This is a genomic window from Oceanococcus sp. HetDA_MAG_MS8 (assembly GCA_019192445.1).
GTDB lineage: Bacteria > Pseudomonadota > Gammaproteobacteria > Nevskiales > Oceanococcaceae > MS8.
On sequence record JAHCMK010000001.1, the window covers coordinates 1 to 57,671 of the forward strand.

Genomic DNA, 57,671 nt, shown 5'->3' on the forward strand with positions numbered 1-57,671 from the left:
GAACGATTTGAGGGGCTCTGATATGCAACGAACTTCGGAGACAGGACACTAGGGCGAGCTCAATCATTACTCGCAGTGTGGTCCGGTTTGCATCCTTGCCCCATGTTTTGAGGGATAGGTCTGCACCAAAAAAAACGGCGGCCCTGGGGCCGCCGTACTTAAAGAGCAGGTGCGGTCTTAGCCCTGGCTGCCGCCGAGCAGGCTAGCCAATACATCGAGCAAAGAGCCAACGATTCCTCCCACGATGGGAATGCCTGAGGTGGCATCGGCTAATTGCGTCAAGAGGCTATCCAAAGCACCCAGGAGCGGCAGCTCGCTCACCTGGGCAAGAGGGCTTGCATTACTGCGGCCACCAGCGGCTTCACTGAGTTCACCCAGGGTGGCTCCTTCGCTACCGAAGGTCAAAAGGGCGGTGAGAGCATCCAGGTTCGTGTTCTGACCATCACCAATCACCGGCGAGAGCAAGCCGAGTAGTGGGTTACCGCTTGCGACCCCGGTCGGAACAGTGACGATCCCCAGGAGTTGATCCAGTAAAGATTCGACCGGATCCAACAGGGGGGAGGCCACGCCATTAAGCACCTCATTGAAGAGGGGCGTAATGATGGGGCCGGTGACGTTGCCTAAGGTATCGGTGAGTGTGGTGATGCCCTGTTCGATTCGGGGAGCGAAGTTCTGACCGGTGCGTTCGTCAATGGCCCTCACGGGGATCACTTCCAGCAGAACATTACTCAGCAGATTGTTCAGCAGCGCCTCGACGCCAATGTTGGTTTGAATCGGGTCATACTCGCCTACGGCGGGTAATGTCGTGGCCAGGTCGGCAGTGGCAGTCTCCAAGGTCAAGAACAAACCACCAAGGATAGGTGCCTCTTCAACCTGCTCTGGAAGATTGCCGAGTACTACAGAGAGCTCGCTGAGTACCGGCGCGACAAGATTGGTCAGACTGGTGAGGTTCGGGTCGCCGTTTGGCCCTTGTGCTGCCCCAAGGGCGGCAACGAGCTGCTCGATGAGCACTCCCGCAGGTGCGAGGGGGGTGTCCGCTAGCGGGTTGCCTGGCAGAACTTCACCATCTCCATCGCCGCCTGCAACCGTGCTGCATGAAGCCCCGCCTGTCAGAGCCAGCAAAGTGCTTTGCAGCTCCGCTGCAAAACGCTCCAGGGAACCCGCAACCTGCGCGGATGCGCTTTGGAATGCGACGGCCGGATCGGCGCCAGTTGGTAGCGAGGCTAGAGCGGCGAGCAGCGCGTCCGGTGCATCTACCAGTGAGTTCACTGCATCTGCTGCGCATTGCACTGTGGGCCCTAGAGGCTGGGGAAGGGTGCCGCCGATTTGATCACCGAGAACGCTCGTGACCACTTGGTCTTGCAGCGTGTCGAGTGGCCCTTCGACTTCATTAGCTTTGCCAGGGAGTTCAATCTGGTCGCCGACATTAGACGTCGATGCGTCGCTGGCATTGGCTGAGGCATCTGAGCCTGAACCGCCGCCACAAGCGCTAAGTAGGCTCACGCTGGTGAGCAACCCAAGCGCAGCGAATGAATGAATCCAAGGGTGTGTCGTTGTCATTGTGTCTGCCTCCAGAGCATCGAATATCGCGAAGTTGCGACGTGATGACAGTCTCCGCTGGTGGCCGCTTGGTATCTGTACCGCAGGGCTGCGTCATATCGTGCGGAGGCCGACACATTGCATGTGGGCTTAGGCTGACAGCTGTCGGCGCCGGTTCGCAGACGTGTCAGCCTGTGGCCGTCGACCTTCTCCGAGGGTGATTCGGCGACCAGACCTGGCACCTACGGGTTGGGGGCTAGCATGAATTCTTGGCAGAGTTTTGCCCATTCACATAGTCTTGCGGTTTGGGGGAAGACTATCCCTAGACCGTCAGACGGAGAACGAGAGTCAATGCCGATGATTAAGGGAGTGTGCATACAGTTTGGCTTGGTTGTGCTGAGCCTATTACTGAGTGCCTGTGGAAGTGGGGACAACAATCTTTTTGCTGGTAACAGTGGAGATTTCTCTATAGGTATCACGGTGGATGCCACGAGTTTCGTCATCGTCAATGGAGGAGCGGCACCGATAACCGTTGAGGTCTTCGTGCGCAACTCTGACGGTAGCCCAGTTCAGGAACAACCCGTTGAGCTTTCGGTTGATGGGCCTGGTGTTTTGGATTTTCCTGAGAACGGCACTAACGTGACAGATGAAAGCGGGAAGATTGAGCTCCGTGTACTAACTCAGCCTTCAGCGGCAATCGGCGACGAAATCATCTTTACGGCGAGCTTTGGTGATGCGGAAGTATCGAACACTTTTCTTGTAGTCGATGGAGATGTGACCACTGACGGAGAGGTTCCTGACGGTGTTGTTCCAAACGTCGATATAGTGCCTGGCGCGCTGAACTTTAATTTGCTGTCGGGGATCACCCTAATACAGGTACAGGTTATCGTCACGGACCAAAATGGGTCTCCTCTAGATGACGTCGCTGTCGCTCTATCTATTGCTTCTGGACCGGGGCTCATCATCCCGCAAAGCGCAGGAAATAGAACGGACGAACTTGGTCGATTTTCTACCTTGATTCAGCTGGACCCGGAAGCTGCCGCCGGAGACGTGGTCAACCTCACTGCGCGAGTGGGGGATGTGTCCCAGATGCAAAGTTTCACCGTCCTAGGCGGGCGCCAAGGTGGCACGCTCCCGAATGGAGTAGAGGCGCAACTGAGTGTCCTCTTGCCACAGTCAACTTTGGGAATATCAGATATTGGAAACGGAGTCCCGTACTCGGTTTTGTTAACCGATACCGACGGTTTCCCACTTGAGGGCGTAGACATTTCCGTGCTGGCGACGGGGCCGGCCACGGCATTGCCCGGAGATGCTGGTAATCGAACTCAGGCATCGGGTGTAATTTCTGGATTGCTCTCTATAAGCCCAGAAGCTGCGGTTGGCGATGTTGTTGGAGTCTCTGCCCAGGTTGGCACCTTGAATCTGAGCTCGACACTCAGAATTGTGAGCGATGTTGCTTTGCTAGAGCCCTTCAACTTGGCACTGGCCCGGAGTAACAGTACGCTTGCGGAAAACTCCGACGGGGTGGTTTTGGTCGAAGGCGATCTCGTCGACGGGCGTGGACGAGGAGCTCCAGATCAGGATTATGTGATCTCCATCGAGGGCCCAGGTGCGGTAACGGCTTTTGATCTCGATGGCCAAACAGGGGCCTTTGGCGACTTTAGTTTCGGAGTTAGGTTGCTACCGGATGCGGTTGCCGGTGATGTCATTCGGGTATCTGTGACAGCGAATGGGGCAACAGCAGATACCTCCATTACCGTCGTAGAGGATCAGAGCAATACCTTCTCGGACCTGCCCGACGGCGTCACCCCCCAAGTTGCTTTAGTCGACCTTTCTCAAGATTTACAAATCGGCACAGTCGAACTTGGACTTGGCACTGTGGAGGTTACCGACCAAGCCGGTAGGCCTATCGAAGACGCCCCGGTAGCGCTCCGAGTGACTGGGCCTGCCGCTCTTGCACAAATTTCTCTTAGCGGCACAACAGACGCATTTGGCGAATTGGGTTTTGCTTATCGCTTACTGCCTGAGGCTGCGGCTGGAGATGACCTCACTATCATTGCGGAGGTTGCCGAGGTCACAACTCAGGCGTCCGTGCGTGTTTTACCTACGGGTGATGAGCGTTCGGCAGCACGAATTCAAACAGAACAATCCTCACTCGTTGTGAATGAGGGTAGTTTCGGTGGTGGGGCGCTTATCACCCTTTTCGCCTTAGATGCTACGGGCGCTCCAATTGCCGACTTTCCAGTGACTCTGGACGTGGTCGGGCCTGGTGTGATCGATGTTCTTTCCGCTGACTTGCGTACAGACCTACTAGGACAGCTGCTCGTTCGAATATCACCTTCGGCTGAGGCTCAACGCGGTGATGTGATTCAGCTCACAGCAACGGGCATGGGCGCCAGCTCTCTGATCACCATCGATGTGGTAGAGCCCAACCAAACGTCAACGGGCAATCCGCCAGCGGGGGTGACTCCACGCATTGCGTATCAAACAGACACACAGCAATATCGCGCCGGAAGTGATAACCGGATATTTGACGTTAGTGCGATCGTCACCGATAGCAGTTCCGGCCAGGCGCTGAATGATGTTCGCGTGGAGACAAGTATTTCGGGGCCTGCGATTCTGGTGCCGGTCCGTCCCAGCAACCGCACGAATAACCTGGGGGAACTGGGTATTCAAGTGGTCTTTCGCGATACAGCCGAGGCCGGAGACGAAGTCATCCTGTCTGCGTCGGTTGGCGCTGTCACGCAAATACTCCGATTCAGTGTGATCGGTCCGCAGTCTGCTCTGGAGCCGGGGGCCTCGCTAGTCGTGAGCGCGAGTCGGAATACTTTCGCCCTTGACGAGCTAAACCCGATTACTTATTCCGTTGTCCTTACGGATCAAACAGGTGCGCCTGTAGCAGACCAGCCCGTGGGAGTCACAGTGACCTCTCCAGGCTTTCTACGTCCCACTCAAGCTTTGAACGATACGGATGAGCTGGGGCGTTTCTCCTTTGAGGTGGGTTTATCAGACTCCGCCATTGTCGGAGAAGACATATCAGTTGTCGTCGAAGCGGCAGGTGAAAGGGCTGAATCGGTGGTCACCGTGGTGTCTGCGGTTGCGGGTGGCCAGCCGGTGCCCGAAAAAATTTCCTTAATTGCAGATGCGACAGAGCTTTTGTCAGGCTCAGTTTTGACAACTGAAGGAGTCACGATCACAGCCTTGGTCACGGATGCGAATAACCGATTATTGGAGAATCAAACCGTCAACTTCAGCTCCCGGCTAATCGACGGAGAAGTCACCAACGTGAGTGATGCTGGAACGTTGAACGTGACCAGGCCCACCACGAACGCGACAGGTACCGCTGAAGCCGTACTGAGCACCGGCGGTAATCCAAGGGCGAGAGTGATTGAGGTCAGTGCTACTGTAGACGGCTTTGAAGAAGCCAGCAGTGTGAATAATTTGCTGATCAATGTCGTCGGCACCACGCTGGAGTTAAACGGCCCAACTACCTTAGGAGCCAATCAAGCTAATGTTGAGTATGTTGCAAGCTTGACCGACTCCTTAGGGCGTGGAATCAGGGGCGAGGCGATAGAGCTGCAGGTTGCTGAGGCTGGTGCGGAGCCCGTGCCCTTTGACACGCCCCGCACATCTGAAACTGATGCGTCTGGGGTAGCACGGTTCTTGATCTCCGCCTCGGAACTACCCAATCTCAATTCAGTGCTCGTGGCAAGTGTTTTCGCCGACTCCTCGGCGCTAGAGAGCCGGCAGCTGATCCAGGTAACGCCTGTTCAGATTGGGTTTGTCGTCGCGGGTGGAGGCTTCGAGATCGACCCCGCAGCACCGCCACTTCCTGCGACTTTGACAGACCCTGATGAGTACGACCAAGACTCCGACGTGCAAGTCCCGCTCGAAGTGTGTTTGAAAGCTACTGTTGAACTGGCCTTATCGGAAGTGGCGGGCGGCGATAGCACCAATCTAGAGGTTGGCGATTCGGTGCAGTTCGCAACCACTCGTGGTGCACTCTACGAGTCGCTGGCGGACTGTCGCCAACAGCAACAGCCCAACCCAGATTTCAGTCTTCAGAATCCACGTGACGGCACCCCTGGAAATGAGTGTGCTCTCGGGGTTACGCCTTGCTTCCAGGTGGAGTTTTTCATTCGTTCTGAGGGGATTGGTGGCGCCGGCCCTACCTTGGTGTCGGCTGTTCATGCTCCCACCGGCGCTACGGTGGCATCGCGAGACCCTGGTATTGATACGGAAGGCCCCAGCATAGAGTTCGTGTCTATCACTCCAGAGAGGGTTGTGGTCCAAGCGCGACCGGCGTCCATACCAGTGTCTGGTCAGTCTGAAATCCGCGCGACGGTGCGTGATGCATCGAACAACATCGTCAAAGGACAGTTCGTTGACTTTTCATTGAATGACCCCTCTGGTGGGCGACTTTCCGCCACATCCGCGATCACCGGTAATAGTGGCTCGGCGTCGGTGACTTACTTCGCCAATACAGAAGCAAGCGCACTCAATGGGGTTAGCGTCACAGCTCGCGTTCGCGGTTCTGACGTGGAGAACACGACCTCGCTCACTGTGGGTAGTGCGGCCTTACGCATTACGCTCGGAACAGGGAATGAGCTGAGTGAGGAAAGCGCTCTTGATGATGACGGCAATCCCACGGGCAACCCGACGATCTTTGCGAAGTCATACTCCGTGATTGTTACGGATGCCGCTGGTAATCCTGCACCTAGCGATACCGAGTTCCGAATTCGTGCCGATATTACGGAGTACCAAAAGGGCTGCTACGAACTTATTAATGATGAGTTTTGGGTGCCTCGATATCGTGTTCCTGGTGAAGCGCTGCGGGCGATTGAAGTGGGAGATCCACCGCAAGTCGAGGTTGCACCCTTTGCCTGCGAAGATTCTCCAAAGCCTGTATTCACACAGTTCGGCACCTTGGAGGGCGAGCGCGGCTGCATCAACGAGGATCGCGATCTCGACGGCATTCTTGACCAGTCCAATGACCTCAATGGGAATGGTGTGATTGATCCCGGCGAGGACTTAGATAACGACGGCAATTTAGATCCCGGTGAGGATCGCAACGGCAATGGGATTCTAGATGTCGCAGAAGCCGATGTTCCGGCGAGTGGCGAGGATATTGATGGTGACGGCCGACTAGATCCCGGCAATGTGGTCGTAGTGCCGTCAACAACCTCACTGAATGAAAATGGGGTTGGGTTCTTCCAACTTCGTTACCCTCAAGACGTTGCAAACTGGGCCAGAGTACGTCTGGTTGTGACGGCGGCAGTGCAGGGGACAGAGGCCAGGGAGCAGAGGGTCTTCGTGCTTCCGGCTAGTGCTGACGACATCAATGAACCGGATGCCGCTCCGCCGGGTGTCATAAGTCCCTTTGGTGTGGCAACAAGCTGCGACGTCGATGGGTAGCCTGATCGGCAGGAAGGTCATGAAGCTGCACTAATCGGGTTCGGTAAGAACCTTTAGACGATCGGCAAGACAAAACGGCCGAGGCAGTGATGCCGGGGCCGTTGTTTTTTGTGGATAAGCGCAGTACGCGGGGCTTGCTCCTGCTATCAACTTTGAATGACGAAGTCCTCGCCACTGAGGTCGACGCGAATCGTCGAACTTGCAAGTTCGCCGCCAAGTAGCTTTTGCGCCAGGGGGTTCTCTAGGCGCGACTGCAAAGCACGCTTGAGCGGGCGGGCGCCATAGACGGGGTCGAAGCCCGCTTGGGCCAGCCTGTCGAGTGCGGCATCGCTAATTTCTAGCGCAAAGCCCTGCTGTTCCAAGCGTGTGCGTAAGGACTGCAGTTGAATCTTCGCAATGGCTCGGATTTGTTCCTGATCCAGGCCATGGAAAACCACGGCGTCATCGATGCGGTTCACGAATTCAGGCCGGAAGTGCTGAGCAACCACGCCCATGACGGCTTCTTTCATCTCCGGGTAGTTCGCGTCGCCACTCATGTCCTGAATGATCTGAGAGCCTAGGTTCGAGGTCATGATGATGACTGTATTGCGGAAATCAACGGTCCGGCCTTGACCGTCCGTCAGGCGGCCATCATCCAGAACCTGTAGCAGAATATTGAACACATCGCTATGCGCCTTCTCCACTTCGTCTAACAACAAAACAGAGTAGGGACGTCGGCGAACGGCCTCGGTGAGATAACCGCCTTGCTCGTAGCCTACATAGCCCGGTGGTGCACCGATGAGACGGGCAACGGAATGTTTCTCCATGAACTCGCTCATGTCGATACGCACCATGGCGTCCTCGGTATCGAAGAGGAACTGGGCTAGGGCTTTGCTCAGTTCTGTCTTGCCTACGCCTGTGGGGCCCAGGAACAAGAAGCTGCCGATGGGGCGAGCCGGGTCGGCAAGGCCGGCCCTAGAGCGCCGTATCGCATTGGCCACGCTACTCACGGCCTCGTCCTGGCCGATTACGCGGTGGTGTAGGGCATCTTCCATTCTTAAGAGCTTGTCGCGTTCAGTTTCCATGAGTTTGGAGACTGGGATGCCCGTCCACTTACTCACCACTTCTGAGATTTCTTCGTCGGTTACGCGAGAGCGCAGCAGCTGGTTATCCGCAGGTTGTTGGTTTTGCGCTTCACTCAGACGCTTCTCCAAGGCCGGGATGGTGCCGTACTGCAGCTCGCTCATACGATTGAGGTCACCCGCACGCTGGGCTTTTTCCAGGTCTAACTTGGCAGACTCCAGCTCTTCCTTCACGCTCTGCGCGCCTTGCACGCCTGCCTTCTCGCTATTCCACACTTCTTCTAGGTCCGCAGCTTCCCGGCTCAGGGCGTCGATGTCTTCGTCCAGCTGTTGCAGGCGCGCTTTGGCTGTTGCGTCCGTTTCCTTCTTCAGCGCTTCCTTCTCGATCTTTAATTGGATCAAGCGGCGGTCCAACCGGTCTAAAGCTTCCGGTTTGGAGTCCATTTCAATGCGAATGCGTGATGCCGCCTCGTCGACCAGATCAATGGCTTTATCCGGAAGTTGACGATCTGTAATGTACCGATGCGAAAGTCTCGCAGCAGCAATGATGGCGTCGTCACTGATATCTACGCCGTGGTGTAACTCATAGCGCTCTTTTAAGCCCCGAAGAATGGCAACGGTATCTTCCACACTGGGCTCGTCCACCAACACCTTCTGGAAACGGCGCTCTAGAGCTGCGTCTTTTTCGATGTACTGGCGATACTCATCGAGAGTCGTGGCGCCCACGCAGTGCAGCTCTCCTCGGGCCAGAGCAGGCTTCAGCATGTTGCCGGCATCCATGGCACCTTCGGCTTTGCCAGCACCGACCATGGTATGGATTTCATCGATAAACAAGATGATTCGGCCTTCCTGCTTGGCCAGCTCCTGGAGGACGGCTTTGAGTCTTTCCTCAAACTCGCCCCGGTACTTCGCACCGGCAATCAGGGCGCCGAGATCTAAAGACAGCAGACGTTTATCGCGCAGCCCTTCGGGTACTTCGCCATTGACGATTCTTTGTGCTAAGCCTTCGGCAATGGCCGTTTTACCCACGCCAGGTTCGCCGATGAGCGCCGGGTTGTTCTTGGTGCGCCGGGACAGTACTTGTATCACCCGGCGAATTTCCTCATCGCGTCCGATGACCGGGTCGAGTTTGCCGGACTCGGCACGCGCAGTCAGGTCGATGGTGTATTTCTGGAGGGCCTGCTGCTGATCCTCAGCATTGGGGTCGTTGACACTGTCACCACCGCGAATCTGCTCAATGGCGGTACCAATGGCCTCTGGCGTTGCGCCATGCTTACGGAGTAACTCGCCGGACTGGGTTTGGCTTTGGCTGGCGGCAAGAATGACGAGCTCACTGGCGATGAACTGGTCTTGTCGCTGCTGAGCCAATTTGTCGGAAATATTCAGTACTTTGCTCAGCTCCTGTCCCACCGAGATTTCGCCGGTCGTTTGGGCGAGTTTGGGAAGGCGAGCGAGGGCTTGGTCTACATCTTTGCTCAGAGCGCCGGCAGAGCTGCCAACCTTGGCTAGCAGCGGCTTTGCGCCCCCGCCATCTTGCTGTAGCAGGGCCTTGAGCAAATGTAGATCTTCAATAGCTGGATGGTCCGCACCTAGGGCTAAACTCTGGGCCTCGGCTAGCGCCATCTGTAGCTTGGCAGTCAATTTGTCCATACGCATGGCATTTCTCCTTTCGCGGCTAAGAGCAAGAAGATGCTCAGCCAATCACTATCTGCACATCTCAATGTGGGCGTATTGACATGAGTCAAGCTGGGGCTGCGGGAGGGGTAGGGGCAAGTGTAGGAAGTTACCCACAAGGGCTGTGGATAAGTCTGTGAATCGGGTTGGAATATCCGCTGCCAAGCGTTGATTTACCTAGCTTTGCTAGATGCTGGCTAATTTGTGACCACTTTGTTACCAGCTTTATAAAACAAGGACTTACAAAACATGTGACAAAACTTTGACGGCTTGACAGCAATGCCGCCTGCTGTTCTCAGGGCTCTGGGCCATGTGTGAATAAATGCCAAACCGAACTTCAACAAAGAAGGTCTTTGTCAAGCCCTGGCGCGCTGCAATGAATTGCGCAGAATCTACCCAACGCCTCAGATTTTCAGGGCCGGCTATAAGTGTTCGGAAGTCCTTTTAGGGCTGGTTTCCGAGTTGCTCACAGAGCTTGTGGATAAGTCTGTGAAAGTGCTTCGGGTAGTAGCTCTAAGTCGTTGCTGGAAAACGAGTCCCGCCGAGCCGGTTAATAATTAGCCAAGCTCGAAATAAAACGAAAAAACAAAGGCTTAGTAAGGCGCTTGGGCGGGATTCTCAGCGCTAACACGCGTACGATACAGCGCAGAACAGGGGAGGTGTCTTGTGCATAGCCTGGCGAAAGATGCTAGCGCCGGCCCAGTGACTGTCGGCCGCGAGCCTGGTTTGGAATTCGGCGGGCCAGGCCGGCTGCCAGCAGAGCGAGGACCAAAAAACCTGCGCTACCCGCGGAGGATCCACGCTCAGTGGGTGATTGCATGCGCGAGCTTGGTGGTGGGTTGTTCGCCCAGAAGGTTTCTGTGTCGACGCCTTCAGCGCTGGGCCCCAAATCAAGCACGACCTCTCCCGAGTAACTCGCAGCTACGCTGAGGAAATAATAGATTTCGAGCACAAGCGTATTGGGAATTTGACTCAGCGCAAATACGAGCTCTTCGCCAATGCCGTCAGTCAATGTGGTGCGATCGGCACGGCCGAGCAAGTTGCCGTCCTCGTCGTAGAGGTACATATCGAAATCATCGATTGGCAGCGCCGTTGCCGAGCTCCAAGTCAAACTCAGCCTGAGCTGAGCAAGAGGAAAGAACTGGGAAGTCTCTGCTGGCAACTCCAAATGAATAGCCAAGCGATCACAGTCGATTCCTGGGTTGCACAGGATTAGCCCTGTTTCGTCGGACTCCAAAGGACTGGGGTTAAGGCCGATAACGGGGCCCGAGCTTCGGAATTCCTGTTCTTGGGCATACAGGCTGACTTCGACCGTTGAGGGTTCAATAGCTTGTGTGAGCTGGCTGCTGAAGAGCAAGAAGCTGGCAACGGCTATCTTCAGGGCTGACATGGTTTTGGTCTCCTCCCAGGGCCAAAGGGGTTGTGGCCTTCATCTCTTAACGACTCAAGCTTAGAAACTCGTTGGCTGAGTGTGCACGTCGAACAACCGAAGAGAATATTCGGCCTGAGCTTCACTCAGCACAGTGAGGCGGCTCTTGAAAAATGTTTGCGCAGCCGCTACGAATAAGGGTTGGCCTAGGCCTGTAAAGTTCAATAAAAACAAGGGGTTGAAAAATACCAAATCGACGGCACCTTGGAGTGAAGAAGTCACCATGCTTCGCTTTTTACACATCTCAAGGAGGTGCCTCATGGCCTTAGTTCATCAACGCCCATGGTCCTTGCTGCAAAGCTTAACTGATGAGTGGGATCAGGTCTTCCCTCAGGCTGCAGCTGCGCCATCGGCTCAGAGTTGGCTACCGCAAGCCGATGTGAGTCAGTTCAGGGATCGGTTTGAGTTCACTTTAGATCTTCCTGGTGTACCCGCTGATCAGGTCGATATCAGCCTGGATGGCCAGATGCTGACCATTCGCGGTGAGCGTCACGTCGCCGAAGAGCGTGTCAACGAAGACGCGGCTCCGGTCGCGCAGCGCAGAGAACGTCGCAGCGGCGTTTTTGAACGCCGTTTTCGGCTGCCGCAGGGCATTGACTCCAGCGCCATATCTGCTCAGTCCAGGCATGGCGTGCTGCATATCGTGGTACCCAAGCTGCCCAAGGAACAGCCCTTAAAAATCCCAGTGGCAGCCTAATGATTCACCGTTTCGGCTGACGGAAGGGCCCTGGCGCTCGGCTATGCATTGCGCTGCCGCAGCGCCACGGGCACACTGCCGCACCATGAAACGAATTTGGTTGTTAATGCTGGCGTTGGCATCTGCCGCTCCGGCCTGGGGTGCGGGCTGCACGCGTGCGGATGTTGATCACTTCTTGAGTCGTGGCTTTAGTACGGACCAAGTGGTGTTGCTCTGTGGCGGAGACATAGACGTTGCACAGTCTCCCCAGCCGGACGCCAGTATGGAAGCCGAGCAGGCTCTGCGCGAACTTCTGCTGCGCAGCGTTGATGCAAATAATCTCGAAGTTAATGCCGAGCTATTGCGCTGGGAGCAAAAGGTGTGCGTGGAGTACGCGCCCGCCAATCTCGCCGGACGACCTCGCGAGATTTGCGGCCCTGTGACCCGAGAACTGCGGCGCGGGGAGTTCGTGACCGGTGAACAACACCGCCAAGTGCTCATCTTTGGTGACCATGGCGTAGAGCTTGTGGGCCCCATTCGGCAGCATTGGGGGATTGACGGATCCGATCTCATCCCGGCCGATCAGAAGCGCCTGCAACAACGCATGCAGGTGGAGGCCCGCTCCGTGATTTTGCCGTTGTACCCGCGGGCGGATCCGGCGGAAGTCGCCGCCGCACTGGATCGGTGGAATACCGAACTACCGTAAATTCTGATCTTGCATCACTTACTGCCCACCGTACGCTGCATGCGTTTATAGCGACTTGAGTTCAACAATCGATTTTTCTAAGCGCGCACTCGATACTGGGTGGGGGACGCCCAGCTCCTGAGCAAACAAGGCGACTCTATAGTCCTGCAGACTCCAGTACACACTGCGTACTTGCGCGCGAGCCTGGGGTGTTTGTGGCAGATGCGCCAAGCAGTTCAAGAAGCGCGACTCTAAGCCGGTGAGTTGTTGCTCTCGGTCATGATCTAACCCAGGTTTGAGGCTGCGCTTATCGCAGCGTAGACGCAGGGCTTGAACATACTTACCCCAAGCTCTCCAGTCGTCCACAACGTAGGCGAAGCCAGGAGCGAGTAGCAGGCTAGCGCCGCGGAGCAGCGGCGAGTTGGCTTCATGGGTTGCCAGTTGTAAACGCAGCTCTCCCCAGAGCGAATCAACGGCTTGCAGGTGATGAACGGCAAGCTGCAATTGCTGGTCCAGGCGTTTCCAGCCATCGCTGAGGTGACTTTCAAAGCGGGCGCGATCCGTCGCCATCGTCTCCAAGTCATAGTGATCCTCGATCAGGCGCAGGCAGATGTTTTGTTGTAATTGGTCTGGGTGGCTGGCATCGCAGCACAGCCAATTCCACATGTCCCGCCAGGGCGACTCGGGCTGCTGTGCCGGGCGCTTCAAATGCTGCAGCTGTTTCAAAGGCTTGAGCCGCAGCTGCAGCCGGGACTTGAGGTATAGATAGGCCAGCTGCCGTAAAGCCAGCCCGTGCTCCTTGGCCGTTTGCCTGGGATCGGTACCCACCACCACGTCTACACCATGCTCGCGTCTGTGCAGCCCCAGGTGCAGTCGCGTGCCACGCGCCGTGCGCGGCTGCCAGTCTGGCGTAGGTTCGGGAAAGTGGGTCAGCCCTTTGGGTAGCTCGGGCATCGGCAGCGCTTGTTCTACAGCCTCTTTGGCCTCTAGGCGCAATTGCTCACGGAGGCGCTCAAACTGTCGTCCTGCGGCCAGTTCTTGTCCTTGTTCATCTCGGACGCAGAAGCGCAGACGTAGACGATCTGGCAGTGCCGCGAGATCCAACTCACGATAGTGCACCTCGCGCCGGAGTATGCTGCTGAGCCTGGCTTGCAAGGCGCGCAAGAAGTCCGCCCCACTTTCCAGCTCGTTCTGCAGTTCGCGCACCGTTGTGTTGATGGGGATGAGCCGCTTGCGATCTGGCTTGGGCAGTGCGCGCAATAAGGCATCTAGCTGCTGCTCGGCCAAGCCCGGAACAACGCCCACAAAATCATCTTCGCTGAGCGGAGTGAGTGCGTCTAAGGGCAGTAGCACTGTAATCCCGTCGGCTTTGTCTCCTGGCGCGAAGCGATAGCGTAATGAGAACTCCTGGCCGGCGACTGTAATCCGTGTTGGCCATGCGGCATCCACACCCAGCTCTTGGCTTTGCAGTTGTTCTCTGGTCCAGCGCAGGCTTGCATCATCGTTCTTCTTCAGCCAACTGAGTAGCCGGTCACGGTTGTTCAGCTCTGCGGGCAGGGCTTGGTCGTAAAGCGCACACTGTGATTCAACGTCAATGAGCAGATCCCGGCGACGCAGGCGGTCTTCATCGGCCCGAATGGCAGCGACTAAGCCGCGATTGGCTGCTAGAAAAGCGGGTGCTTGCTGTCGTCCCCAGCGTCCTTCAACCAAGGCCTCGCGAATGAATATTTCGCGGGTGAGCCCTGCATCATGGCGTTCCAGGGAAGCATTCTTTTTGAGGCTGAGGGCGAGGCCGAAGAGGCGAATATCCTCATCACAAACCACTTGGCCACGCCCGGGGTTCCAGCGAGGGTTTAAGGGGCTGCGCCGCAATAGTGGGCCAGCGGCACGAATGATCGCCGCGGCATCGGTGGTGGCAACTTGGCGGGCATAGGTGCGTGAGGTGGTCACCAAACTCGCGGCGAAGACCCAGGTGGATTGGCTGCGGCGCAGGGCCGACTCTGGATGAATTCTCCAGCGAGCCCCGCGTGGGCCTAAGTACTCGCCTTTGTCTTGATGCTGGCCCAGATGATCCAGCAGGCCTACCAGTAGCGCTGCATGCAGGTTGCCAGCTTGCTGAGTGCGGCGCTCGAAACCAGCGGCGCGCAGCTCACGCTGGAGCTGATGGATTAAGTCCTCCCATTCACGCACACGACGTACATGCAGATAATGCTCACGGCACCACCGTTCAAACTCACTGCGGGAGGACTGGCTACGCGCTTCACGAATGGCTCGGTGTAGCAGGATGAGGCTAGCAAAATCGCTGCTTTTATCGGTCCACACAGCCTGAGCTTCGCGCGCAGCGGCACGGTTATCGGCATGGATGTCGCGTACATCCGGCATAGACAGAGCCGCGACCACAATGACGGTGTCGTCCAGACAACCCAATCTGGAGGCTTCGACCAACATGCGGGAGTAGCGTGGCTCTACCGGCAGGCGTGCCATTTGCCGACCTGTAGGCGTCGTGCGCCCATCGTCGCGCAAGGCCTGAAGCTGTAGTAGTAATCGGCGGGCATCTTTCAGTAGCCGACGCTCAGGTGGGTCTACAAAGGGAAATTTCTCGGCGGCGCCTAAGCGTCGGTCCGCCATCTGCAATACGACATCCGCCAAGTTGCTGCGCAGGATTTCCGGGGCCGTCTCCGCAGGGCGATTCAAAAAATCGGTTTCGCTATAGAGACGAATACAAATGCCTGGGGCGGTACGACCACAGCGCCCGCTGCGCTGATTGCAGGCATCCTGCGCAATAGGCTCGATGGCCAGGCTTTGGAGTTGATTGCGGGGTGAAAAACGGGAAATTCGGGCGAGACCCGAGTCGATAACGTAGCGGATGCCGGGAACGGTGAGAGATGTTTCGGCGATATTCGTCGCCAGGATAATTCGCCGCCCCGTTCGCGCCGGGTTGAAGATGCGTTGTTGCTGAGCGCTAGGTAGCCGTGCATAAAGAGGCAGGATTTCTAGCTCCGGCCAGCTTTGCTTCAATGGCCCGCGGCTGAGGGTGTCTCGGAGTTCACGAATCTCGCGTTCTCCAGGAAGGAACACCAAAATATCGCCTGGGCCCTCTTTCCAGAGGCTGCGTGTAGCCAGGATCACCTCTTCATCTAACCCAGTATCCGTGGATTCCTGGTAGCGGATTTCTACCGGATAGCTGCGACCCTCGACCTGAAAAACCGGGGCCTTCCCAAAGTGTTTAGAGAACTTTTCTGTGTCCAGCGTGGCCGAGGTAATCACTAAGCGCAGATCAGGACGACTCCGCTGCAGGCGATGAAGGCAGCCCAGCAAAAAGTCGATGTTGAGGCTGCGCTCATGAGCTTCGTCGATGATGATGGTGTCGTATTTCTTCAGCGAACGATCATGGCGCAACTCGCTGAGCAAGATGCCATCCGTCATCAGTTTGATGCAGGTATCTGCAGAAAGCGCCTGCGCGAAGCGCACCTGCCAGCCCACGGCGCCGCCAAGTTCGCACTGCATTTCGCTGGCCAAGCGTTGGGCTAATGTACGCGCCGCTAAGCGTCGTGGCTGGGTGTGGGCAATACTGCGGCGGCCGGCCCGCAGTGCCAATTTTGGTAACTGCGTGGATTTTCCGGAGCCTGTTGCGCCGCACACGATAGTGACCGGATTCTCCCTTACACTGCGTATTAACTCGTCTGCGTGTTGAGCAACCGGCAACTCATCAGGCAGGGCCAGTTGTTGTTCTTGCAGCTTTGCCGGGTATTCAGGAGGGGCGTTTGTTGCCAAGTCCAGTCCTCATAAGAACGGTGCAGGTCAGATTGTGGTCAGATATTGCACTTGCTGCGTCGACCCCTAGGCAGCAACAGTCTGGGGACGCGATGGGGGCTCTTTGGTGAAGGCTCCTCAGTGGCAAGCCTGGGGTCACACCGAGTGCGGCCCGGTGCGCAAGCATAACGAGGATGCCCTCGCGGTGCTGGGCCCGCAGGGCCCCTGGGTGGTGGCTGATGGTATGGGTGGGCATGCCCATGGTGAGGTGGCCAGTCAGGCCGTCGTTGACGCCCTCAAGGCCCCTGCGCAGGGCGACGATACTCATCCCGTCGATCAACTGCGCGCAAAGCTCCAGGGGGTCAATGCGCAACTTTTCGCGCTGACGCAGGAACAAGGCCTTAAGCGCATGGGAACTACAGTGGTTGCGGCTGTTGCCCACGGCTGGACGCTGAGTGTGCTTTGGGCGGGCGACTCGCGGCTATATCGCCTGCGCCAGGATCAGCTGCAGTTAGTCACCCACGATCACAGTATGGTGGCTGAGCTGCTGCGACGCGGGCAGATCACAGCGGAGCAAGCCCAGGCACATCCCTACGGGCACGTGATCACCCGCGCTGTTGGCAGTGAGCCCCAGGTGCAACTGGATGAGCTAGAACTGGAGGTCCAGCCTGGAGATCGTTACTTGTTGTGCTCAGATGGCCTGAGCAACGCCCTCACGGCGCAGGAGCTGGGCCGGTTATGGCAGCCCGCCGACGATGCCCAGAGCGCGGTCACGGCCTTGATGCAGGCCGCCCTGCCAGTCGCCAAAGACAACCTGAGTGCCTTGGTAATGCAGCCTATTGCGGCCTCAGGCTGAGATCGCCCACGGCAAACAGGGTTTCCTGCCCACTGGCATTGGCCAACCGCAGGGCGCCCTGCGCGCTGATGCCGCGATTCTGACCGCTATAAACCTTTTCGCCATCTCTTAATTGCACCTGCTGACCGCGCAGGGCATCCCATTCATCGTAGTCCTGCAGCAGCCTGGACAATGGGGTGTGTTCAAAGCTGAGCAGAGCATGTTTGAGGCAAGCCAAAGCATCACGCAGTAGTTCGGCTCGTTTGACTGAGAATCCGGCCTGATCCAGGCTGGTCCAGGGCTGGTCTACTTGAGCCAGAGCCTGCGTATGGACGTTCAGTCCTAGTCCCACGATGATTTCACACCCGCTGAGAGCCTCACCGCGGCTTTCAATCAACATGCCTGCGAGCTTTTTCCCCTCCAGCCAGAGGTCATTGGGCCATTTCAGCCGCACGGGTATGCCCTGCTGATTGAGCCAGCGGCATAAGGCTAGGCCGAGTACCAAACTCAGAGCCGAAAGATGATGAGGCCACCGTGGGTAGTGATGGCGATGCGACAGCAGCAGGCTGCTAGCGTAGGGCGCTATCCACGCACGTCCCAGGCGGCCACGACCTTGGTCCTGAAATTCCGCGCACAGAGATTGAATGTGGCTGCGCTCGGCCAAGATGGCGTTGGTGGAGCTGCAGCTTGGAACTATGCTTAGGCCAGGAATGTCGACGAGCTCGGGTTGGGCTTGCCCGGGCGCTGATGTCAGAAGGTCAAGGCCGCCCTCCAAGGCGTAACCCGCACCATGTCTAGACACAATGGCCAAGCCCCAGGGGCCGCTGCGTAGGCGTTCTATCCGTTTACTTAAGGCGGCCCGGCTGATACGGAGCTCTTCAGCCAGCAATGCGCCCGATACCCAGCTGCCGGATGCCAAGCGGTGCAAAATGAGTTGGTCACGGGCATCCAGCGCTGTCACGGTGGCGGCCTAAGCATCACGCGGGTGAAACGATTTTCGGTTCCGGCGATAAGTCGCTGCAGATTATCCCGATGAGTCCAGCATAGTAAGACCCAGGTCATAAAGGCCCACCAGCTCGCCAGTGCCGCGTGTACAGGGAACAGCAAGAGGCTGAGCCACAGCGCTGCAAATGCGGCCAACATGGAGGCACTGACATACCCGCTGAGTACTAAGCCCAGCAAGAATACGACTAATGTTGCTGCTGTATGCGCGGGAACTAAAGCCAAGGCGACTCCCAGGGCGGTCGCTGCACCCTTACCTCCAGACCAGCCTGCCCAGGGGCTCCAAATATGACCGGCCACGACGGCCACTCCGCTCAGCCACACCCACGCTTCGGTCGCTAGGGGAAGGGCCTGGGTGACAGCGACAGCCAGGGCCCCTTTGCCCGCATCAAAACCGAGCACCAGCAGACCAAATTTGCGGCCGCCGGCGCGTAGCGCGTTGGTAGCACCGATATTGCCGCTCCCACTCTGCCGCAAGTTTAGGCCGCGCAATCGCCCCAGCCACTGACCGCCCAAGATGCTACCGACGCCAAAGGCCAGCAGCAGGGTGAGTAACAGGGCCGCGGCATGCTCAGGCATGGCAATGTCCTCTTAATAAATGGGGATGCTGGCTGCGCCTGTGGGTCATCGGTCCAAGTCAGGGTTTAACGACGGTGTCAGAGGCTAAGGGCATGGCAAGCCAGTCCGCCCTGAGCGCCTTTTGCTTTTCGTTAGCATCGGGTTGCAAGCGTATCTCCCAGCGGTCTGCAATTGGCGGGCTTAACACCAAGGAGTCAGAACGAACCCTGCCGTCGTGGAGCCAAGTGAGCTGAGTCACCGTGCCAGCCGGTGTGCAACGTAGCCAGTGATTCAGCCGGTCCAGAGGCATTTGCTCACCGGCGACAGCCAAGATGAGATCCCCAGCAACAACGCCGACATGCCGTGCTGGCGACTCTGCTTCAACGAGATTGACTTGGAGGCCTTGTGGCCGTTGCTCTAGTCGCAGGCCCATTTGCGACTGCAGCAAAGGCGCATAAGCCGCGCCACCAGGATCGTCTAGTGAGCACGCGATACGTCGCTGTGCTTGTAGCCCAGCCAGGGCCAAGATGGATTCGAAATCCGGGTCGTCGCAGCCATAAACATAACGCGAAAAAAACTCATCGACGTTCCAGTGTTGCCCGACTACCTGGCGCAGATTCTGCTCTAGAGCGTGCGGGGATAATGGTCGTGGGTCTTTTTGCCAATGTTGATATTGCTGACTGAGCAGGCCAATCAGGCCGCCGCATTCCGGGTTGTGATGCCTGAGCAAAATATCTAAGCACATAGCCACCATGGCACCCTTGAGGTAGTAACTGACGGTGCTATGGGGCAGGTGCGGTGCGGGTTGGTAGAGTCGAATCCAGGCATCCAAACTGGCTTGTACCAAGCTCTGGCGCAGGCGTCCAGGGGTTCTTTGTAAGCGGGTCAAACTGTGCCCGATGACCCGCAGGTAATCTTCAGGCCGCCGGGTTTGGGACTGGCGTAAAAACCAATCGTCGACATAGGCGGTGACCCCTTCATACGCCCATAGATCCGGGAACGGGGCCGGCTGCTCTAAGGAAGAGCAGGCTACCGCCTGGGGGCGAATTCGCTTGACGTTCCAGAGATGGAAATACTCATGGCTAATCAGTCCCAGCAAGCGTTCATAGTGACTGCTACGGTCTGCATCAGCCTGAGGTAAGGACGCTGCTGCGGTCCCCAGTAGTGTGCTGCTGCAATGCTCCAGCCCGCCGTCCCCCGCAGCGCCAACCCGCAGCAAGAAGAGATAGTCCTTATTCGGGGTGCCGCCCATGGCTGCAATTTGGGTTTGGCAGATGGCTTGGCAGTCGCGTTTTAAGCGTTCGCTATCGAAGCTGATCTCTTCCGCTCCGGCAATGGCAAAGCGGTGCTGGCAGTCACCCGCCTCGAACTCTATGGTTTTGAGCTGACCCATGAGCAAGGGGTGATCGATCAATTCTTGCCAACTGGAAGCGCGATACCACCCCCATCCAGCGTCGTCTTGGTGGGCGCTGGGCAGAGAGGTGGCGAGGCTCCAATGAGTTTTATCCGCAGGCGGGCGGATCTCCACGGCCATTTCCGCCTCCTCATAGCCCTCCACACAGGGCCATAAGGCCGCGCCCTCCATATGGCCTCGCCAGGAGTCCAACCAATTGCCGCGTACGGAATCATCATCTGTGGCCAACCTGAAGCTAAAACACACCTGTGCTCCAGCGCTAAGCTCAATGGCGTAGCGGTCCAAAGCGGGCTTGTATAGTGCACAGGGCTTTTCATCTAACCAAGCCTGCGCCTGCATGACGTGGCGGGCGTAATCGCGGATCTTGTAGCTGCCCGGTGTCCAGTTGGCGAAACGTACGGTCATCGTTTGCGCATGCTCGGCGCGCAGGCGAACTTCAACTAATACAGACTGGCCTTGGGGGTCGTCGGCGCACAGGAGATACTCTAGGCGGGCTCTGGTCACGGCAAACACATTCAAAAATTGAGGTCACATGGTAAGTGATCTGCTATCTCCAGCCGGTTTCAGCCCAAGGCCGAGTGTGAACCTCCGACAGGTTTCAGGCTACGATTGAGCTATGACTGCACCCAAAGCTGAGGAGTCCGCCGACCAACTTCTGGCCATGGCGGCTCACGATCTCCGTGCTCCATTACGCCAGCTGGCGCTGCGCTTAGCTATGCTTGAGCGCCGCTGCGCTGCAGACTTGTCAGCGGCTGCGCAGGAGGAGCTGGCCGCCACCCGGGAGGATGCGCGGCGTCTTCAGAATATGCTGGAGGGATTATTGGCCTGGGCGCGTGGCGAGGCGGCTGAAGAGCCCCAGCAGATGCTGCTGGCACCTGTAGTTCACGAGGTATTAGCGGAGCTTCACGCGCGCTTACAAGAGCGCGGGGTTGATGTGGCAGTGGATATTTCGCCGGATTTGCAGGTCGTGGCGCGTCCTTTGTCGCTACAGCGCATCCTATCTAACCTCATCCGCAACGCTGCAGAGCATGCAGGGCCCGCGCCGCAGGTGCGCTTGCAGACCGAGGTAGGACCAGGCCAATTGGAGATTTGCGTCGCCGACAACGGACCTGGGATTCCTCAGGCCTTGCGTGAGCGGGTTTTTGCTCCGTTTGAGCGTGGAGATGCGCCGCGCAAGCGCCCAGGATCTGGGCTGGGCTTGGCGATCTGTGCCCGCTTAGTGGCGGCAGAGGGCGGTAGCATCAAGATCGAGGAGGGTGCGTCCGGAGGCGCCCTATTTCGGGTGCGTTTACCGCAACCGTAAAGAGCAGGGTCTAGGCTTTAGGTAGAGCGCCAAACGACGCATGCGCCAGAAATCGTCAGAGTGAATCCTCAAAGTCTTCATCCAGCAAGTCATCAAAGTCGTCCATAGGCGCAGGTGCGCCGTCCCGAACAGCCGATTGACGCTGCTGTAAGTAGGCACTACGTAGAAAGGCGTAGCGGTCATCCTGCTCGTTCAGAATGCCATCGGCACCGAGTAGGCCGGCACGAATTTGCACGATGTTGAGCGCAGTAAGCGCGAGTATGGGATCACGCTCGTCGACGTAGTACACTGGCGAAAAGGGAGCGTCGACGAGCATGCCGACGAGGTCGCGGTTTGTGCTTGGCCCCAGGAAGGGGATCACCAGGAACCAGCCTTCGCCTACGCCCCAGCTTCCCAATGTTTGCCCGAAGTCTTCTCGGTGCGCCGGTAGACCCCAATGTTTGGCGACATCGACAAACCCGGCCAATCCCACGGTGGAGTTCACGACAAAGCGGCCGAGGTCCGAGGTGCCATCCAGCCACTTGCCCTGGGCATATTGGTTGACGACGGTGACTGGGTAGAACAAATTCGCAAAGAAGTTGCTCACCCCCATCTGGACGATCTCAGGCGTCACTGTGTCATAGCCCACGGCGAGGGGGCGCAAAACATAGCGGTCGGCGGTGTCATTGAATTTGAAGATCGCTCGGTTCACGGGTTCCAAAGGATCCCGTGGCTCGAACTGAGTCTGGTGAGCACAGGCCGATAGCAGTGCGACGACCAGCAGACCAAAGATTTTGGTCAAGCGCTAACCCCGTTGGCATCCGGGTTTTGCTGTTCCATTTTCTCGATCAGCGCGTCCAGGCCGCTCTTGCGAATCTCGGCGCTGTAACTACCACGATAATTGGTCACCAAACTAATGCCGTCGACGACAACGTCGAACACGCGCCAGCCTTCGCTGAGCTTGCGCAAGCGCCAGGCAATTTTGACCGGGCCAGAGCTGGTGGGTACGGCGGCGCGCACCATCGTTCTTTTCTCACCAGGCTCGAGTTCCAGCGGCTCCCACTCAATGGCCGCATCACCCGCTTGCAGCAAGGCTTTGGAATAGGTGCGGATAAGCAGGTTTTTGAAAGCGAGCATAAAGCGTTCACGCTGCTCTTCACTGGCGCTTTTCCAGTTCGGCCCTAAGACCAGTAAAGACATGGTGCGAAAGTCGAAAACTGAGTCGACTAAATCATCAACCATGGCATACAGGGCCGCAGAGTCCTGCTCGTACAGGCTGCGGTTGGCGCGAATCTTCTGCGTCACCTTCTCAGCCGCTTGCTGAGTCAGCTCTAGTGGCCCCAGTCCGGGGTCCAGTGCGATCTCCTGCGTCGCCGTAGGGTCTGCGCTTTGGTTAGTCTCGGCTACCGCCATTGGCGCGGCCAAGGCCATGCATAAAGAGAGCACCCATCCGCCAGTTCGCATAAGAAAATCCTTGAGTCTTTTCGGAATTTTAACGTGTATTGCCGGCCAATGACCGCGCAGCGATATGGACGGTTCCCTGGGTGGGGCCGAAGGCTGTCTCAGCTTATGGCTGCGCGGAGGGCGAGTACAGGACGGAGTCCAGGCGGCGGGCTAGGTCCAGACCCACCGTCTCCATGCTGGGCGTTGGCTGCAACCAATTCGCGACTTGGCACATGCGCAGCCCGCTATACCCGCATGGGTTGATTCTGGAAAATGGCTCCAAGTCCATGTCCATGTTTAAGGCAAGGCCGTGGTAACAGCCAGGTTTGCGCACGCGCAAACCGATGGATGCTATTTTTTCGCCGTCAACATAAACGCCTGGGGCGCCGTCTTTGCGCTGAGCCTCGATACCGTGTTCGTCCAGCCAGTCAATCAGCACCTGCTCTATGCCACTGACCAGCCTGCGGGGACCGATTTGCCGCCGGCCCAGGTCCAGCAGTGGATAAATCACCAATTGGCCCGGGCCATGGTAAGTGACTTCACCACCGCGATCCGTAGTCACTACTGGGATAGCCCCAGGCGCAAGGAGGTGTTCCGGCTTCGCGGCCTGACCCAAAGTAAAAACCGGATCATGCTCCACTATCCAAATTTCGTCCGCGGTGTTCGCATCGCGCCGCTGCGTGAACTGCTGCATATCCGCGTAGACCTTGGCGTAATCACGTCTGCCAAGTTGACGGATAAGAGCATTGTTCACAGCTGTACCAACACTCCGGGCAGGCTGGAGAGGTGATGGTGTAGCTGCTCGACTTCATCGGCGGAACAGACCTGCAGGCTGACCGTCAGCGAGACATACTTGCCGGTGCGGCTGGGCTGCAGGTTCAAGTTCCACTTCCGGTCGGTGCCAAGCACTTGATGCAGTTGGGCTTCCACTTCGGCCGCCAAGGAGGAACGGGCCTGAAACACCAGCTTAAATGGATATTCGCAGGGGTATTCCAGATCATCCAAACGTTCACGCAGAGACATGGCCAGTTCGCCTAGCTGCCGAGCAGTAATAAGGCTTCGTCGCGTAGACGTTGCCAGAAACTCCCCAAGGGAACGTCGCTTAAGCTGTGTAGTGGAAAGCGACGCAGAGGCTGGTTGTGATGCTCTATCAGAAGTTCACCGACGACATCGCCAGAGGCCAGCGGAGCTTTGAGGTTATGTGGCACCTCTGCGATGAGCTCCAAGCCCTGTGCCTGGCCTCGTGGGATCACCACCCAGGTTGGTTCTAGGCGGCCCACGGCCATCGTCTCCACGGCGCCCTTATAGACCCGCAATTCTTCAATGGTGTCTTGTGCAGCGGCAACTTGCACGCTCTCGAAAAAGCGAAAGCCCCAGTTCAGTAAGGATTCGCTCGCAGCGACACGGTCGTTGCCACTATCGGTGCCGAGCACGACGGCAATGAGGCGCATGCCGTTACGCTGCGCCGAACTGGCTAGGCAGTAACCAGCGGCCTTGGTGTAGCCGGTTTTGATGCCATCCACACTGCTATCACGCCACAAGAGTCGGTTGCGATTACGCTGAGTAATGCCGTTGTAGGTGAACTCGCGCTCCTGGTACAAGCTGTAGCGTTCCGGGAAGTCACGAATCAGAGCATGCGCCAACTTGGCGATATCCATGGCGGTCGTGTAGTGCTCGGGATGGGTAAGACCCGACGCGTTGGTGTAGCGCGTGTCCAGCAGTCCCAGCTGCTCCGCATACTGATTCATGCGGTCCGCAAAGCTTTCTTCACTCCCTGCAGTATGTTCTGCAAGCGCAATGGCGGCATCGTTCCCGGACTGGATGATCATGCCGTGGAGCAGTTCATCCACAGACACCTGCGTGTTCACTTCGGCGAACATCCGTGAGCCTTCGGCTTTCCAGGCTTTGCGCGAGATGGTGACCAAATCGTCGTCTTTGAGCAGGCCCTGCTCCAGGGCATCGAAGACCACATAAGCGGTCATCAGTTTGGTGATGCTAGCCGGATCTGCACGATCACTCGCGCCTTTTTCAGCGATGACCTGACCGCTGCGGTAGTCCAGCAATACAAATTGCCGAGCATCGACAGCCGGTGGCCTTGGTGGCGGCAATGGCGCAGCGTGCAGCACCTGTGTGAGCGCCGAAAGAACAACAATACAAGCAGCAATGAGCTGGTGAGACATGGCAACTACTGAGCAATAAGTAGGCTGGGAATCCGCTGCCGGTTCAGGTTGGCGGCTGCTTGTTCAGCAGCCAGGGCGTCCGGCCAGGGGCCGAGCCATACCCGATGCCAGCCATCAGTCGGGGCGGGTTGAGCTGCCACAGGATAGCCCAAGGCGCGCATGCGCTGTTGTCGTTGGCGTGCCCCGTCTTCAGTGCGAAAGGCACCAACCTGCAGGTAATACGCAGCCGGGTGATGCATGGACTCTTGTGGATTGGCGCGCGGAGATGTGAAGGGATCCCAGCCCGCGGTGGGTTGCGCTGAAGTGTGGAGTGGTGGCGCTGCTGGGGGGGCGGCGCTCCTGGTCTCTTCTACCACTTCGAGCCGAATGGGCGCCGTGCCGTAGGCGATGACATCCAGGCGAACAGCAGCCGCCCAGGACAGGTCGAGGATGCGCTGCGCATGGAAGGGCCCTCGGTCATTGATTCGGACCAACAGGGAGCGTCCGTTGCGCAGATTTGTGACCTTGGCGATGCACGGGATGGGGAGCTCTTTATGCGCCGCGGTCAGCGCATACATGTTGAAGGGCTCTCCGGAAGAGGTGCGCCGGCCATGAAACTTCTGGCCGTACCAGGAGGCCAGGCCCTCTTGAACAAAACCAGTGGACTGCTCGCGGACGAAATAGCGTCGACCAAACACCTCGTATTGATCGGGGTTGCCGTAGCGGCTGCGGGGCAACGCCGCAGGCGTAGGCTCTGGGGCTGCCCAAGGGTCTTGTTGTGGCGTGCTTGGTGGCCCATCCAAATGGCCGGAACGACTGGCGCAGGCGCTCAGGCAGAGGATGGCCAGAAGAGTCAGTGCCTGCTTGCATGCGCGAGTCATCATTGCTGCGGCTGACGATACCGATCTGCAATCGCTCGGCTAAGCCTATAAACCGCTGTGGCGTAATAAATCCGAGGGTTATAAGACATCAGCGCATAAAAATTGTCTGTAGCGAGCCATAGTTCGGTGTGCTGCTCAGCCTCGAGCTGCAGTAGTCCGACCCGCGCAGACGCCGGAAGGCCCGGAATAGCGGTGACATGCTGGCTGATCTGGGCATACTCGCCCGTAGGCTGTTTGGTGTTGCGGGGCCAGTCTTCGGGCACGCTGCCCATCGCGCTGACCAGTACAGGGAGGTGTGGCTGCCAACCGCGTCCAGTACCGCGAAAGTCGCGCAGGTAGCGGGCAATGCTGCCGATGGCGTCGACCGGGCTCCATAGGTCGGTCAGCCCGTCCTGGTCGAAGTCTAAGGCCAGGCGGCGATAATTAGAGGGCATGAATTGCGCCCAACCCAAAGCGCCCGCGTAGGAGCCTTTGGGCTCCAAAGGTGACCAATTTTGTTCCCGGCAGAGCAAGAAAAACTCTTTGAGCTCACGGTAGAAAAACGCCTGACGAGTAGGGTGCTCAAAGCCTTGGGTCGTGAGCGAGTCCAGCACTCTATGAGGACCGGTATATCCACCGTAACGGGTTTCAACGCCCAATATGGCAACAATGATTTCGGCTGGGACCTCATAGGTGCTGCTGGCTTGCTCTAAGGAGCGCGCATGCTTGGCCCAAAATTGCACGCCAGCGGAAATCCGCCGGGGGTCTAAAAAGATGCTGAGGTAATCAGGCCAAGTGCGAGTTTTCTCGGCCGAATGCTGTTCGGCTTGAATGAGTTTGGGATTGCGCTGCGCGGCCCGCAGTATGGCGCGCACCTGATCGGTCTCGAAGCCGTGCTCGGAGTGCAGCTCAGCCATCAACCGAATCCCTTGCGGGTGTTGGCTGTAGTCAGCCCAGACCGCGCCGCCCGCGAGGCAAAGCCCCAAATTCAAGCCCAGATGCAATGCTGTAAATCGCAAAGGTTTCACAGTAATCCTGTGCGCTGGCGGTGGCTGTAAACCGACATGATGAGGCCAAAGGCAACGCTTAGCGCCAGGATGGAGCTGCCGCCGTAACTCACTAAGGGCAATGGCACACCGACGACCGGGAGAATGCCGCTCACCATCCCAATGTTGACGAAGACATACACAAAGACGGTGAGGCTGAGCGTGCTGATGAGCACGCGGCCAAAACGGTCATCTGTATGTGCTGCCAGCCATAGTCCGCGACCGCATATTGCCAGGTAAAGCAGCAGTAGCCCCACGGCGCCAATCAGGCCATGTTCTTCTGCGAAAACCGCAAATATGAAGTCCGTATGCGCTTCGGGGAGAAAATCTAGGCGGGCTTGCGTGCCATCGGTCCAACCTTTGCCGGACCAGCCACCAGAGCCAATGGCGATTTTCGATTGAATAATGTGATACCCAGCGCCCTGTGGATCGGATTCTGGGTTGAGCAAGGTGAGCACCCGGCGACGTTGATAATCGTGCAAACCAAACCAGCTCAAGGGGAGGCCAGCCAAACCCACCGCGCTGAGCAAGCCAATCAGACGCCAGCGCATTCCGGCCAGAAAGAGCGCGAAAATCCCTGGAGCGACCACCAAGAGGGCTGTTCCCAAATCGGGTTGCGTGATGATCAAACTGACCGGTAACACAATGAGTAGGCTGCTACTCAAAAGGGCGCCCCAACCCAAGGGCCAGCGCGCTGGTGCCAGTACGGCGGCCAAGGCTAGTGGAAGCACAATTTTCATCAATTCCGAGGGTTGCAATCGCAATCCGCCTAGGCTCAGCCAGCGTTGAGAACCATTGACTTCAATTCCGAAGAAATGCACTGCAAGCAGTAAACACAAGCACAGTACGTAACCGGGAAGGGCGATACCGTGAAACCATTGTGGAGGGCAACGCGCCACAATCAACAATGCGGCCAACCCAATCCCAAGGCGCTGCGCCTGAGAGCTCAATGCCCCCATATCAGAGCCAGTCGCCGAATACACCGTGGCCAAGCCGATTAAGCCCAAAACCACCAACATGCCAAACAGCCAAGGATCAATATGCAGCCATTGGCCCAGACTGCGTGGCTGCTGAGGGTCACGCCATTGCATTAGATATCCGCCTCCAGGCACCAAGGGTGCCAGCGTAAGCCATCACAGCGCATGAGCCAGTCTTGCAAGATCGACTTGGCAATGGGGGCAGCTACGGCACTTCCACTGCCGCTGTTCTCGACCACCACCGCCACCGCAATTTCGGGGTTGTCGGCAGGAGCAAAGGCGATAAACAAAGCATGGTCGCGTAACTTGTAAGGGACATCTTCGAGTTGGGGGGCTTCATCATCTTCTTGGGACAGGCCCGCAACCTGTGCCGTCCCTGTTTTACCGGCCACTGCAAAGGGCAACCCACGGCCAACGGATTGTGCAGTCCCATTGCTAGAGTGGACCACAGCCAGCATGGCGTCGTGCGTTTGCTGCCAGTGCCGAGAGTCCGCAAGGGTGATCGGCGGTAGCGGCCGCGGAGGGTTCTCAATCACCTCTTGGCCGCGGCTCCGGCTCTGTACCAGCCGTGGCACGAAGCCTTGACCGCGCGTCGCAATCCGCGAGGTGAGCACCGCTAATTGCAGGGGGGTCATCAACAAATAGCCTTGGCCGATACCGACATTGAGGGTTTCGCCGGGATACCAAATTTCCCCATTGTGACCCCGTTTCCAGTCGCGGCTGGGCAGTAAACCCGCTTCTTCGGCAGGTAGTCGAATCCCTGTCTGCTGGCCTAATCCAAAGCGCGCTGAGAAATCATGCAGACGATCAATGCCCAGGTTGTAGGCCAGCTCGTAATAGTAAATGTCGCAGGACTGGGCGATAGCTTGGCGGAAATTGACTCGGCCATGGCCTTCACGCTTCCAATCACGATAGCGCCGAGGCTTGTTCGGAAGCTGGTACCAGCCTTTGCAGTAAACGCCGTCGTGGCTGTGGACCACCCCATACTCTAGCCCGGCTAGGCCAAAGAGTGGTTTGACCGTCGATCCTGGGGGGTAACGGCCCTGAATCGCTCGGTTAAATAGCGGGTTGCCAGGGTCCTCAATCAGCCCGGCGTAATCCGCATGACTAATGCCGTTGACGAAGAGGTGCGGGTCAAAGGAGGGTGTCGACACCAGGGCCAGCACATCCCCTTGACTTAGATCTAAGGCGATGGCGGCGCCCCGGTTGCCTTGCATTTGCGCCTGAGCGTTGCGCTGTAGCTGCTCATCCAGGCTGAGGCGCAAATCCCAACCGGGCGTAGGAGCTTGATAGTCCAGCTCGTTGAGCAGCCGGCCCCGAGCATCTGTTTCCATGCGGCGCTGCCCTGCGCGCGGGCGCAAATCCGCCTCGAAGGAGCGCTCCAAGCCAGTTTTGCCGATATAGCTGGCGCCTCGGTAGGCCTCGGCGTCAGCGTTGGCGAGGTCACGTGCGCTGATGCCGCCGACATAGCCCACCACATGTGCCGTGGTTGGCCCTTGAGGGTAGCGTCGGGTCAGCGCTGCCTGAACCTGGACGCCGGGCCAGCGGCGGCGATTGACTTCAAGCTTGGCCAGCTCTTCTGGGCTAAGGCCTAGTTTTAAAGGGATGCTGTGGAACTCTTTGCGACTCTGGCGGCGTTCATGGAAGCGCTGTAGTTCATGTGTTTCCAGCGGCACAACCTCACCGATCTCGGTCAGGGTGCGTTCCAAGTCATCGACATTCTCCGGTACCACCAGCAGCTGCCAGCTAGGCACGTTGTCGGCCAGGATGGTTCCGTTGCGATCGTAGATCAGCCCGCGAACTCCGGGCACGGGGACGGCAACCGTTCGATTCTGATCGGCGCGCTGGGCCAGCTGTTGGTGATCGCGCGTTTGCAGTAGCCACAAGCGACCACCCAACACAGTGGCCAGAGTCATGACGATGGCGCTGGCAATGAGCAGACGCTGACGAAAATCCAGCCATTGCTCCCGGCTTTCTCCAAATGCAGTCATCGGTTGCTGGCCATCTGCTAGAAATTAGCTTCGGGGCGCTGGGTGAACAAGGCCAAGGGCGCCCACAGCGTAGTCGCGACCACGACCGGCGCCCAGTGGTAGCCCATGGGCGGGTTATGTAGCCAATCCAGCCAATAAAAAATGAAGAAGTTGCTCGCCAGCAACACACTCCCCACCACCATGACCTGCACCCATAAGGGCTGGCTGAGGCTGCGGTTCTGGCTGAGTCGAAGTAGCAGTGTCGGTGCTCCCAGGCCCAAAGCCCATACGCCTAAAAATCCGTGCAGGAGCGTGTCAATGAGTAGACCAAAGGCAAAGGCGCCTACCACACTCATTCCGCCCCCTAGCAACAACCCAAAAAGGGGCACGCACAACCACATGGGCACTAAAGCCCAGCTCGCTAAGGCGGCATTTGCAGGCCAACTCAGCCCAATGAGAGCAAGCGGAGGAAGCAACAGACTAAGCAGGCGAATCAGGAGCACGCGGCAGGTGATTGGTGGGGTGGTTACAGTGTGCCCTAAGGCTAGGGCAGCCTGCCGTCATTATGCGCAATTATTCCCCGGTGGAGGCCTTAGAGTTGCGCACCAACAGGACTTCAGGCTGGTCGGTGACATCTGCCGTTGGCCTGGCGAACACTTTCAGGAAGCGCTCCCCGGGCTGGGCCTCAACCGAGGCCACCACGGCAATAGGGAATCCAGCTGGAAAGCGCCCGCCGAGGCCGCTGGTTACGAGTAGGTCACCCTCGCGAATATCCGTGTTCTGAGGCAACCAAGACACCCGGTAGAGCCCGCGTTGACCGAGTCCGTGGACAATGGTTTGGCCGGCGTTGCGAACCACCATGGCAGGGATGGCTTGTTCAGCTTCGGTCGCCAAAACCACTACGGACTCATTGGCGCTCACTTTTTGAACCTGACCCAGCACGCCGGAGGCGGAAAGCACGGGTGTGCCTTCGCTGATGCCCTGTTTACGGCCCTGCTCTAGGACGAGGCGATGGTCGAAGGGGAACAGCTGCATCCGGCTAATGTCGACCACCTGCACCTCGACCGGAAGCTCTGCCGTTGCTTGTAATAGCCGCCGTAAACGGTTGTTTTCTGCGCGTAGGGCGTTGAGCTGAGCCAATGAGGTCTCGAGCTCCATCAGCCGCTCACGCAAGGCCAAATAGTCGCTCTCTAGCTGCGCTTGGTTATCGGCAAGCAATGCCGCTTGGCGTCGCCGCTGAGGCCAGCTTGCTACCCAACGCAGAGGCGAGGTTAAGGCCAAGCCGAATTCGCGCAGCGGGGTCACTAGGGCGTCATGCGTACTGCGGTCTAAGGTGTAAATTCCGGCGCTCAATGCCACCAAAACTAGACCTAGGGTGATAAGCCTGCGTCGTGATCGGCGCTGGCCGGGGAGGGCGCTGCCATCCATGCTGCGGGCTTAGTCGAGGATGAAGGCGGCGGTTTTGGCGTCGTCCAGCTCCAGCAAAGCGCCACCACCGCGGGCAACGCAGGTCAGTGGGTCATCGGCAATGACGACCGGCAGGCCAGTTTCTTCCGCCAGTAGCTTGTCCAGGTCGCGGAGCAGCGCACCACCGCCGGTGAGCACGATGCCACGCTCGGCGACGTCGGAGCCCAGCTCGGGAGGAGTGGCCTCGAGCGCTTGCTTGCAAGCGGATACGATTTGACTCAAGGGGTCTTGAAGCGCGTCCAAGATTTCATTCGAGTTCAGCGTAAAGCTACGCGGTACACCAGCTGAGAGATGTCGGCCAACGACATCAATCTCCTGCGGCTCGCTGCCCGGGTAGGCATTGCCGATCTCTTGTTTGATGCGCTCGGCAGTGGTGTCGCCAATGAGCATGTTGTATTGCCGGCGCACATAACTGACGATGGCTTCGTCAAATTTGTCTCCGCCGACGCGAACCGACTCTGCGTAGACGATGCCGTTGAGGGAGATCACCGCAACCTCAGCCGTGCCACCGCCAATGTCGCAAACCATAGAGCCGCGCGCATCGCCGATAGGTATACCGGCGCCGATAGCAGCAGCGACCGGTTCATCGATGAGATGCACTTTGCGCGCGCCAGCGTTAGCCGCCGATTCACGGATAGCGCGTCGCTCCACCTGGGTGGAGCCGTAGGGCACGCAGATCACCACACGAGTCAGGGGGCGGAAAATTTTCTGCGAGTGCACTTTGCGAATGAAGTGCTGCAGCATCTTCTCAGTGACGGTGAAATCCGCAATCACCCCGTCCTTCATGGGGCGGATGGTGGAGATGTTGGTGGGAGTACGGCCAAGCATTTTCTTGGCGTCGATCCCCACAGACTCAATATGCTTGCCGCCACGAGCGTCGGTGCGAATAGCGACCACCGACGGTTCGTTGAGGACGATGCCCTCTCCGGCTGCGTAAATCAGGGTATTTGCCGTGCCCAGGTCAATGGACAGGTCGTTAACGAAAAAACCGCGCAGGGATTTCATGCAATATCTTCAGGTTTGGTATGGCCCCGGACCAGCCGGAGCGGCAGCAAGGGCCGCGGGTTTCACATCCCCGGGTAATTCGCGGGACAATACCAACGGCCGAAAGTTTTTGGCAAGACATTCCTATGGTAGCGTTCGCGCCCTTTGTGCGTATTTTTTAGCGGCAGAATCCCTCATGAGCCTGGCAGAACAAGATCTTCGACGGCTGGCCCGCTTGGCCCGCTTGGAATTTACCGAGGCCGATGTGCCGAAGTATCAGTCCGAACTCAATAGCATCCTGGAGATGGTTGACACCCTGCAGACTGCGCAAACCGAGGGCGTAGCCCCGATGGCGCACCCTCTGGATATGACGCAACCACTACGGCCGGATGCTGTCACTGAGGACAATCAGCGCGAGACGCTGATGGCTGCGGCTCCGGAAGCGCAAGCAGGTCACTTTGCTGTTCCACGGGTGATCGAATGAGCGCCTGGCATGAGTGCAGCCTGGCACAGTTGCGCCAAGCGCTGGATGAAAGACGGGTCGATAGCGTCGAACTGACCCAGTACTTTTTAGATCATATCCGCGCCCACAACGGCACACTCAATGCCGTCATCGCACAGGATGATGAGCGTGCATTGCGTCAGGCCCAGGCTTCGACGCAGGCGCAAGGCCCTTTGGCCGGTCTTCCGATCCTGCACAAAGACATCTTCTGTACCCAAGGGCTGCGCACCTCGTGTGGCTCGAAGATGTTGGCGGACTGGGTTCCACCTTACGACGCCACCATCGTTGAGCAGTTAAATCAGGCCGGAATGGTGACCCTGGGCAAGGCCAACATGGATGAGTTTGCTATGGGCTCTTCCAACGAGACGAGTTACTTCGGTCCTGTGCGCAACCCCTGGAATACTGACTGTGTCCCCGGCGGCTCCAGTGGTGGCTCAGCGGCAGCGGTTGCTGCAGGGCTGGTCCCGGTGGCTACCGGGTCGGATACCGGCGGTTCCATTCGCCAGCCCGCGGCGCTGACAGGAATCACCGGTATTAAACCCACCTACGGACGCTGCAGTCGTTACGGCATGATTGCCTTTGCCTCCAGCTTGGACCAAGCCGGAGTGTTCGCGCGAACTGCGCAGGACTGCGCTTGGGTTTTGCAGGCGATGTCTGGTGTCGACCGGCGTGACTCCACCAGTGCTGATCATCCTGTAGACGATCTCTGCGCCTTGTTGGACCAGCCACTTAAAGGCCTGCGGGTGGGTAAGCCCGTGGAGTTTTTTGGGGAAGGCCTGGACGCGGAGACCGGAGCGCGGGTGGAAGAAGGCTTGGTGGCATTGCAAAAGCTAGGTGCGGAGATTGTCGATATCCATCTGCCGCGGCTGGATCTGTGTGTGCCGGTGTATTACGTGATCGCGCCAGCCGAGGCCGCCTCGAACCTGTCCCGGTACGACGGAGTTCGCTTCGGTCTGCGTTGTGACAACCCCAAAGACCTGGATGATTTATACACGCGGACGCGCTCGGAGGGTTTTGGGCGCGAGGTACAGCGGCGGATCACCATTGGGACCTATGTGCTCTCGCATGGGTATTACGATGCTTACTACGTCAAAGCGCAGCAGGTACGGCGTCTCGTGAGCGAAGACTTCAGCCGCGCCTTCGAGTCGGTCGATGTGATTGCCAGTCCGACCACACAAGGGCCCGCTTTCGAGATTGGAGCCAAATCTGCTGACCCCGTTGCGATGTATTTGAACGACATTTACACCATCGCCGCCAACTTGGCCGGACTGCCGGGTATTTCCATTCCCGCTGGTTTGGCCAGTGGACTGCCGGTGGGGCTGCAGCTGGTTGGCCCACCCTTCACGGAGGCGCGTCTGCTTCAGGTTGCGCATCAGCTCCAAACGCATACCGATCATCATTTGCAGAGGCCAACGGCCTTCATGGAGGCTGCGCAATGAGCTGGGAAGTTGTCATCGGCCTCGAAGTGCATGTGCAGTTGGCCACGCAATCCAAAATTTTCTCCGGCGCTTCCACGGCTTATGGAGCCGAACCCAATACCCAGGCTTGCGCCGTCGACCTGGGGCTGCCGGGTGTGCTCCCGGTCGTTAACGCCAAGGCCATTGAGATGGCGGTTCGCTTTGGTTTAGCGGTGGATGCCCAGATAACGCCGCGTAGCGTGTTTGCGCGCAAACATTATTTCTACCCGGATCTGCCCAAGGGATACCAAATTTCCCAGTACGAGTTGCCTATCGTTGCGCACGGCCATCTGGATATTCCGGTTGGTGACTCTGGCGAGTCCAAGTGCATTCGTATTCTGCGCGCCCATTTGGAAGAGGATGCGGGTAAGTCTGTTCACGATGCTCTTCCTGGCGCCACCGGAATCGACCTCAACCGGGCGGGTACGCCTCTGATTGAAGTGGTGACGGAGCCCGATATGCGCAGTGCGGCTGAGGCCGTCGCCTACCTAAAAGCACTCCACGAGTTGGTGCGGTGTCTGGGCGTGAGTGATGGCAACATGCAGGAAGGGTCATTCCGTTGCGATGCCAATGTATCGGTGCGGCGCTTGGGTTCAGAGAAACTCGGTACGCGTACCGAAACCAAGAACCTCAACTCCTTCCGCTTCGTTGAAAAAGCCATCAACTACGAAGTCGAGCGTCAGATCGATGTGTTGGAAAGCGGCGGCAGCATCGATCAGGAGACCCGCCTCTTCGATCCCGACAAAGGAGAAACGCGGACCATGCGCGGCAAGGAAGATGCGATGGATTATCGCTACTTTCCCGACCCGGACCTGCTGCCCGTGGAATGCACGCCAGAGTTCATTGAGGCCCAGCGGCAAAGCTTGCCAGAGCTGCCGGCGCAGCGGCGCAGCCGCTACGAGGATCAATGGGGCCTCAACACCGAAGAGGCTCGGCAGTTAGCGGGCGATCCTGATGTCACCGCGTATTACGAAAGCCTCGTTGCGGAAGTTGGCAGCGAACATGCCGCATTGGCGGCGCGCTGGCAGCTTGGAGAACTCGCGGGCGCATTGAATGCAGCAGGGCAGAGCTTTGCGCAAAGCCCCATAACGCCGGCCCAGCTTGCTGGGCTGATTCGCCGGCTGGCTGATAACACGCTGTCCGGAAAAATGGCCAAGGAGGTATTCGCTGCGATCCTGGCCGGTGAAGGCGATGCCGATGCCATTATTGAAGCCCGCGGCTTAAAGCAAATCTCTGACACCGGCGCACTTGAAGCCATTGTTGACGATGTTATTGCCGCACACCCTGAGCAGGTGGCGCAGATCAAAGCTGGTAAGACCAAGGTGATAGGTTTCTTGGTCGGCAAGGTCATGCAGCAAACCAAGGGGCAGGCTAACCCCGGTGCTGTGAACCAACTGCTGAAGGATCGCCTGTGAGCGATAGTGGTTTATGGCGCTTCCAGTATGCGGATTTGCCCCTGCGGGGCGCGTTATTGCAATTGGGTCCTGAATGGGCGGAGCTGGTTGCCGAGCAGGGGTATGACGCCACCGCGAGCTCTTGGTTAGGTCAGTCATTATTGGCAGTAGGCCTGTTGTCGGGCTTGGCAAAAGTCGCGCCCAAACTGACATTGCAAGTGGCCGATGTCGACGCCATGGATCTGCTGGTGGCGCAGACTCTGCGACCGGGCGCATTGCGCGGAATGCTCAAGCCGCGAAGCTTAGGTGAGCAGCCCTTGGTGGGGCAGGGGCGCATGGTGATGACCTGGGAGCTGGCGGACCAGCCGCAGCGGCCTCGCCAAAGTATCGTGCCTTTGGTCCAGGCCAATCTGGCGGCTGCCATGGAAGACTATTTCCGCGATTCTGAACAGCTGCAAACCCGGTTTTATCTGCATGCGGATCGGCACCAAGCTTTTGGCGTGGTGGTACAGCGCATCGCCGGTGATGATGCGGACGTCGATGATGCCCTGAGCGTATTTGATCGTTGGGACCTGCGGACTTTACCCGCGCAGCCGGAACAGTTCTTGGCGGTATTGCTCGAGCGCGACATCCAAATTCTGGACGGGCCACAGCAGTGGATGGTGCGCTGTCACTGTGATGAGGCCAGCTTGAGCCGTATTGTTCTAAGCTTGGGCGCGGACGACGCACGCGCTTTGCTCGCCGAACAAGGTCATATCCAAGCCGAGTGTGGATATTGCGGCAAGGTCTACACATTTACCCCAGACTACGTGGAATCTCTGTTTGCCGCCCAGGCAGCTGAGCCGCAACCGCCGAATACTCACTAGAGAACACATATGCGTATCGGCCTAGTCGTGGATTCAAGTTGCGACCTGCCACAGGATTTTCGTGAGCAGCATGATGTGCGGGTTTTGCCCGTCACCATTCGCATTGGCCAAGACCGCTTGCTGGATCAGCAAGATCCACAAGCCGCATTGGAGTTTTACCGCAGCGAGTTGGGTGCCCGAGGCGCGGATGCGGAGTCTTTGCCCTTTGCCGCCGACCAGATTGCCGAGCTTTTTTTGGATGAATTAATCGGCGACTTTGACTACGTGTTCTGTCAGACGGTTTCGCGGACGCGCTCGTCGATATTCGAAAACGCCACCAAAGCCTCCTTCACCATACTTTCGGAATATCGCGACTACCTCTCTGGGGCTGCCCGGTCTACGCCCTTTGCTATGCGCGTGCTGAACACCGGCACGTTTTTTAGCGGCCAGGGTGTGATTGCGGCAGAGACGGTGCGGATGATTGAGGCTGGATATAGCCCAGCGGAAATCCGTGAGCGTTTGGATCATTTGGTCGGCGCCGTTCGTGCCTATGCGATTCCCCAGGACGTGTACTACCTGCGCGCCCGTGCCCGTGCCAAAGGTGACCGCAGCATGGGCTTGTTCACAGCGGCTTTGGCTTCGACGCTAGACATCAAACCCATCATTCGCGGCCAACAAGACCATACTGAGGTGGTGGCTCGCGTTCGCGGCTTCGACAATGCGGTGGAGCGGGTGCTGAATCAATTGCGTAAGCAGGTCGAACGCGGCTTAGATGCACCCTTTGTGGGCTTAAGCTACGCCGGAGAACTCGAGTGTATGCGGCTGCTTCCTGGCTATGCAGAATTGGCGCAAGTGTGCGCCGAGCAGGAAGTCACGCTACTCGAGTCCGTGATGAACGTGACCGGGGGCGTCAATCTAGGGCCGGGAACGCTCAGTGCTGCGATACTGGCCAAATCACACGAATTCCAATAAAGTGCTGCTATCGACGTCAATAATGAAATTTATCGGCGCAGGAATGGGGTCGGGGTGTAAGAGCCACTGGGGGAGAGATGGTGCACCCGCACCAAGAAGGCAAGGGGCCGCCGTTGGCGGCCTTTTGTTTTTTTGTGGTGCTAATCCTTGCCAAGGGTCGATCTCAGTCTGACTTGTCTTTCCTCGGGATACTGAACCCCCAATTTGGAGAACTACACAACCCATGTTGAATATATTCGCGCAGCACCCGCGCGGTTTAATGGTGCTGTTTGGAACGGAGATGTGGGAGCGTGCGAGCTATTACGGCATGCGCGCCATCTTGGTACTTGCGCTCACAGCGGCGGCCACCGAAGGTGGCGGTTTGGACCTCAGCGACACAACGGCCACTGCCATCTATGGCATGTACACCGGCGCGGTGTATTTGGCGTGTTTGCCCGGTGGGTGGATTGCAGACCGTCTGTTGGGGCAGCGCAACGCGGTGTGGTACGGCGGGCTGATTATTGCGGGCGGCCACTTCACCATGGCCCTGCCATTTGAGGCCACCTTTTATGTAGGGCTGATTCTCATTGCCTTGGGCACGGGGCTGCTGAAGCCTAATGTGTCGACCATGGTTGGTGACTTATACCCCCAGGGCAGCGCCAGCCGCGACGCGGCGTTCTCCATTTTCTACATGGGGATTAATGTCGGCGCCTTTTTTGGTCAGCTCGTCGTGGGTTACCTGGGTGAGAAGGTTGGCTGGCACTGGGGCTTTGGGGCCGCCGGCGTGGGCATGCTTTTTGGTCTATGGCAATACCGGGTTGGCGCCAAGCATTTAGGCCAAGCCGGACTGCTGCCGGCGAGTACCGGAGACCCAGCAAAAGACGCACGGGTTCAGCAGATTGGATGGCGCGCAATCCGCGCATTCTTAGTGTTACTGAGCATCGCCACCGCTACCGCCATTGTGGGTTGGTGGACGCCGGACGCCGGCCAAATGGCGCTGTGGTTTGCCCAGTTTGTGATCGCCTTGGCAATTGGCTTTTTTGCCTGGGTGTTGATTTTCGGTGGTCTCAGCGCTCAAGAGCGCAAACACGTGGGCGTGATTGCCATTTTCTTCGTGGCCTCCGCCGTCTTTTGGAGCGGATTCGACCAGGCCGGCTCCTCGCTGAATATCTTTGCTGACCGCTACACCGACCGCATGATCCTAGGCTGGGAGATGCCGGCATCATGGCTGCAGTCCATCAACCCCATGCTCATCATTTTGCTGGCACCATTTTTTGCCTGGCTGTGGGTGCACCTGGCGCAGCGCAACATGGATCCGTCGTCGCCGATCAAGTTCGCCATTGGTTTGCTGCAGCTGGGGCTGGGTTTCTGGGTGATGGTGTTCGCGGCCCGGATTGCGGCGGGCGGCGAATTGGCGGCTCCGACTTGGCTGCTGCTGACCTATCTCTTCCACACCACCGGCGAGCTCTGCCTGTCTCCGGTGGGTCTGTCAGCCGTCACCAAACTGGCGCCGCGACGCTACCTGGGCCAAATGATGGGGACCTGGTTTATGGCCTCCTCCCTTGGCAACGTCATTGCGGGTTTGATGGCAGGTCACATCACCGTTGCCGGTGCTGAAGCCATGCCTGAGCAGTTTATGCGTGTGGTTTACATGAGTTTGGCTGCGGCCTTGCTGATGTTCATCGCCACCCCTTTGATTAAGTCGTGGATGAAGGGTTCGGCTGAGTTTCCAGAGTCTGCGGCCCCCCACGGCAAACCGGCCGGTAGTCGCGCGACTGAGGTGGAGCCTTCATGAATAAGCGTTTAGTGATCAGCGCGTTCCTGGGTCTGGTTGCGGGACTGGCGGGATGTAGCGTGATGCAGAACTCCTGGCATGCGGTGAATCCTGTACAGCCCGACAGTAGCTACCCGACTACGGCTGCCGGGGCGCGGGCTTTTTTGGCTGACTATGATCGGGATATCCGAGAGATTGCGACCGAGGCTTACAAGGCGGCTTGGCTACAAGCGACCTATATCACCCCGGACAGCCAGCTCATCGCCGCCAAGGCTTATGAGCGTCTGCTGGCCTGGAATGCGGAGCGGGCGATTGCGGCGCGACAGTTCGATGGTCTCAAGCTAGACGCTAACCTGCGCCGCCAGTTAGAGCTCTTGCGTCTTTCCAATGGAGTACCCACGGACCCGGAGGCATTAGCTGAGCTCACCACCTTGGGGAGCGACTTGGAAGCGACGTACGGATCTGGGCGCTACTGTCCTGAAGGCCCAGAGAGTTGCCAGCAGCTTGGGGCGCTGGAGAAGGTGCTGGCCAGTTCACGCAATGCGGACGACTTGCTGGAGGCCTGGACTGGCTGGCGCACCATCTCACCGCCAATGCGCCAGAACTATGCGCGCTTTGTGGAGCTGCAAAATAGCGGCGCTCAAGAACTTGGCTTTAGCGATGCTGGGGAGTACTGGCGCGCCCAGTACGATATGGCTCCAGAAGCTTTCTCCGCTGAAGTAGAGCGCTTGTGGGAGCAGGTATCACCACTCTACGAGGCGCTACATTGTGAAGTGCGGGCGCAGCTCAATAATGGGTATGGCGATGAGGTGGTGCCTAAGGATGGGCCGATCCCTGCTCATTTATTGGGAAATATGTGGTCCCAGCAATGGGGCAACATCTACCCCTTGCTGGTCCCGTATCCCGATGCCCCTGCTGCCGATATCACGGCGGCCCTGGAAGCGCAGAAATACACCGCTGAGCGGATGGTGCGCCAGGCAGAAGGGTTTTATACCGACTTGGGGCTGCCCTCATTGCCTGCGAGCTTTTACGAACGCTCGATGCTCACCAAACCCCGGGATCGGGATGTGGTGTGTCATGCCTCGGCTTGGGATTTGGATTTTTCCGGGGATGTGCGCATCAAAATGTGCATACAGCCCGACAGCGAAAACCTCACCACCATCTATCATGAGTTGGGCCACATCTATTACGACTTGGCGTACAACCCATTGCCGGTGATTTTTCAAAATGGGGCCCATGACGGTTTTCATGAAGCCATCGGTGACACCATGGTGCTGGCGATGACGCCGGACTACTTAGCGAGCGTGGGCTTGGCTGAAACGGCGGATAACTCGTCCGTGCAGGCAACGATCAATGCGCAAATGCAAATGGCCTTAGACAAAATCGCTTTTCTGCCGTTTGGGCTATTGGTGGACCAGTGGCGCTGGAAGGTTTTCAGTGGCGAGGTCACACCCGACAACTACAACGCTGCATGGTGGGATCTGCGCGAGAGCTATCAGGGCATTGCTGCCCCACTGCCGCGCAGCGAAGACGATTTCGACCCCGGAGCCAAGTATCACATCCCCGGCAATACGCCTTATATGCGGTACTTCCTTGCACACATTCTGCAGTTCCAGTTCTACCAGGCCATGTGTGATGCCGCTGGCCATGAGGGGCCGCTGCATAGCTGCAGTTTTGCTGGTTCCGAAGAGGCCGGTGCAAAGATGTGGGCTTTGCTTTCGGCCGGGCAGTCCAAGCCATGGCCGGAGACTTTAGAACTGCTGACCGGAAGCCCCTCCATGGATGCTGCCGCCGTCATTGATTACTTTCAGCCCTTGATGGGATGGCTGGAGAAGCGCAATCAGGGGCGCAGCTGCGGCTGGTAACGGTCCTCTTGGGCACAAACAACAAAGGCGCCGCAGTGGCGCCTTTGTTTTATGTGGGATAGGACCGGGCTTAGCTTCTGGCCATCAGGGTCTAACTGCGCGGGTTGTCCGGTTCGGGCAGCCCTTCAAGCTCGCTGAGCCAGTCGTCGCTGGGGTTAAGTAGGCGACGCATTTCGCGCTCTTCGCGGGCGCGCTCCACATCGCGCCAGTTGCGGCGGGCGCGACTGCTACTAGGGCTCATGACCAGCTTGGCGGAAAAGTCCGCCTCCGCATTATGCTCGGCAATGTCGTCGGATGCCTCTTCGAAGTCCAGCGGCTCGTCGTCGAACTGATCTTTGGCGGTTTTGCTGCGGCTCATCACACACTCCTAGTGAAACCTGCAATGGCAATCTTTTCGCGAAGTATTGCTCAGCTTTCCGAAAAATCAAGCATTTTGTAACTCGACTTCAGTCGCAGGCCTGAGGGTGGTTTGCCGATCCTGGCGGCGCCCTTGCCAAGCCAACAGAACTGGGGTCAAGAACAGTGTGATCGGCGTTGCAAATGCCAGGCCACCGGCGACTGCAGCGGCCAGTTGTACCCACCACTGAGAAGCCGGTGCGCCGTAAGTCACCTCACGGCTAAATAGATCAATGTTGAGCTGCAGCACCATGGGTAGCAGGCCCAGGATCGTCGTAGCCGAAGTCATTAATACCGGTCTTAAGCGCTGGGCACCGGTACGCAGTACCGCTTCGACGGCCTCCATACCCTGGCGGCGCAGCACGTTGTACGTATCGATGAGCACAATGTTGTTATTCACCACGATTCCGGCGAGGGAAATTACGCCCACGCCGCTCATCACAATCCCGAAGGGCTTGTTCATGAGTAACAGGCCTAGCAAGACCGCGGCCGTGCTGAACAGCACGGCGGATAGCACCAGGCCGGCTTGATAAAAGCTATTGAATTGGGTGACCAAGATCACCAGCATCACAAATAGGGCGGCGAGGAAAGCCTGGCTGAGGAAGGCCTGAGATTCGCGCTGGTCTTCATCTTCACCACGGAAAACAACGGCCAGTCCATCGACGCTCAGGGGTTGGTCCTGCAGGCTTTGGCGCAGCTTACGGATCTGATCATCGACTAGCAGGCCGGTTTCTACGTCCGCGCCAACGATGGAGGTTCGCTGCATACCGCTGCGATAAATGGAGCCAACCTTTGGAACAGGCCGCCGCTCGACGAAATGGGCCAGTGGTACCGGCCCAGCAGGTGTGGCAATGGTCAGGCGGTCCAGCTCGCCCAGGTGGCGGTCTCGCGGTAGGTAACGTATGCGAATATCCAGCTCATCATCGGCGTCTTCTGGCCTGTAGGTACCCAGCTTTACCCCATTGGTAATGAGCTGCACAGCATTCCCGATGCTAGATACGTCCACGCCATAGCGCGAGGCTTCCAGGCGGTCCACTTCCAACTGCCATTCGATACCGGGTAGGGGCAGGTTGTCATCCATATCAACAAAGCCACCCAAATCACGCATCCGTTGGTGGATTTCCTCCACGCCGCGACGCAGTCTGGACGTGGACTTTGCTAGCGATTCCTCGCGCGTGACCTGTAGCTCAAGCGTGACGGGCTTGCCGGAATTGGGGCCGTTTTCTTCGGCGCGAATCTCCAGTTCTATACCGGCGATGTCGGCGGTGTCCTCACGAATTTGGTCAAGGATGGTTTCGGCCGGAGCGCGCTGGTCCCAGTCCAGAAACTCTAAGGAAATGGTGCCGATGACATCGGCTGCGCCCTCGCGGGAATTACTGCTGCCCACCCGTGTCGTAATATGCCGAATGCCTTCTCGGCCAAAGATGCGCTCTTCGACTTGCGCCACAATGGCATTGCGTTGTTGCAATGACATATCGCCGCGGGCCCGAACCTTCACCTGCGCGTTTTGTGGCTCCACATCAGGAAAGAACTCGACGCCGGGTCCAAAGCTGATATAGCTCACAAAAATCATGACCACCGCAGCAAAAGCGCCCATCAATGTGCGTCCAGGGTGCTCTACCAGCCACTCCAAGGTTTTGACATAGCGGGCGTTGAGGCCACGGAGCTTGTCTAAATCGCCACTTTCGGCGGCCGCGAGTTCAGCCTGCAGCGCTGGGGACACGGCGCCGGGTCGGCCGATGACACCGCCCAGGGCAGGCACGAAGATCAGTGCCATGAACAGCGATGCCGTGAGCGTGGCAATCAAAGTGATTGGCAGGTACTTCATGAACTCGCCCATGATCCCCGGCCAGAACAGCAAGGGAAGAAAAGCCGCCAAAGTCGTCGCTGTACTCGCGGTGATGGGCCAAGCCATGCGCTGTGCCGCGATGCGGTAGGCCTCCTTGCGGGTGTATCCCTCACACATCTTCCGATCCGCGAGTTCGACCACCACAATGGCGCCGTCCACCAGCAGGCCTACGGCCATGATCAAAGAGAACAACACCATGATATTTATGGTGAGGCCCATCATGGCAATCACCAATATTCCGATCAGGAAAGCCCCCGGAATCGCAACGGCGACCAAACCAGCCGAGCGCACGCCCAGGATGCCAACGACCACGATGACAACAAGCAAAACCGCCGTGAGCACATTGTTCTGTAGGTCCCCCAACATCATTTTGATGTCTTCTGAGGAGTCTTGGGAAAAGCTCGCTTGAACACCAGCGGGCCAGCGCTGTTCGGCCTGAGCCACCACAGCCCGGACCTGCGCGATCGTGTCGATGACGTTCTCGCCAATACGTTTTTTGACTTCTAAGGTGATGGCTGTTTCACCATCGCTTCGGGCAATGGAACTGGCGTCGCGAAAACTGCGGCGTACCAATGCCACATCGGCCATGCGTACAACGCGCTCACCATCCACCAGGATAGGCAGGTTGAATAGGTCTTCTGCTGACTCGATCAGTCCTGGTACCTTGACCGGAAACTGTCCGTCCTGAGTTTCCAGGTTTCCTGCAGCCACCAATTGGTTATTGCGCGCGATTAAGTTGAATAAGCTGGCCTGCTCAATGCCGTAAGTTTCGAGTAGCAATGGATCAATCAAGATCTCGAGCTGCTCTTCGCGGGCACCAGATATTTCTACCTCCAGTACGCCGGATAAGCCCTCTAACTCGTCGCGCAGGTTCTGCGCCGCATGTACCAGCACGCGCTCGTCCACGAGACCGGATAAGGTGACGAGGATGACCGGGAACAAGGCCACGTTAATCTCGTGGACGGTGGGCTCCTCGGATTCTGCGGGTAAATCTTGGCGGGCTTGGTCCACCTCTTCACGCACATCTAATAAGGCCTGATCGGCATCGAAACCGGCGTCGAATTCCAAGGTCACCGAGGCGGAGCCTTGACGCGCCGAGGAGGTCATTTCCTTCACCCCCTCAATGGCGCGCAGCTTCTGCTCCATGGGTCGTACTAACAGGCGCTCGGCATCTTCGGGACTAATGCCGTCATGCACCATGGATACGTAGATATAGGGAATAGGAACGTCGGGATCAGATTCCTTAGGGATTCCGGTGTAGGTCACCGCACCCACCACCAATACCAGCAGCAATATGAGCAACACAGAGCGCTGGTACTCCACGGCGGCGGCAATGAGCTGTTGCATGCGCTTAGCCCTCCTCGCGGCTCACACGGACTTGGTCGCCAGCACTGACAAAGCCCTGCCCGCGTCGGATGACCTCCACTTGGTCAGGCATGCCCGTTAGCCATGCGGTTTGGCTATCCGTGCGGATCAAGCTCACGGCATAGCGGCGCACTTCACTGCTGTTGGGTTCCACGGCAAAAATGCCCAAGGTTCCCGAACTATCCAAATCCAACAAGCTAATAGGTAGGGAGTGAGCCATGGCCGAGCCCGTACCGATCACGCCTCTGAGGGATGCGCCGGCAGGGTGTTGATCCGGGTTGTCCAAGCGCACGTCCACTCGGTAGGTTCGTGTTTGTGGATCCGCTGTATGCGCGACGAAGTGCACCTGGCCGCGAAGGTCCTGATCCTCACCCTCGCTGCCGTAAAGCCGTACGGACTGGCCACGCTGTAAAGAGCTGACATCGCGTTCGCTCACGTAGGCGACTAACCGAAGGGGATTCAGCTGTGCGATCTCGGCAAGAGGGTTACCGGTTTTGAGGTAGTCGCCCACATCGACCAACCGTGCCTCCAGCCGCCCAGCAATGGGGCTGCGAACGGTACTCGCATCCAAGTCCAATTGTGCCTGCTGGACTTGAGCCTGACTGGCTCTCAGGCTGGCTTCGCGTTCAGCGAGTTGATTGGCGCTCAGGTGTCCTTGTTTACGCAGACGCTGCGCTGCAGTGTATTCGGCCTGAGCTTGTTTCAATGCCGCCTGTGCTTGTGCGAGCACCGCTTGGCGCGCGCGCGGATCAATCCGCAGTAACACCTCTCCAGCCTGGACCTCGGCGCCCGGCTCGTGCAGCACTTCAATGACGCGCCCTTCGGTTTCCGCCGCAAGAGTGGCACTGGCCCAAGGTTGGGTAAATCCGCGGATCTGGCGACTCAGCTCTACGGGTTGAGCCACGCTGGTTTCAACTTGCACACTCACCTGGCGCTGTGCCGGAAGCTGTGTTTGCTGCGCAGCGGATTCCTCGGCGGCCGCAGGTGAGCTGCCCAGCTGGCCACTGAGAATCCATCCCGCAAGCACTATCGCTAGGGCTGCGGCGATGAGCCAAGGGCGACTTTGCCCGCCCTGCGCCCGGAAGCTAACGGAGGCGATGGATGCATTCATCAGATCAACGGTCCTTGTTTGACGCGGCGGGGATGGTCGCCAGCGACTCGCAGTACCTAGGCAATAGGTCCTGGCAAGGTCTGAGATCGCGGCATTCGCGATCATTGTCCATCCCACAAATCAATATCACTAGAGCCCATTATGGCTTAGTCACTAGCGGGTCGCGGCGGAACTCAGACCCAAAGGCCTTTGTTGGCGTATTGCTGTGCGCTGGTATCGTCGGCGGTGGGGCTGCGCTCTTGGTACTTCAGCGCCTGCAGGTCGTCGCGCTCGGAGTTATGTGCTGCGTTGCCAGAGCGCCTGAGCGGGGATAAGCCCCATGCGACGTTGCGCAAGGAAATCGCGGGGTTGGTCCAGGTCGGGTAGGGCGGGGCGTAGCAGTCGGCCGCCACCACAGCGGCGAAAGTTTCGCTGAGTTTGTCGCAGGACTTTGGCGCTGCCCCAACTCATGGCAGCCAAAGCACGTGGTTGACTGGCTGGCATGTAGAGGGCCACATAGCCTCCATCTTCAGCAGGGATCACAGTGGGTTGGAGACCGTACCGGAGGCGCTGCAGTTGCTGCGAAGTGAGGGCAGGACAATCGGTGCCAACGACAATGACGGGTTCACGCCTGCCTCCATAAGCAATCGCCTGTTGCATTTTCTGCCCCAGGTCACCACGACGTTGCCGGCGCACCTGAAGGCCTTGGCGGCGGAGCCGCAGGAACCGTCCATGGTTGGTTCGCGGTGTCGCCCAGATGGTGAGAGGCTTCCCGGTTGCACGCATTCGGCGCACGGTGTCAGCGATTAGCCAAGCCTGCAGCCGGGCAGCGCCAGCAGCGCCCAACTTGGGTATGAGACGGGTTTTGCAGCGACCTTTGGCCGGGCAACGAGCGAGAATGGCGATCACAAGAGGCTAGGCTGTTCGGTAGGAATGAATGAAGCTAGAATGAGAAGCACGGGGCGGTAGCTCAGCTGGGAGAGCGCGTCGTTCGCAATGACGAGGTCGGGAGTTCGATCCTCCTCCGCTCCACCATATAACCGGGCGCCGCCCAGGGTGGTCTTGGCGGCCACCCACAATTAGCGCCAGCCGATAACCTCATACCCTTGCTCGGCGAGGCAACGACGGACGAAGGCTTGTTCTACAGAGTCTGGGCGATTTGCCTCGCGCATGCCACCGAGCAGGCCGCGTACAGCCCCCGACGCAGCCCCAGCCTCCGCGCCTCTGCCAGCATCGCCGAAGACGCTGCCCGCAGCGGCCCCGATAGCTGCACCTGCTAAGGCCCCGCCGGCGGCTGAGCCTATGGGGTTTGCCTGGCGTCCTGCCGCCCCGTGGGCCTTGGCGCGACTACGGCACTCCACGGCCGCCTGCTCAGCAGCCGCAGGTCCCAGGGCTTGATAGGTACTGTTGGGGTAGAACACTGGGGTGGGTGCTCGGGCCGAGCAGCCCACGCTGAGCCAGCTGCAGACGATGATGAGGACACAGGCTTTCATGGCTAAGCTCCTTGATGGTCCGTATGGCTGCATACCGCCAAGCGCAGGGTGGGTTTGGCTGTCTTGCGTGTGAGCATAGCTCTAATGCGTGGCTGAAGGCATCGGCAAGCGAAGCATGGTGGCCCGCCGCTGGAGCGCAACCGCTTAGGCCGCATCAGGCCGGTGCGGAGCCCCGCAGCGTTGAGTCAACACCGACGGCGGGTCAAATTGCGAGCTCAGCACTCTATTCTGCCCCCCCCCAATGCGCTGGGGGTGGGCCGCCGGGCCTTTGCTGCGAGAGTACACCGGGGCGACGCGGCGGGCCTTCCCACTGCTCCGCCCAGCGGTGGCGGTCAGCCGGCGGAAGGGCTTTGGCGACCTCCACGACACTGGCATGCAGCCGCTGCTGCGCGGCATCGGTGCTCTCGCGCATGTGTTCCAGCGCCACCCTCATTCGTTCCGGGTCGAATGGGTCCTGCCGCAGGGCTTGAGCGACGGCTTGGCGGGCGTTGCGATGGGCTGTGCGGATGTCCAACAGATCTTTGCGCTGGGCGAGCAATTGTCTGCGCATCAGCGGCCTGGCCGCTGTTGGCAAGCTGTCTTTCAGGTGCTGGGCGATCGGAGGCACAGGGCCAGGGCCACGCTTGTGCCCCAGCATCAGCCCGGACAAAAAGAAGTTTGCACCTAAGGACAGCCCTAAGATCAGAAAAACGGCGATGAGCCAGGGTTTTGAGATCCACATAAGTTGCTCCGCTTAAACGCTGCCGTAGGCTAGGGCGACCCAGTCTAGGCTGTAGTCGGGGCTGGCTAAGCCCTGAGTGCCGGCGATAAAGCCCAACACTGCGCAGGCCGTTGCCAATCCGGAGCTGGCGGCAAGCCAGAGTGGCCAACGCCAGCCTTGCGACGATGTAGGAGGTATTTGCGCATGCTGGCTAGGGATTTGCAGCAATGTCTCCCGTAGGTCTTCGCGCAGCGGCGTGGTGGCGAAGGCTTCGCGTAGCAGCTGTTCTGGGATGTCGTTGTTTTTCTGAGTATCAGGCATGAGTGACACGCTCCGATGGTGTGGGGGGTTGGGCCAAAATGGCTTGGCGCAAGTGACGCTTGGCTCGAACCAACAGGGCTTCTAAAGCTTTGAGGCCCAGCTGCATCTGCTCCGCGGCTTGCCGGTTACTGAGGCCTTGGCCGTAGACCAAGCGCATAGCCTCCTGCTGACGGGGTGGAAGACGGGCTATGGACTCAACGAACCAATCATTTTGCTGACTGCGCTGAATTTGGCTTTCCAGATCTGCACTGGGGTCGGCCAGGTGGTTGAGGTCAGTATCGTCAAGCTCTTGGCCGCGGCGACGCCTCAGTTGATTCAATGCCAGGTTGCGGGTGATGGTGCGCAGCCAGGTGGCCAAGCGGGCTTGGTCGGGATCAAAGCGGGCCGCGCTGCGCCAGAGGCGTATGTAGGCTTCCTGGCATATGTCGTCAGCATCAGCCTCATGCTGGGTGATTTGCCAGGCCCAGTGGCGCACGGCTGCAGCATAGCGGTCAACCAGTACAGCAAAAGCCCGGGAATCACCCCGGGCTACGCGCTGCATCAGTGTTTCATCATCCAGCGCGTGGATGTGGCGTCTAAACACGGTTAGCGATCGCGTTTAGCGTCGGCCGTGCCTCTCGCGCATGCTTTGTTTGAAGGCCTCGCGCTCGTCTTGGGTGATCTGGCCATCGGAGTTGGTGTCCAGCTGGGAGAACCGAGAGTGTCCCATGGCTGCAAATTCCTGCTGTGAGATGCGTTGATCTCCGTCGCTGTCGGCTTGCATCACGCGTTGCTGCTGATGTTGGCGCATGCGGTTCTGGATCTGTTCGCGGTGTGCCTGACGCTCCTCGGGCTCGATGAATCCATTGCCGTTGGTGTCTAGGCGTTGAAAAAGCTCATCGCGGCTTTGGTCCCACTCACTTTGGGAAATTATCTGATCTTGATTGCTATCCATCTGGGCCAGGCCAGCCATTCCTGGCGGCCGCGCAATGCTGGAGGTGCTGGCCAACATAAGGCCGCTGATAAGCAGGGCAGGGGCGTATCGAGTCATATCGTCCATCCAATGAAGAGGTGATGGACCACGCTGCTTGTCTTCGCAGCAAACCGACTCAGCGTCGAAGAGTGTCTGCGCAGTCAGGGTCAACATAGGTCCGTAGAAGGTAGAGAAGCGACCGGTCATCTCTACATACCCCCCCGATGAATAAACCCTGCGCCCGCTGCAGCAAGTTTTTATTGCCTTATCTAGAGCCTGCTTTTGTAGCAGCGTCCGACCAACCGACCGACCATGAGTCGCGGCTCAATCGCGGAGGTTGGGCATTGGACCATGGCTGCAAAATTCACAGGCTCGATGTGGGGATTTGACTCACCACAAACAAAGAGTGGCTGGCGCTGCCCTGCGGACAATGCCAGCCACCTGAGCTTGTCGCTTTCATTGCTTAAACCATGACGACTTGGTCAGACATGCGCCATGGGCGTGAACCTTAGGGCACTTAGGCCAGAAGACTACGCAGCATCCATGCGGTTTTTTCATGCACCTGCATCCGCTGGGTTAACAAGTCTGCAGTGGGCTCATCACTGGCCTCATCGGCATCCGGAAACACGCTGCGCGCAGTCTTGACCACGGTTTCGTGTCCGATCACGAGCTGGCGAATCATGTCTTCAGCTGCTGGTACGCTGGTTTCTTCCTCCACGCTAGAGAGTTCGGCGAACTGCTTGTAGCTACCCGGTGCGATGCCACCGATGGCTCGGATGCGTTCCGCGATTTCGTCCACGGCCGTTGCAGCTTCCAAATAATGTTCTTCGAACATTTGGTGCAAGGTATTGAACATGGGGCCGGTGACGTTCCAGTGGAAGTTGTGCGTCTTCAAGTACAAGGTGTACTCATCAGCCAGCAGGCGCGATAGGCCTTGTGCGATGACTTCACGCTTGGCTTGGTCAATTCCGATATCGATTTGCATTCAGCGACTCCTTCAAAACTTTGTACGTGAAATGAGGTTAACGCGTTATCCCATAGACTCCAATGAGGTCTTTCTCTTGCCGCAATAGCCAGAGGGTATCGAGCTTCCGGAAACCCAGGGAATGGATGGTGGGGTTATGGTGAGGGTTCTACCTGCACACCATTCCAAAAGGCCACATGCCCCTGAATATGCTGCGCTTGAGGCAGAGGATCGGGGTAGTACCAGGCGGCATCCTCCAGCTGTTGTCCGGCAACCACAAGGTGATAGTAGTGAGCTGTGCCTTTCCAATTGCAATAGCTGGTGGTATCACTCGGGCGCAGCACTTCCGCATCGAGACTATGGTCGGGAAAGTAATGGTTGCCCTCCACCACAATCGTGTCGTCGCTGCGTGCAATGACTTGTCCCTTCCAAATGGCTTGCATGGTTCACACTCCTGATCAGTGATGGTGCTGCGGCGACCGCTGGCCTTTTCTCGACGCTATGGCGTGATGCGGCCGAGTACCAACAGCAGCGCCTTGAAGCCATTAATAGCACGCAGGGTTATGTCATGGTTTGGTCACATTAGACAGGGGCCCTAAGAATTGCTTAGGGTGAAGGCGCGGGAGGCGGCGCGCCTTAGTAGCGTCCCTCAACATTCAGGCGTTGGTGTCCGCCTCTCAGGCGGCCATTGGGCTCCACTTCAGTGTTGAGCCTCTCACGGCGGAAGCCCGAGTCAGCATTCGATATGGAGCGCGCCGAGTATTTGCTGTTGCTGCAGCTAGCCCTGCAGCTGCGCAATTCTGAGACTGCGTTCTTCCTGGCTGACGAGCCTGGGCGGAGCAATAGGGCGCTGGGCTTAGGTAATATCGCGTCCCATGAGTAAACAACCCCAATATCATCGCCAAGCAGAGGCTTTGGTCGATGACATTATCAACACCTTAGGCCATGACATTCGCATCGGTTTGCCTCTGGGTTTGGGCAAGCCGGTGCAGTTGGTGAATGCGCTATACCAGCGCGCCAAGGCCGACCCCAAGGTCCAGCTAACCATTCTGACTGCGCTGTCCTTGGATAAGCCCCAACCCAGTAATGCCCTGGAGGCCAGCTTCCTCAACCCCTTCTTAGACAGGGTGTTTGCTGACTGCCCGCGACTGGACTACATGGTGGATCGGCTCGCCGGACGGGTGCCGCAGAATGTGCGGGTGCTGGAGTTCTTCTTCAAACCGGGCTCCGAACTCAAGAATCCGCGAGCACAGCAGGACTACATCAGCTCTAACTATACCCATGCAGCGCGTGATGTGTTCCAGCAGGGTTGTAATGTCGCGGCGCAGCTGGTGGCTAAGCGCGAAGACCAAAACGGCGTTCGCTTCTCCTTGTCCTGCAACCCGGATACAGGCCCAGAACTGTTAGACCTGCTGCGCAGCAGCGGCCGTCGGCATCTGGTGATCGCCCAGGTCCACGCCGATCTTCCGTACATGGTGCATGACGCAGAGGTGCCGGAGAGCACCTTTGACCATGTGCTTGAGGCTCCGGAGCTAAACACCCGGCTGTTTTCTACCCCGAAGCAGCCTGTGGCCCCAGCCGATCACGCCATTGGCCTGCACGTATCGTCGCTGATTAAAGATGGTGGCACCCTACAAATTGGTATTGGCGCCATGGGCGATGCCATCGTGCACGCACTGTGTTTACGGCAACAGTCCAACGCTCTCTACCAGCAGCTCATTGAGGCGGCGCCGCATGCCGAATGCCAAGCCCCATTGGTAGAGCAGTTTGGTGGCAAAAAACCCTTCCGTAAGGGTGTTTACGGCGCCACGGAAATGTTTGTGGATGGCTTCTTAGACCTGTATGACGCTGGCATCCTCAGCCGCCGGGTCTATGACGATGAGCATTTACAGACCCTCATCAACCGCGGTGAGGTGGATCCCAACGACCTGCAGCCCGAAGTTCTGGATGAGCTCGAGGCTCTGGGTGAACGAGTGATTCGCGGGCATGAGTTTGAGGTTTTGCAGCGGCATGGGCTGTTTGTGGATGATTGCCGCTACGAGTTGGGTCACATCATCGCCCCAGATGGGGAGCGGATCATGGCTAATTTGGCCATTCCAGAGTCACGCGCCGCGCTCAAGGCCAAATGTTTGGGCAAGCGCTTGCGCAATGGAGTGGTGTTACACGGCGGCTTTTTCCTCGGTCCGAACAACATGTACGCCCGTCTCAACGCCATGTCGGAGGAAGAGCGAGCTTTGTTCGCAATGCAGGGGGTCTACAAGATTAATCAGTTAGACCATGCGCCGGATTTGTACAAAGCACAGCGTATTGACGCGAGGTTCGTGAACTCCGGTCTCATGGCAACGCTGCAAGGCGCCGTGGTGAGTGATGGCTTAGCCGATGGGCGGGTGGTTTCTGGGGTTGGGGGACAGTACAACTTCGTGGCCATGGCGCATCACTTGCTCAGTGGCCGCAGCATCTTGATGGTACGCAGTCATCGAGGGGAAGGAGAGCAGGCCCAATCGAACATCCTGGCCGAATATGGGCATTGCACCATTCCCCGCCACCTGCGCGATATTGTTGTAACCGAATACGGTATTGCTGACCTGCGCAGCCAAACGGATGCGGAGTGCGTCAAGCGTATGCTGAGAATTAGCGATGCGCGATTCCAAGATGAGCTTCTCGCGAAGGCGCGCCAGGCCGGCAAAATTGAGGCCGAGTTCCAGATACCGGATCAGTGGCGACGCAATACCCCGGAGAATTTGGCAGCTTGGCTAAAGCCAGGACAGCAAGCGAACTACTTAGGTCGCTTCCCCTTGGGTACCGAGCTGAGCAAAGAAGAAATCGAACTTGGCGCTGCATTGAAAACGGTCAAGGCGCGCGCCGAAAGCATGCCGCGCTGGTCCCTGTTGCTGCGCGGTCTGCGCAGTACGCCCGCAAATACACCCTTGGCGCGATGGGCTATGGAACGCATGCAGCTCGAGCGGCCCCAGGGTTTGCAGCAGCGCGTGGTGCGCAGCTTGCTGCTGGAAGCTTTAAGCCAGTCAGACTAAGCCGGCCCTCTTCACTTCCCGATCGCCAGTGCTTAACCCGCAGAGTGGCTTAAGACACCTTGCGACGAGGTTTGCTGGTTGTGCGCCGCATAGCTTTGGGGTGCGCCAAGAGGCGGGCGCATTCTTGCCAAACCTGGGGGTTCGCCGGCAAGCCCATGTGCGAGCCGCTCACCACAACATTGCGCGTGTGAGGACGCTCGGGCTCCATAGCGGCCTTCCAGGGTACAACCCCGTCGCTGCGCGTGTAGATGGCAGAGCAGGGCACAGGAGGGGGCTCGCGGCGTTTGGCCATGGCGTCCGGGTCCACCGATTTGGGTGTGCCCGGGTTGCGTAGGCGGAAGAGGGCGTCGATGGTGGTGTGGTCGGCGTCTTGGATTGGGCTGCCCAAGGTGATGACTTGGCGAATCCATTCCGGTTGCCGGCGAGCAAACTCTCGCGCAAACACGCCGCCTAAACTCCAGCCAATCAGGCTGACGGTACTGCCACTGGATTCGAAGTCCTGTTGGATGCCGGCTGCGAGTTGCTGCCCGATGTCTTTGGACATGCCCATGTTCCGGCCTAGCTCCCAGCCACGGCATTGATAGCCGGCCTCAGTCAGAGCCTTACGTAAAGGCGCGGTAGCGCGGTCATTGGCGCCAAAGCCTGGGATCACCACCACATGATGGCCATCACCGCGCTCCAAGTCTGGGCTGCGTGTGAGCCAGGTTCCAATGACATACTCGGGTATGGCGCGCGCCTCCAGCGGCAACCAATGCCAAGGCGTCCGAACTTTGGTGGTCATGAGATCACCCCGCGACGCTGCAGAACAAGGACTCCAATATACAGTGCCAGCCCCAGTAATCCAGCAATCAAACCCTGATTAATTTGGGTTTGCATTTGACTGCGTTCGCTGGCGTATTGGTGCAAAACCTCCTCACGAATGGCGGCTTTGGCGTCGATTCGCTCTTGCTGGCTGGGAAGGTCTTCACCCGCTTGTTCGGCGCGCACCATATCCAAGGCATAGTTGAGTTCGACGGCCATGGCGAGTTCCTTGGGGTCGATCTCGGGAATTTGGCGCATTTCGTACCAACGGTACCCGGCCAAGGCAAAACCCACGCAAAGCAGTAGGGCGGGCAGGGTGCGGGGGTTGGCGAACAGCATCGACGACTTATCTCCTCCAGAACAGCGTCAAAGTGTAACGCGGTGCTACACGAATTGCCGCCTCGCTGAGCAGGCTTTGTATAGCCTCGGGCTCGGCATCATCAGTGCGCTTGTGCGGGTGCTGCGCACAGACCCAAACTGGGACGCTGTGGCGCGTTTTGCTTAGCGCTTTCTTAGGTGCGAGGCGGGGCCGGGATGTAGACCACTTCCGTGCGGCTGAGGCGGTCGTGCCAGCTGCGACGCCGAGAATCCAGCAAGATATTCCACATCCCTAAGCCCAGCAGTAACCAGCTCGGAATGGCGCAAATCAGGCGAAGAGCAGCAATAGCCGGAGTCACAGGACCGCCGTCCTCACGGCGAACTTGAAGTCGCCATGCGCGCATCCCTAGTGTTTGCCCACCTTTGGACCAAAACCCGATGAAGAAACTAGCGGTGGCGGCGTAAATGACGACGCTAAAAAGGGGGTTACCTCTAGGGACGGCTTCGCCTCCGGTAACCAACAATGCAGCAAAGCCTAATACGAACCATAAGGCCACAATGAGCAGGGCGTCGTACAAGCTCGCAGCCAGCCTTTTGGGTAGGGACGCCGGAACAACCAGAATTTGGGTCATTGAGCCTGAGCGAATTCGGTCAGTGGTAGCCCCAACTCATCCAGCACACTGGCTAGAGTTCTTTGCGGCGGCTCTAAGGAACGCTCCATGGGCGTGTGTAGGATGCCCGCCTCGATGAAGTCATCGCCGCAGACGCTAAACCCCGCGGCGGTATAAAAAGCAACGGCATCTTTTTGTGCGTGCAAACTCACCCGGCGTAAGCCACGGTCGGCTGCGCAGGCTAGTAGGCCGCGTAATACGCGTTGCCCCAAACCCCGTCGCCGGTGCTCGGTGCGCACGGCCATCCGTCCTATACGACCCTCGGGCAGCATGCGGCCGGTTGCCAACAGGCACTGGGTGTCTTTCTCCCTCAGGCTTAAATGGAAGCAGTCGCCATCACGCTCATCCATCTCCACCGATTCTGGTACGCCTTGTTCTTGAACGAAGACTGTTCTCCGCAGGTCGCGTACCGCGTCCAGGTCACCACCGGCACCCGGACGAATGAGTTCTACTTGCACATTAATCATGACGAATCCCGCGGCCATGCCGGCCTCTGCCATACAGTCCTACTAAACCCAACAACACGAATATCGGCCAGCCTGCAGCCCCACCGCGCAGAGAATCTAGGCTGCGGGAGTCAACCTGGCTGGGCTCAGCTCGTGTCACCGTGGCGCTGGCCTGACTCACGTTTCCGAAACGGTCCATGATTTGATATTCGATGTCGTCCACCGCGGCATTCCCAGCGGAGTAGAACAGCATGCCTTCGCGGACCTCGACCTGTCCCGATGAGGCTTGAGCAGACAAAATACGCAGCGGGCGGAGGCCGCTGTCGTTGATCAGTACAGCTAAGGGTACGGCGCGGGATGGTGCTGCCGAGAGGACATAGTTGTCGGAGCGGGCATCGGCGCGTACCTCGGTGCTATCCAGGCCATCAATGGCGCGTTCACCGGATCCGATGGGGTCCAACCACGCGCGCAGCTGCTCGGCAGGATCAGTGCTGGGAGTCCAGCCAAAGTCGAGTCGACCGTAGAAATCGGTGCCACTGGCGTTATCGCAGCTGGAGGTGCCTCCAGAGAGTTGACCGACCACGCGCCCCAGATCATCAAACAGTCCAGAACCGCTAGATCCGGGCTCGGTCACCCCCTGTTCCCAATTCACAGCCCAACTCTGTACGGGCTCTCCATCGACCAGAGGGCGATCTTTGCGGGGGCGACGGTTAAAGGAGCTAATCCGCTTCTCATCACCATTGGGGTGATGCACGCTCACGCCAGAGTTAAAGGTATCGCCGGTACTGTCCCAGCCGGCGTAGTACACATCGAAGCTTGTTGGTGGGTTCTGGCGCAGGCGTAAGAGCGCGAAGTCTGGGTCGGAGCGGCGTGCTAACAAGGTTCCGCCAGACTGGTTTTGGCGGAGGCTGCCATCAGGATTCCCGCCACAACTTGAGGTTTCAAAGTTCCAATACACCACCGTGTTGTCGGCATTGCTCGCAGTGAGGCCGCAGTGATCGGCTGTGAGCAGCAAGGGGGTGCCGTCGCGCGCGGTATTGTTAAGCAAAACTGCGCTGCAGCGTGCGGTTCCGTTGACGGTAATGCGCGCTGTGGCCCGAATGGCTTCCGGCCACGAATCACCCAATGGGCAAGCAGTATCGATATTGCAGCTGCCCGATTTGGTTTGCGCCGTATCGTTGGCGCGGCTACGCCAAGGGCGATAGCCATGTTGCACGCCGCGAATGTGCAGATCTGCTCGGTTCGCGGCGGCTTGATTGGCAAACTCCATTTCCAACACCATCGATGCGCCGGGAACGATGGGAGACTGGTAACTCTGCCGCTGGTGAAGGTCGGTGATCTCGTGCCAAACCACGCCCTGCGAATCGGCAATGCGGAGAATGCTTCCGGCGGGAATTTGCAGATTCATTAAGCGCGCGCTGAGCGATAGTGCGCCAGTGGACTGATACTGCAAGCGCCATACGGGCTTATCGTCGCGCGTCATCCATTGCCCATGTTCACGCAGGCTATGACGCAGGGGGACGTTGAGAGCGTAGTCCAAGGCGCGCCCTTTCACCACCGGGCGCTGGAGAGCATCGGCTACGGCGCTCTGTAAGGCTGGCAAGCGAATGCCGGCGAGCATATCCAACCCTTCCAATATGGGGCGGGTCAGAGCACTAGCGGGAAGGCTCAAGCACAGCAGGGCGAGTGCTACGATTTTTTGACGCATGTGTAATGCAGGCATGGCAGAGTCCATCATTGTGCCAAGCATAGGGCCTGGGCTCCAGTCGTGAATACGGCTCAGCTTGGAGTCTGAGATGCGTTTGGTCACTCAGGCGCCGGGTGATAGCCCTGGCCAAGAGCGCAGAATTAAGGTGAGTCCTGCCATGACCAAGACCAAGTACAAGCCCCGTCGGAACAAATTGTCGGAGACCTTATAGTGCAGCCAATCGCCCGCGCGCAGGCCCAGCCAGAGCACTGGCATCGCCCACAGGATGTGCGTCCAAGACTGCTCATCTACACGGCCACGCCAGATGAAGCTGGCAAACAACACGCTGTTGGTGAGCAACCAGATACACAACAAACTGGCGCGAAAGCTCTGCCTAGAGAGCTGCATACGGTCCATAGCGTAGGCGATGAAAGGGCCGCCACTGGCATACAGGCCTTGGGCCAACCCGCCAATACCCAAGCTAAGCCAACGCTGCAAAGGAGCAATGGGTTGAGGAGCTTGATGCACTCGCAGGCTTTCCCAGCTGGCAATGCTGGTGACTAACACTC

50 protein-coding genes and 1 tRNA gene (1 of these 51 running past the window's edge) are annotated in these 57,671 nt (G+C 58.3%); 14 read left to right on the plus strand and 37 right to left on the minus strand.

What is annotated here, in order from left to right; translation table 11 throughout:
- Nucleotides 1-177 precede the first annotated feature (177 nt).
- On the minus strand, nucleotides 178-1,560 hold the full coding sequence (locus KI787_00005; protein ID MBV6628312.1) for a hypothetical protein: 1,383 nt from the start codon (nucleotides 1,558-1,560) through the stop codon (nucleotides 178-180).
- A gap of 330 nt (nucleotides 1,561-1,890) precedes the next feature.
- Here KI787_00005 and KI787_00010 point away from each other — a divergent pair, with 330 nt between their 5' ends.
- A complete protein-coding gene (locus KI787_00010; protein MBV6628313.1) occupies nucleotides 1,891-6,954 on the plus strand; it encodes a hypothetical protein in 5,064 nt (1,687 codons plus the stop codon).
- A gap of 146 nt (nucleotides 6,955-7,100) precedes the next feature.
- Here the strand turns inward: KI787_00010 and clpB are convergent, their stop codons facing one another.
- The 3 genes from clpB to KI787_00025 form a co-directional block, all read right to left on the minus strand.
- Nucleotides 7,101-9,665: an ATP-dependent chaperone ClpB gene (gene clpB / locus KI787_00015; GenBank protein MBV6628314.1), complete on the minus strand. Its 2,565-nt coding sequence runs from the start codon at nucleotides 9,663-9,665 to the stop codon at nucleotides 7,101-7,103.
- 712 nt (nucleotides 9,666-10,377) lie between these two features.
- On the minus strand, nucleotides 10,378-11,079 hold the full coding sequence (locus tag KI787_00020; protein MBV6628315.1) for a hypothetical protein: 702 nt from the start codon (nucleotides 11,077-11,079) through the stop codon (nucleotides 10,378-10,380).
- Between the two features lie 60 nt (nucleotides 11,080-11,139).
- A complete protein-coding gene (locus KI787_00025) occupies nucleotides 11,140-11,343 on the minus strand; it encodes a hypothetical protein (protein ID MBV6628316.1) in 204 nt (67 codons plus the stop codon).
- A gap of 34 nt (nucleotides 11,344-11,377) precedes the next feature.
- Here KI787_00025 and KI787_00030 point away from each other — a divergent pair, with 34 nt between their 5' ends.
- Complete coding sequence (locus KI787_00030; GenBank protein ID MBV6628317.1) at nucleotides 11,378-11,815, plus strand: Hsp20/alpha crystallin family protein; 438 nt, start codon at nucleotides 11,378-11,380, stop codon at nucleotides 11,813-11,815.
- A gap of 85 nt (nucleotides 11,816-11,900) precedes the next feature.
- Nucleotides 11,901-12,500: a hypothetical protein gene (locus KI787_00035; GenBank protein ID MBV6628318.1), complete on the plus strand. Its 600-nt coding sequence runs from the start codon at nucleotides 11,901-11,903 to the stop codon at nucleotides 12,498-12,500.
- Between the two features lie 45 nt (nucleotides 12,501-12,545).
- Here KI787_00035 and hrpA read toward each other — a convergent pair whose 3' ends face one another.
- Nucleotides 12,546-16,253: an ATP-dependent RNA helicase HrpA gene (gene hrpA / locus KI787_00040; protein ID MBV6628319.1), complete on the minus strand. Its 3,708-nt coding sequence runs from the start codon at nucleotides 16,251-16,253 to the stop codon at nucleotides 12,546-12,548.
- Nucleotides 16,254-16,359: 106 nt separating this feature from the next.
- On the opposite strand from hrpA, the gene KI787_00045 reads away from it, so the two are divergent.
- Nucleotides 16,360-17,088, plus strand: coding sequence for a serine/threonine-protein phosphatase (locus KI787_00045; GenBank protein ID MBV6628320.1), 729 nt, complete (start codon nucleotides 16,360-16,362; stop codon nucleotides 17,086-17,088).
- Here the strand turns inward: KI787_00045 and KI787_00050 are convergent.
- The 3 genes from KI787_00050 to KI787_00060 are packed head-to-tail and all read right to left on the minus strand — an operon-like array spanning nucleotide 17,069 to nucleotide 20,545.
- Nucleotides 17,069-18,028 (minus strand): biotin--[acetyl-CoA-carboxylase] ligase, encoded by a 960-nt coding sequence (locus tag KI787_00050; GenBank protein MBV6628321.1) that lies wholly within the window; start codon nucleotides 18,026-18,028, stop codon nucleotides 17,069-17,071. The genes KI787_00045 and KI787_00050 overlap by 20 nt on opposite strands.
- Nucleotides 18,025-18,648, minus strand: a complete 624-nt coding sequence (gene plsY, locus KI787_00055) for a glycerol-3-phosphate 1-O-acyltransferase PlsY (GenBank protein ID MBV6628322.1) — start codon at nucleotides 18,646-18,648, stop codon at nucleotides 18,025-18,027. Before plsY ends, KI787_00050 begins: the two co-directional genes overlap by 4 nt.
- 58 nt (nucleotides 18,649-18,706) lie before the next feature.
- Nucleotides 18,707-20,545: a M61 family metallopeptidase gene (locus tag KI787_00060; protein ID MBV6628323.1), complete on the minus strand. Its 1,839-nt coding sequence runs from the start codon at nucleotides 20,543-20,545 to the stop codon at nucleotides 18,707-18,709.
- A 112-nt stretch (nucleotides 20,546-20,657) separates the two neighbouring features.
- Between KI787_00060 and KI787_00065 the strand changes: the two genes are divergently transcribed.
- On the plus strand, nucleotides 20,658-21,344 hold the full coding sequence (locus KI787_00065; GenBank protein ID MBV6628324.1) for a HAMP domain-containing histidine kinase: 687 nt from the start codon (nucleotides 20,658-20,660) through the stop codon (nucleotides 21,342-21,344).
- Nucleotides 21,345-21,399: 55 nt separating this feature from the next.
- Here KI787_00065 and KI787_00070 read toward each other — a convergent pair whose 3' ends face one another.
- From KI787_00070 to KI787_00125, 12 genes are all read right to left on the minus strand, one after another.
- Entirely contained in the window at nucleotides 21,400-22,125 is a 726-nt protein-coding gene (locus KI787_00070; GenBank protein MBV6628325.1) for a VacJ family lipoprotein, read from the minus strand.
- Nucleotides 22,122-22,787 carry an ABC transporter substrate-binding protein gene (locus tag KI787_00075; protein ID MBV6628326.1) on the minus strand — a complete coding sequence of 222 codons (666 nt, stop codon included), beginning with the start codon at nucleotides 22,785-22,787 and terminating at the stop codon, nucleotides 22,122-22,124. The genes KI787_00070 and KI787_00075 overlap by 4 nt, the downstream gene beginning before the upstream one ends.
- A gap of 103 nt (nucleotides 22,788-22,890) precedes the next feature.
- Nucleotides 22,891-23,520, minus strand: coding sequence for a lipoyl(octanoyl) transferase LipB (lipB, locus tag KI787_00080; GenBank protein MBV6628327.1), 630 nt, complete (start codon nucleotides 23,518-23,520; stop codon nucleotides 22,891-22,893).
- The gene (locus KI787_00085; protein MBV6628328.1) at nucleotides 23,517-23,789 is read right to left on the minus strand and encodes a DUF493 domain-containing protein; all 273 of its coding nucleotides are present in this window, start codon (nucleotides 23,787-23,789) and stop codon (nucleotides 23,517-23,519) included. The genes lipB and KI787_00085 overlap by 4 nt, the downstream gene beginning before the upstream one ends.
- 11 nt (nucleotides 23,790-23,800) lie before the next feature.
- On the minus strand, nucleotides 23,801-24,946 hold the full coding sequence (locus KI787_00090; protein MBV6628329.1) for a D-alanyl-D-alanine carboxypeptidase: 1,146 nt from the start codon (nucleotides 24,944-24,946) through the stop codon (nucleotides 23,801-23,803).
- Between the two features lie 5 nt (nucleotides 24,947-24,951).
- The gene (locus KI787_00095) at nucleotides 24,952-25,809 is read right to left on the minus strand and encodes a septal ring lytic transglycosylase RlpA family protein (protein ID MBV6628330.1); all 858 of its coding nucleotides are present in this window, start codon (nucleotides 25,807-25,809) and stop codon (nucleotides 24,952-24,954) included.
- Nucleotides 25,806-26,702 carry a lytic murein transglycosylase B gene (mltB, locus tag KI787_00100; GenBank protein ID MBV6628331.1) on the minus strand — a complete coding sequence of 299 codons (897 nt, stop codon included), beginning with the start codon at nucleotides 26,700-26,702 and terminating at the stop codon, nucleotides 25,806-25,808. The genes KI787_00095 and mltB overlap by 4 nt, the downstream gene beginning before the upstream one ends.
- Nucleotides 26,703-26,809: 107 nt before the next feature.
- Entirely contained in the window at nucleotides 26,810-27,922 is a 1,113-nt protein-coding gene (gene rodA / locus KI787_00105; protein MBV6628332.1) for a rod shape-determining protein RodA, read from the minus strand.
- The gene (mrdA, locus tag KI787_00110; protein ID MBV6628333.1) at nucleotides 27,922-29,799 is read right to left on the minus strand and encodes a penicillin-binding protein 2; all 1,878 of its coding nucleotides are present in this window, start codon (nucleotides 29,797-29,799) and stop codon (nucleotides 27,922-27,924) included. The genes rodA and mrdA overlap by 1 nt, the downstream gene beginning before the upstream one ends.
- A gap of 17 nt (nucleotides 29,800-29,816) precedes the next feature.
- Entirely contained in the window at nucleotides 29,817-30,134 is a 318-nt protein-coding gene (gene mreD, locus KI787_00115) for a rod shape-determining protein MreD (GenBank protein MBV6628334.1), read from the minus strand.
- A 217-nt stretch (nucleotides 30,135-30,351) separates the two neighbouring features.
- On the minus strand, nucleotides 30,352-31,131 hold the full coding sequence (mreC, locus tag KI787_00120) for a rod shape-determining protein MreC (GenBank protein ID MBV6628335.1): 780 nt from the start codon (nucleotides 31,129-31,131) through the stop codon (nucleotides 30,352-30,354).
- Between the two features lie 84 nt (nucleotides 31,132-31,215).
- Complete coding sequence (locus KI787_00125) at nucleotides 31,216-32,250, minus strand: rod shape-determining protein (GenBank protein ID MBV6628336.1); 1,035 nt, start codon at nucleotides 32,248-32,250, stop codon at nucleotides 31,216-31,218.
- A gap of 175 nt (nucleotides 32,251-32,425) precedes the next feature.
- Between KI787_00125 and gatC the strand changes: the two genes are divergently transcribed.
- From gatC to KI787_00160, 7 genes are all read left to right on the plus strand, one after another.
- Nucleotides 32,426-32,713: an Asp-tRNA(Asn)/Glu-tRNA(Gln) amidotransferase subunit GatC gene (gatC, locus tag KI787_00130; GenBank protein MBV6628337.1), complete on the plus strand. Its 288-nt coding sequence runs from the start codon at nucleotides 32,426-32,428 to the stop codon at nucleotides 32,711-32,713.
- Complete coding sequence (gene gatA / locus KI787_00135) at nucleotides 32,710-34,170, plus strand: Asp-tRNA(Asn)/Glu-tRNA(Gln) amidotransferase subunit GatA (GenBank protein MBV6628338.1); 1,461 nt, start codon at nucleotides 32,710-32,712, stop codon at nucleotides 34,168-34,170. The genes gatC and gatA overlap by 4 nt, the downstream gene beginning before the upstream one ends.
- Nucleotides 34,167-35,603: an Asp-tRNA(Asn)/Glu-tRNA(Gln) amidotransferase subunit GatB gene (gene gatB / locus KI787_00140; GenBank protein MBV6628339.1), complete on the plus strand. Its 1,437-nt coding sequence runs from the start codon at nucleotides 34,167-34,169 to the stop codon at nucleotides 35,601-35,603. Before gatA ends, gatB begins: the two co-directional genes overlap by 4 nt.
- Nucleotides 35,600-36,448: an Hsp33 family molecular chaperone HslO gene (locus tag KI787_00145; GenBank protein ID MBV6628340.1), complete on the plus strand. Its 849-nt coding sequence runs from the start codon at nucleotides 35,600-35,602 to the stop codon at nucleotides 36,446-36,448. Before gatB ends, KI787_00145 begins: the two co-directional genes overlap by 4 nt.
- Nucleotides 36,449-36,457: 9 nt before the next feature.
- Nucleotides 36,458-37,399 carry a DegV family protein gene (locus tag KI787_00150; protein MBV6628341.1) on the plus strand — a complete coding sequence of 314 codons (942 nt, stop codon included), beginning with the start codon at nucleotides 36,458-36,460 and terminating at the stop codon, nucleotides 37,397-37,399.
- 223 nt (nucleotides 37,400-37,622) lie between these two features.
- Nucleotides 37,623-39,173: a peptide MFS transporter gene (locus KI787_00155; protein ID MBV6628342.1), complete on the plus strand. Its 1,551-nt coding sequence runs from the start codon at nucleotides 37,623-37,625 to the stop codon at nucleotides 39,171-39,173.
- The gene (locus tag KI787_00160) at nucleotides 39,170-41,017 is read left to right on the plus strand and encodes a M2 family metallopeptidase (GenBank protein ID MBV6628343.1); all 1,848 of its coding nucleotides are present in this window, start codon (nucleotides 39,170-39,172) and stop codon (nucleotides 41,015-41,017) included. The genes KI787_00155 and KI787_00160 overlap by 4 nt, the downstream gene beginning before the upstream one ends.
- Nucleotides 41,018-41,108: 91 nt before the next feature.
- Here the strand turns inward: KI787_00160 and KI787_00165 are convergent, their stop codons facing one another.
- The 4 genes from KI787_00165 to KI787_00180 all read right to left on the minus strand — a co-directional run bounded on the left by KI787_00165 (nucleotide 41,109) and on the right by KI787_00180 (nucleotide 46,626).
- Nucleotides 41,109-41,375 (minus strand): hypothetical protein, encoded by a 267-nt coding sequence (locus KI787_00165; protein ID MBV6628344.1) that lies wholly within the window; start codon nucleotides 41,373-41,375, stop codon nucleotides 41,109-41,111.
- A 66-nt stretch (nucleotides 41,376-41,441) separates the two neighbouring features.
- Complete coding sequence (locus KI787_00170; GenBank protein MBV6628345.1) at nucleotides 41,442-44,609, minus strand: efflux RND transporter permease subunit; 3,168 nt, start codon at nucleotides 44,607-44,609, stop codon at nucleotides 41,442-41,444.
- A 4-nt stretch (nucleotides 44,610-44,613) separates the two neighbouring features.
- Nucleotides 44,614-45,738: an efflux RND transporter periplasmic adaptor subunit gene (locus KI787_00175; GenBank protein ID MBV6628346.1), complete on the minus strand. Its 1,125-nt coding sequence runs from the start codon at nucleotides 45,736-45,738 to the stop codon at nucleotides 44,614-44,616.
- A gap of 276 nt (nucleotides 45,739-46,014) precedes the next feature.
- On the minus strand, nucleotides 46,015-46,626 hold the full coding sequence (locus tag KI787_00180; protein ID MBV6628347.1) for a TIGR04282 family arsenosugar biosynthesis glycosyltransferase: 612 nt from the start codon (nucleotides 46,624-46,626) through the stop codon (nucleotides 46,015-46,017).
- 50 nt (nucleotides 46,627-46,676) lie between these two features.
- Here KI787_00180 and KI787_00185 point away from each other — a divergent pair.
- Nucleotides 46,677-46,752 (plus strand) — tRNA-Ala (locus KI787_00185).
- Between the two features lie 44 nt (nucleotides 46,753-46,796).
- Here the strand turns inward: KI787_00185 and KI787_00190 are convergent.
- The 7 genes from KI787_00190 to KI787_00220 form a co-directional block, all read right to left on the minus strand.
- A complete protein-coding gene (locus KI787_00190; protein MBV6628348.1) occupies nucleotides 46,797-47,210 on the minus strand; it encodes a hypothetical protein in 414 nt (137 codons plus the stop codon).
- Between the two features lie 223 nt (nucleotides 47,211-47,433).
- The gene (locus tag KI787_00195) at nucleotides 47,434-47,931 is read right to left on the minus strand and encodes a periplasmic heavy metal sensor (protein MBV6628349.1); all 498 of its coding nucleotides are present in this window, start codon (nucleotides 47,929-47,931) and stop codon (nucleotides 47,434-47,436) included.
- Nucleotides 47,932-47,943: 12 nt separating this feature from the next.
- Nucleotides 47,944-48,231 (minus strand): hypothetical protein, encoded by a 288-nt coding sequence (locus KI787_00200; protein ID MBV6628350.1) that lies wholly within the window; start codon nucleotides 48,229-48,231, stop codon nucleotides 47,944-47,946.
- A complete protein-coding gene (locus KI787_00205; GenBank protein MBV6628351.1) occupies nucleotides 48,224-48,772 on the minus strand; it encodes a sigma-70 family RNA polymerase sigma factor in 549 nt (182 codons plus the stop codon). Before KI787_00205 ends, KI787_00200 begins: the two co-directional genes overlap by 8 nt.
- 57 nt (nucleotides 48,773-48,829) lie before the next feature.
- A complete protein-coding gene (locus tag KI787_00210; protein MBV6628352.1) occupies nucleotides 48,830-49,390 on the minus strand; it encodes an EF-hand domain-containing protein in 561 nt (186 codons plus the stop codon).
- A 310-nt stretch (nucleotides 49,391-49,700) separates the two neighbouring features.
- Complete coding sequence (locus KI787_00215) at nucleotides 49,701-50,168, minus strand: DNA starvation/stationary phase protection protein (GenBank protein ID MBV6628353.1); 468 nt, start codon at nucleotides 50,166-50,168, stop codon at nucleotides 49,701-49,703.
- Nucleotides 50,169-50,302: 134 nt separating this feature from the next.
- The gene (locus KI787_00220; GenBank protein ID MBV6628354.1) at nucleotides 50,303-50,590 is read right to left on the minus strand and encodes a DUF427 domain-containing protein; all 288 of its coding nucleotides are present in this window, start codon (nucleotides 50,588-50,590) and stop codon (nucleotides 50,303-50,305) included.
- A gap of 432 nt (nucleotides 50,591-51,022) precedes the next feature.
- On the opposite strand from KI787_00220, the gene KI787_00225 reads away from it, so the two are divergent.
- On the plus strand, nucleotides 51,023-53,179 hold the full coding sequence (locus KI787_00225; protein MBV6628355.1) for a hypothetical protein: 2,157 nt from the start codon (nucleotides 51,023-51,025) through the stop codon (nucleotides 53,177-53,179).
- A gap of 49 nt (nucleotides 53,180-53,228) precedes the next feature.
- On the opposite strand, the gene KI787_00230 is transcribed toward KI787_00225, so the two are convergent.
- From KI787_00230 to KI787_00255, 6 genes are all read right to left on the minus strand, one after another.
- Entirely contained in the window at nucleotides 53,229-53,960 is a 732-nt protein-coding gene (locus KI787_00230) for an alpha/beta hydrolase (protein ID MBV6628356.1), read from the minus strand.
- Complete coding sequence (locus tag KI787_00235) at nucleotides 53,957-54,319, minus strand: hypothetical protein (GenBank protein ID MBV6628357.1); 363 nt, start codon at nucleotides 54,317-54,319, stop codon at nucleotides 53,957-53,959. The genes KI787_00230 and KI787_00235 overlap by 4 nt, the downstream gene beginning before the upstream one ends.
- A gap of 173 nt (nucleotides 54,320-54,492) precedes the next feature.
- Nucleotides 54,493-54,930 (minus strand): RDD family protein, encoded by a 438-nt coding sequence (locus KI787_00240; GenBank protein ID MBV6628358.1) that lies wholly within the window; start codon nucleotides 54,928-54,930, stop codon nucleotides 54,493-54,495.
- Nucleotides 54,927-55,436, minus strand: a complete 510-nt coding sequence (locus tag KI787_00245) for a GNAT family N-acetyltransferase (GenBank protein MBV6628359.1) — start codon at nucleotides 55,434-55,436, stop codon at nucleotides 54,927-54,929. The genes KI787_00240 and KI787_00245 overlap by 4 nt, the downstream gene beginning before the upstream one ends.
- On the minus strand, nucleotides 55,429-57,138 hold the full coding sequence (locus KI787_00250; protein MBV6628360.1) for a trypsin-like peptidase domain-containing protein: 1,710 nt from the start codon (nucleotides 57,136-57,138) through the stop codon (nucleotides 55,429-55,431). Before KI787_00250 ends, KI787_00245 begins: the two co-directional genes overlap by 8 nt.
- Before the next feature lie 87 nt (nucleotides 57,139-57,225).
- Nucleotides 57,226-57,671: the 3' portion of a sulfite exporter TauE/SafE family protein gene (locus tag KI787_00255; protein MBV6628361.1), read on the minus strand. 304 nt of this gene lie beyond the right edge of the window; only the last 446 of its 750 coding nucleotides appear in the window; its start codon lies beyond the right edge, outside the window; its stop codon occupies nucleotides 57,226-57,228.

Bases quoted from the DNA above. Each gene is read 5' to 3' on its own strand.
- KI787_00005 (MBV6628312.1), bottom strand. From the start codon at position 1,560: ATGACAACGACACACCCTTGGATTCATTCATTCGCTGCGCTTGGGTTG.
- KI787_00010 (MBV6628313.1), top strand. From the start codon at position 1,891: ATGCCGATGATTAAGGGAGTGTGCATACAGTTTGGCTTGGTTGTGCTG.
- clpB (MBV6628314.1), bottom strand. From the start codon at position 9,665: ATGGACAAATTGACTGCCAAGCTACAGATGGCGCTAGCCGAGGCCCAG.
- KI787_00020 (MBV6628315.1), bottom strand. From the start codon at position 11,079: ATGTCAGCCCTGAAGATAGCCGTTGCCAGCTTCTTGCTCTTCAGCAGC.
- KI787_00025 (MBV6628316.1), bottom strand. From the start codon at position 11,343: ATGGTGACTTCTTCACTCCAAGGTGCCGTCGATTTGGTATTTTTCAAC.
- KI787_00030 (MBV6628317.1), top strand. From the start codon at position 11,378: ATGGCCTTAGTTCATCAACGCCCATGGTCCTTGCTGCAAAGCTTAACT.
- KI787_00035 (MBV6628318.1), top strand. From the start codon at position 11,901: ATGAAACGAATTTGGTTGTTAATGCTGGCGTTGGCATCTGCCGCTCCG.
- plsY (MBV6628322.1), bottom strand. From the start codon at position 18,648: ATGCCTGAGCATGCCGCGGCCCTGTTACTCACCCTGCTGCTGGCCTTT.
- KI787_00065 (MBV6628324.1), top strand. From the start codon at position 20,658: ATGACTGCACCCAAAGCTGAGGAGTCCGCCGACCAACTTCTGGCCATG.
- KI787_00075 (MBV6628326.1), bottom strand. From the start codon at position 22,787: ATGCGAACTGGCGGATGGGTGCTCTCTTTATGCATGGCCTTGGCCGCG.
- KI787_00085 (MBV6628328.1), bottom strand. From the start codon at position 23,789: ATGTCTCTGCGTGAACGTTTGGATGATCTGGAATACCCCTGCGAATAT.
- KI787_00090 (MBV6628329.1), bottom strand. From the start codon at position 24,946: ATGTCTCACCAGCTCATTGCTGCTTGTATTGTTGTTCTTTCGGCGCTC.
- KI787_00095 (MBV6628330.1), bottom strand. From the start codon at position 25,809: ATGATGACTCGCGCATGCAAGCAGGCACTGACTCTTCTGGCCATCCTC.
- mltB (MBV6628331.1), bottom strand. From the start codon at position 26,702: ATGGCTGAGCTGCACTCCGAGCACGGCTTCGAGACCGATCAGGTGCGC.
- rodA (MBV6628332.1), bottom strand. From the start codon at position 27,922: ATGCAATGGCGTGACCCTCAGCAGCCACGCAGTCTGGGCCAATGGCTG.
- mrdA (MBV6628333.1), bottom strand. From the start codon at position 29,799: ATGACTGCATTTGGAGAAAGCCGGGAGCAATGGCTGGATTTTCGTCAG.
- mreD (MBV6628334.1), bottom strand. From the start codon at position 30,134: ATGAGTGTGGTAGGCGCCTTTGCCTTTGGTCTACTCATTGACACGCTC.
- KI787_00125 (MBV6628336.1), bottom strand. From the start codon at position 32,250: ATGAAATCCCTGCGCGGTTTTTTCGTTAACGACCTGTCCATTGACCTG.
- gatC (MBV6628337.1), top strand. From the start codon at position 32,426: ATGAGCCTGGCAGAACAAGATCTTCGACGGCTGGCCCGCTTGGCCCGC.
- gatA (MBV6628338.1), top strand. From the start codon at position 32,710: ATGAGCGCCTGGCATGAGTGCAGCCTGGCACAGTTGCGCCAAGCGCTG.
- gatB (MBV6628339.1), top strand. From the start codon at position 34,167: ATGAGCTGGGAAGTTGTCATCGGCCTCGAAGTGCATGTGCAGTTGGCC.
- KI787_00150 (MBV6628341.1), top strand. From the start codon at position 36,458: ATGCGTATCGGCCTAGTCGTGGATTCAAGTTGCGACCTGCCACAGGAT.
- KI787_00155 (MBV6628342.1), top strand. From the start codon at position 37,623: ATGTTGAATATATTCGCGCAGCACCCGCGCGGTTTAATGGTGCTGTTT.
- KI787_00160 (MBV6628343.1), top strand. From the start codon at position 39,170: ATGAATAAGCGTTTAGTGATCAGCGCGTTCCTGGGTCTGGTTGCGGGA.
- KI787_00165 (MBV6628344.1), bottom strand. From the start codon at position 41,375: ATGAGCCGCAGCAAAACCGCCAAAGATCAGTTCGACGACGAGCCGCTG.
- KI787_00170 (MBV6628345.1), bottom strand. From the start codon at position 44,609: ATGCAACAGCTCATTGCCGCCGCCGTGGAGTACCAGCGCTCTGTGTTG.
- KI787_00175 (MBV6628346.1), bottom strand. From the start codon at position 45,738: ATGAATGCATCCATCGCCTCCGTTAGCTTCCGGGCGCAGGGCGGGCAA.
- KI787_00190 (MBV6628348.1), bottom strand. From the start codon at position 47,210: ATGAAAGCCTGTGTCCTCATCATCGTCTGCAGCTGGCTCAGCGTGGGC.
- KI787_00195 (MBV6628349.1), bottom strand. From the start codon at position 47,931: ATGTGGATCTCAAAACCCTGGCTCATCGCCGTTTTTCTGATCTTAGGG.
- KI787_00200 (MBV6628350.1), bottom strand. From the start codon at position 48,231: ATGCCTGATACTCAGAAAAACAACGACATCCCAGAACAGCTGCTACGC.
- KI787_00205 (MBV6628351.1), bottom strand. From the start codon at position 48,772: ATGCAGCGCGTAGCCCGGGGTGATTCCCGGGCTTTTGCTGTACTGGTT.
- KI787_00210 (MBV6628352.1), bottom strand. From the start codon at position 49,390: ATGACCGGTCGCTTCTCTACCTTCTACGGACCTATGTTGACCCTGACT.
- KI787_00215 (MBV6628353.1), bottom strand. From the start codon at position 50,168: ATGCAAATCGATATCGGAATTGACCAAGCCAAGCGTGAAGTCATCGCA.
- KI787_00220 (MBV6628354.1), bottom strand. From the start codon at position 50,590: ATGCAAGCCATTTGGAAGGGACAAGTCATTGCACGCAGCGACGACACG.
- KI787_00225 (MBV6628355.1), top strand. From the start codon at position 51,023: ATGAGTAAACAACCCCAATATCATCGCCAAGCAGAGGCTTTGGTCGAT.
- KI787_00230 (MBV6628356.1), bottom strand. From the start codon at position 53,960: ATGACCACCAAAGTTCGGACGCCTTGGCATTGGTTGCCGCTGGAGGCG.
- KI787_00235 (MBV6628357.1), bottom strand. From the start codon at position 54,319: ATGCTGTTCGCCAACCCCCGCACCCTGCCCGCCCTACTGCTTTGCGTG.
- KI787_00240 (MBV6628358.1), bottom strand. From the start codon at position 54,930: ATGACCCAAATTCTGGTTGTTCCGGCGTCCCTACCCAAAAGGCTGGCT.
- KI787_00245 (MBV6628359.1), bottom strand. From the start codon at position 55,436: ATGATTAATGTGCAAGTAGAACTCATTCGTCCGGGTGCCGGTGGTGAC.
- KI787_00250 (MBV6628360.1), bottom strand. From the start codon at position 57,138: ATGCCTGCATTACACATGCGTCAAAAAATCGTAGCACTCGCCCTGCTG.